Here is a 56,448-nt window from a genome sequence, read left to right as displayed (position 1 = left end):
GAACGGCATGCGTGGTGGTGTGAGAGGTCGGAAAGCGAAAGTAGGAAGAAAACTACTTCGTTTTCCTCCTACTCGATTGCCTGTTTGTTACCATCTAATAATCAAAAATATGAATCAACAAGTGAAAGAACAGCTTTCGGCTATTAAGAAAACGTACCGAAAGGAAATAAAAGAAGCGGATGCTAACCCTCAAAAGTGGTACGAGCTATTTATTATCAATGATAAGGGGAATATGACGTTGGGACGTGAGCCGGTGTTCAAAGACATTTCCAGACATATTCCTCCGATGAGGGGAACCATGAAAGTGAATAATCTTCATATTGACATTTGGGAAGATGATGGTATTGCCCCACTTCCGATACTTGAACTGGATATTAAAGAGGAAGATTATCAACTTGAAGGGCTTGATACTTACGGCAACAAAGTCTTTACATGGTTGGAAAACAACAGGGATGATAATGCGGCGTGTGAGAATATCATCCGCCAATGTGTCAGGGCGTTCAAACGCTCTTGCAGCGAAGGGACATGGATAGATGAAGTCATGCCGGAAGAGGTTTGGAAGCGTTGCCAGGCGGAAGCCAAGTTCTACGGTACTAACTTCCAATGGTTGACCGAGTATCTGAGCGAAACACTTAAGAAGCCGACGTTTGATGTTGTAGATCTGATTTTTGCTTCTTTGAAAAAGAGTATGAGTAGTGAACTGCACGACTCTTGCCTGGAAGAAGTTTCCAACTCTAAAAGGAAATCGGAATTCTTGTCGGACATACTGGGTTGGGATAAGAACTGGACTCCTACGGAAGAGGAAGCGGTTGAGTATTTCCGTGAATTCTACGCTAAACTCGTTTAACTCATTAATAAATATAGGATAATATGAATGATTCAATGCCCATGAATAAAACATTGCTTAATCTGTGTGTCTTCCTACAAGACACGAAGCGGCAAGCTATCAGCGAAGGGATATTGATTGGTAATAATAACATCGATTGGTATAATGCTGTAAAGAAAGCATACTTTGGACTCGAAAAGAAGATTTTTGAGAAAGCCGGGATTAAGCAAAATCTCATGAATCTGGAGGCTCTTCTGTACTACCAACTTCCGGAAGGAATCCGGAGCACTGAATATGATCAGTTGCATAAGTTTTCTTTTAATACTAAAGGTTTCAGTAGATACCAGGTTTTAAAATCCTTTGTTCAGGGGGAAGTGATTAAGCTCTCTGTAGATGGAGTGAAGTGTGAGTACACTTTCGTCAGAGTATCCAATACCCATCTGTTTGTTTCTTCAGCCGAGGGCAAAGAGGAAGAAATAGATTTGGGTAGAATCTCAAGTATCACGTTATAAATATAATAAGTTTATGATGAAAACATTTAAAGACTTGAATATGGGTGACAGCCTGTATTTTATTGACGGTGATTTTGACATTAGAAGTGCCAAAATAGATGGCATCCGCAATTTTGACCTTTCAAATCAGAAATTAGAACTATTCAGGGTAGGGAAGAAGGAGCCTTTTATTGTCAGGGCTCACGATACCAAAGCAAACTTTACAATAAAGGACGCGAAGGATAACCCGGTTGAATTAACATGTTACTCTTGTTTTGAAGCTGTAAACGAGGCGAGATGCCAGCTCCGTGATTCTTATTTAGACAAACAGTTCTGTATTGCCAGACAGGCATTTAACCGTATCAAGAAAGTAGCTGTTAATGATGACCGCCTTAAAAAACGAATCTTTGACTTCTTCACTATGGACGACGGACATCAGGATTGATATGATGTGAAAGTTCATGCAAATGTAAGCTAACCAAAATCTAAGTTACCTCATCACATAACCAAACAATACCTAACAAACTTATGATAAAAGAAAAGCAAATCAAGATACTTGAAACTCATTACAAAAACTGCCTTGCATATTGGAAACTGCATGGTGAAAATGAAATTGTGGCAATGGGATATGCCCTGAATGATGTCCGGCGTGTCCGGAATAATCTGTTTTCTCTCAGAAGGGAGCCGATGGATGCTGATATAGTGCAGGAAGTAGTTGATAAATATCGCACGCAATTGGATAGAGTGATAGAGAAATCTCATCTCGGCAAGCTGGAGAACGAGGACGACGATCATATTCGCCGATGTGACCATTGTGGTAAACCCATGAAGAAAGGCTACTATTGGGGTGGCGAGTATTATTGCTCAAAGAAGTGTCTTGATGTTCACTATACCCAGGATGAACAGGACATGAATATGTTTTTGCTTAATGAGGGCGAAAAACTGTCTGACCTTTCGGAAAAAGAGAAAGAGGCACGGTTTGATAAGAATGATGAGTGTTACTATACGGAGTGGGATTCTGTCTACAACGATTAGGTATCAATAAAGAGCATTTGTGATAAAACGTAGCCTGAGATTATAAATCAGAGTGACATTATAAAAAGATTGAAGTATGATAAAAGCAACAGTAATATGTGGCGGTTCAGCCGTCTACAGATATGATGAGACTGGCAAAGTCCCTTCAAGAAAGTTTCTCAATGACCATGGCGGTGTAGTCGATGTAAAAACATTCAATACACCGGGAGAGTACGATGCTTATTCAATGGGACTTGCCGATGCTGACGGGTGGGAAGAAACGGCACTGACAGACAAAGAGTTTACTACGAAAAAAGACAAATCAACGGACTGTAAGTTGTGTAATACATGGCGGGATATTTTTCGTGATCGTAGCCGTGACGTATACTGCCCTGATTGTGGGAAGTTGATTATTCATCCGGATGATGCTAACCAAGTTGCCAGTGACACAGCTTTATAAAGAAGTTGCTAACATAGAAAGAGAAATCAAAGTAAGAAACCAAAGACTAAAATAATGCCTATGGAAACATATCAAGTCGTTATTCGTGAATATCTCGAAAAGAAAGTAGAGATTGAAGCTGAGACACCTTCACTTGCAGTTTGTGCAGTAGAAGAAAAGTACAATAATGCTGAGGTCGTTCTGTCTGCCGATAATCATTCCGGAACGGATATAGCACTTTCGGTAGGGGATAAGCTATGTGGGAAGTATCTTAAAAAAACGTTGTTTCGTTCGTTTGTCGATGACAAATTAAAGCAAATGATTCCTGAAATTGAATATGAAGAGAAAATGCGTCTGGCTTTTGGTAGTCCGGACAATGCTATGTTCGAATTTGAAAATCATTGCAAACAGCCCCAAGCAACTATTCCTTTGAAAACTAAAACGAAATAACAATGAGAAATTCAGAACCGATTGAATATAAAGGTATTAAATATCCCGGTGCATACATTGACCTGGGAAGCTCTATTGGTTACAGGCAAATCTCCGTCCAGTCTTTAGCCGATGAGCTGGCGAAAGACGGTCTTCACGAAGAAGAGCCGCCAGAGGCAGTAACTGCAACTGATGACCAGATAGCTTACTACGTCACCGATGAAGAATTCCTTTTCCCCGTCGATGAAGTCAGGAAGATAGTCCGGAAAGCATACGGTGAAGAGGAACCGCCGTCTGTCTACACGCAGAAGACAATCCGCGAGATGAAAAAAGGGGAACTCTTCCGTTTCAAAGAATCGGATACCGCCCCGGTTTGGGTACGTGGCGATTATGTTCCCGAAGCTAAAAAGTTCAGTACCTATAAATATGATGACGTGAACCATGAGCATCTTTTCAAAGGGGATACCAAGGGCTTTATTGGTTTTACTTTTTGATACTTATAGGTGGGGGGAAGACACACGGATGTCCCCCAGTGTGACATACGGATGTCCCCCGGTACGACACACGGATGTGTCCGGGCATGACATCCCTGTGTCTCCAGTTACCTCACAGGTGTGAACCAGTCTACCTCGCATATGCGAGCCAACTTACCTCACATATGTGAGTTGGGTTACTTCGCATATGCGAGTCGGCCTGCCTTACACATGTGTCATGCCGGTCTTCTCAAGTGCTTGCAAAAAACTGGCACAAAGGTACATGTGCGGATCATCTACAAATGCAATCCGGAGACTGAAACAGTACTCCGAAAAAAATATTGTTGAATCTATTAATAACGATACGATGCGAAAGAAAAAGCATAATAAAAAATACATTGCTGAAGCGGAAAAGAGAATCACTGCCATTCTAAACGACCGGGAGGAATTTGACGACTGGACACAATTCTGCTTCTCCATGCAAGATGCCGTTCAGGCAGCAGCAACCGTTTGGGGGCGTAGCACCGACGTAGATATTGATAAGTTAAATGCTTTCATTCAGGAGATGACTCTGAAAGAAATCCAGAATGTAAGCCAGTTTGATATAACATTTAAAAGAAAGGAAAATTAATCATTTTAGCTAATAACTAAGAATATGAATGAAATTGATGATATTAAAAAAGGAGTAAAAAAAGTGTCCGAGTCTTTATCTCATTTCATGGAAACGGGACATCTTGCTGATAATATCAGCCATTTAACCACAAGTGCAAGTACCCTTAGAATACTTGCCAAAAAACTTGATGAAATAAGGAACAAGAATCATCCATAGCAAGAAAGAAAGGAGGCAATATATTGGGCATAGCATGTGTACAAGATATTTACAGATGCGATATTTGCAAATCTGCATCTGATGAATATGGTAGAGGGTGCAAGCATGGAATGTTTTTTCCGTTATTGCTCGCTATGACAAATAGCCGTAAATGCGAGCATTATGAGTTTGACCCAGAAAAAGCAGAACTCCACTTGCAGAGAAAAGATAACGATTGGGCAGTAAAACATTTGGAGAAATAGATACGAATATGACACAGGAAGAAGCAATCAAAGAAATCAGTGAATGGGCAAATTCTTCTCACGCTCATTTATGTAATCGGGAAGGGTTTCCAATGGGCTATAAAGCTGGCATAGCGCAAGCAAAAACGATTGTCCTCGGAATCCTTTCAAAAATTGATGTTAAACAAATAGAACAATGGGAAAAAACTTCAAGAGAACTCCAGAAACCATAGAGTTGAATGAGAAATTGGAAATCGTAAAGATTGACCATGATTACAAGTTCAGGAAGAGTGAGCGTGTAGGGATATCTACTTCCGGACACTGCTTCTACATCGAAGGCAAAGGATATGTGGCATTTGAAGAAGACAGTGTACCCTATACTCCAAGCGGTGGAATCAATTCACTGCAAAGTATCTTGGATGAAGGTGGGTTTCTGTATTACGATTGTCTGAAATTTATAACTCCGATTCATAATCTTGGAGTTCAAAGAGTTCCTAAACAGATATGGACTTAACCATAAAACAACCATGAGTTATAAAAAGCAATTAGAGAAACTTGAAGGCTATTTTGAAAAAAAGATAAGCGTTCGACCATGTTACGCAGAAAAAGCATGAAGAAAGCACGAAACAAATGGATACGCCGTTCGAAATTGCCCAACGCTGACAAGATATACAAAGGGTGGGAATATTAATTCTCTCTTATAGGTATCGTTAAGGGCGTCCATATCCTGTATTCCGGGCGTTGTTCTAAGTTAGAATACTTTAATTATAAAACGTGATAATATGAAAGTCTTAAAAATTAAAGGAAGCATGGTCGTTGGTGATGGTATGTTTTCCAATGGCAGAAAGGTGAACCTTTCCGGCATAATAGCCGTGAAAAGTTCCCAATACCAAAAGGACTCCAACCAGATAACCAAATACCATCCGGTTTATCTGAGCTGCGTTTATTTCGACATAAACAACCAATTATATGTTCATCTGCCGAAATGTACCATTGTTGAAGCAGAAGAAGCAGATAAAGAGGCCAAATGTTCATTCATCAAAAAAATGGCAAAAGCCAATCTTTACTACAGTGAAAATGACGAGCTTCTTATAAAAGCCCCCGATAAGGTAAAGTTTATAGTTGACAGGCACTTGCTCACCCGTGCAGAGATTCTGAACCTATCTCTCCGGGGTGGACAGGCATTCAATTTTTGTTGGGACAATGGGTTTTCCTATTGTGGTTCAGAGCCTGCAACCAAAGAGCAATATTTGATGGCCGTAGACAAAGCTCTCGCTAAGCGTTTCTCCTTTGGTGAGACCTGCGGTATCCTGATTTCAGATGCTTCCCAGTATGGCGAAACCTTTGCAATCAAAGTTTGCATAGGTGCAGATAAACGTTATAGTGAAGTATCCTTTTCCTAATCTCTTAATACATTATCCTATGAATACAAGTGTCAGTACAATATCCGGAAAGAAAAAGAAGGAAGAATTACTTCCCTTTATCTACGTGAAAGTCTTTTTGAGGGATAAGCAGGGCAAAGAGGATTATTTTACCACTCCTATACGCCTTACCGAAGAAGAAGCACACAAATATTATGTGGGGCGTTGGTGGAATATGGGTATTGAAGACGATTACCTGATGCTTTGCTACAAAATTGAAATCCTCCATCCGGAGGAATCTGAAAACAATGAAGAATCAAAACAATAAATCAGTATGGTAAAGCTTAATAATTCAGATCAATATGAATCGGTAATGATTCATTTAACTCCAATTGAGACACCCTTAGCTTATACACGCAGAGTCGAAGACCTGATGATAGGCGGCATGACTCGCGATGCAGCAGAGAGTAAAGCTTTGGAACCTTGTGAATTGGAGTTGTATTACGAACCGGGCATCGCCTTGTTTGGTGTAGACCCCGGGGCGGCAGAGAGTGGAACAATTTATTCGCCTTATACAGGCGAATTATGTGAAAATGCAGATGAATCCTAAACAAAATCAAATGAAAACTGGAATACAAACCATAGTAAGTAGTTACTTCTACTACATGAGCAGTATGTGGGATGATAAAGAGTGTGAGAAAGTGTTTGGCAATAACTATCTTCATTTTTGGCAAAAATGGGATTCCTTCACTACCCAGACTGCCCATGGAGCTGCCGAACGTTTTTACTTCTCACTTACAGAACACAACCGTAAGCTACTTGTCGAACGAGCCAATAAGGTCTATTGTGGAAACAGTAACAGAATTCAGACCGAGAATTTAGTGTGTAATTGGTGTGCTTCTCCAAATATCCTGGTCAAAGCTTGGGTAAACCCCGATTTTAACGGCGCCTTTGTCGAATACTGTAATGCAGAATTAGATAAAGAAGGAGATTGCTATTGCAATGCATGCAAACGGTACGTTGAACCAATCACTCAGGGAAACCTGCAACACGAATTGCAGGAATGGTGGAACATGCGGGATGTTTCGGCGTTAGAGGAGATTACCGGGCTTCCGCCTGCTACTGATGGCAGTACTGACCATTACAATGCTTTTTGGAACAAATTGTCATTCAGTGAGCGAGTAAAAATCAGACAAGATTACGGCGGTCCGATAGGCATAAAAAGCAGTGACCGTGACGAAGTGCTGGCTGATATAGCATATAGCGTCGGTGCCCAACATTTGCTCGACCAATTCGAGATTGATTCACGCGAGCTTGTTGGCAAAATGGTCTCGTGGGCAGACAGCTTCATGAGCTTACATAGATACACTGATTGGGATAAGAATGATTACATCTTTACCGTAGACGCCTTCATTGAGCAAAAAGTAAAACAATTCATAAAAGATTTACCCTCTTTGGACTAAGCTAAGCTTAAGTCTTCTATTCTTGTCCGGTGCAGGTTATCATTATCAGCACCAGCTTTTATATATTCAAGTATTCACCAAACTATAAAGACTAACAGCAATGAATTTACAGGATTTCTATCAAATCACATCCTATCTCAATCTTTTCCTGAATGGGGCACAGCCATTTATCAAAGATTGCCTGCGGGAGCATGGCGGAAAAGTCTCCATGCAGCTCAACGGTGACGAAGAGCTGAACGACGAGAATTTTCCGGTTTGTGCCATCTTTGAAGGCCGACATGATAGACCCTACATCCGGATAACATCCGTCTACTTAAATGACGACATGATTCTTGTAAGTGGTTATGATGACGAAACAGGACAACTGCGCACCGGATTCAGAGTGTATGACAGTTCCAACGAAGTTATCATTAAATTCCTCTGGCATGTACTTGGACTGGAGACAACCGTAAAAGCAAGTAAAACATTTGAAATCAGGCGAGATGCCCTTAAAGCCGAAATGATTGATTGCATAAAAAGTGCGCTTCCCCAAAACGGAGAAAAACTATATATTAACAAAGACCAGTTCGACTTAACTGTTGCTTACAACGTTGATTGCGAATGTTCTGATGAACTGAATTTCCTCTATATATCCGGCGAATCAGTGACAGCATCCTTGTATAATGAGCCGGAAAACGAAATGGAACTTGAATCCTTCCATGAGAAGTCATTGATTGATATCATTGACTATTTGGAACGCCATGGATATATCCGACCCTCCGAACGTCAGGCACAATAGTACCCCCGAATGTTAAACCCTAAAAAACAAAATATAATGGAACCAGTATTTTATAACCATGAAGATTCTTACAAAGCAGCCCGTCTTAACGGCATTCTCGTCATGTTCACAATTAGCAGAATTGAACGCGACTCACTTCCCGAAGGCATCTATGCCTATGATGTCCGGGAAAGTGATGATGGGAATCAGCTCTCGACTATTGAGCCCTCGGTTTGTGTCAATCACGGCGGCACTATCCTGACGTTTCAGGAAATCCCTATGCCCTCAAAGGGGTATGTCGATATCGAAGACTGCAACTTCGGCCCGGACGAAAGTTTATCTTTTGAAGAGCTCCGGGAAGAATTTCAGAAGCCGAGCCTGGGCATCCTGCCGCAAGGAGCCAGCCTGCTCAAAGAGTTAGAGAATGCAGTGTGCAAAAGCTATGACAATGAATTGTGTCCCGATTGCGATGGGCCATTGATATACGAGATTGACGATGCCCCTGTAGGCAAAGGGCTTATCGAACGGTATCGATGTCCGTTTTGCGATTACGACTGTTCTTCGGACACGCACGACCAGCTTGCCCACGATTTCGCTTCACAAGCCTACAAACAGGTCTGCAAAGATGTATGTGATAAGTTTAAGGTCAACTACTACACCGTCAAGAATTCTCCTTTCGGCGAATATGAGGACGAGATAACTGATACTATCATTGAACAAATAGCAAAGAACCATGAATAATAGCATTGTAATACTCGAAAGTATATCCGGCAACAAGCCGTCAGAACAGTTTGATCTCCTAAACATTCAGGTAGAGCACCAGGCACTCGTTCTGGTAACCCACCTGAGAGGAAATGGTTACGTGAAGTTATTCACTCTGCAAAGTTATTACGAATACTTTGTTCTCAATCAAGAGGACGCCATCTGTCAGCATATCGACCAGACTACGTATGATTCTAATCTTCTGTTGGAACGCTTCATCAAGCATCACTATTTCGGGATGCCTTTATTCCAGGAAGAACTGATGTTCGGCTTTATGGGCAATGGTGTGTCCGTTTGCGATAAGCTACGAACACAGAATCACGACTATATGCAAGTAGCCCACATCGCCCCGAACCGGCAAGTTACCTACTATAATCCGGTCAGCGACGAAGGACGGGCAAGAATCGAGAAGTTTGCAGAATCCGAGAACATTACTATCGGCTCACAAGGCATATCGGCCCTTTCTCCTGTAGATAAAGTGACGATGAAGAATGAAGAGAACCGGAAGTTGCTGGAGCATATCTCTTCCCGCTTTAAGAGAAAGCGTTCTTATCTCGACTTGCACAATGATATTTGCGTTGCTTTTAATGGACTGAGCAAAGATTGCAAATTCGATGTGAATAATCTTATCAGTGCATGGTATCGCAATGAGTGCGATTTCATTCGCTGGTTCAACAGTATGCTTCCCGATGAGCAAGAACAGCTTTTGAAATATTATCGGAAGCATTCTCCAGTTGGTAGTTAACAATAAACTAAAAACAAAATCGAATGGTACTTAATATCGTAAAGAACAATCAAGAGGTGTCCGATATCGCGGGATGTGTAAAGGAAGTTTTTGGCAATTCGGACGTGAGTGTGAAAAAAGATTATGGAATATCTGTTGATATTGCAGTAATTGGTGAAAATGGGCTGCATAGCTTAGAAGGCTTAAAAGAGTTGGAGAGCTATTTTAATGACTATGATATAAGAATCTGGTAAAAGGTAAAAAGAATACAAGTATGAATAAGAATAAACATGTAGGACTTCATGGTAAAGATGACTTTCCTGAACATTTAGAAGGAAGTGAACGTAACTGCTCGGTGGATGTACAGGCATTATTTGATGATGGACACAAATGTAAAGTGTTCTATGACTTCAATGCAAATTGCTGGTATGAAACGCCGAATGATGTGATGACTCCCGTAAAAGGTGTTTTCCGCTGGACATATCTACTTGAAGATACTAAATCCCCCTTCATGGATGTCCAGCAGCAAACGGATAAAATGCGCGAATATCTAATCGGGCAAATTAAAACAGCCTTATACTGCGTAGAAAAGTCTACAATCACTGTTTTGACAAAACAAAGCATTCCACTTAAAGTAGCGCTGTGTAGTCCGAGCCGGCTATTTGCCACTAATGAGTTTTATAAGTTATTTTCCCTACAGTATGATCATCACAGTGGCAGCGTGTTATGTTATTTGGAGGGCAGTCCCAGAAGGGCAGGTCTTGTTCCCATCAAACATTTAAGTTTGGACGGGCTGACTACCATCATCCAGTGGCTTAAAGATAACCATTTTATTAATACCTGTTATCCAGCACCAATCCCAATCACGGACAAATTTTGGAACTTCATCGAACAGACGCTTCCCGATTACTATGATCGCTATGATGTGCTTCGCCAATCCGAGCTGCAACTTTTCATTGACGGGAAAGAATCATCCAATATCGGGCTGACTCGCGAAGAAGCCATTAGAGAACGCGACGGCATTCTTTATCGGATTTATGCCGAATCAATAGATGCCTTCACTCGTTCATCTTTCCCCAAGGATACCCCATGCACTCCGAGAACACCCAAACAACTTCACAAGCAAATTTGGGAAGAACAAAGTAAAGGCTACAAATACCTGTTAGTTTACCCCAATCAAAAGGAGTTGTTAGCGCGGCTGGATAATGATTTGTATACCATCAGCAGTCCGGATGGCACTTACTTATGTGACTTGTTGAAACAAGAATTTACCGTACTGACGGATAAACTAATCATTCTCGACTGCAATTCGTGTAACGATGACATTGATTATATGTCCGACTGGGTACTGGCAGATGAGGCCTATAAACAGGAAGTAATTTCTCAAAGAGCAGCAATTGTATTAACCGAAGGTGAATGGATATAACAGATAAGATTCACAAAACAATACTCTTTCCTGGAAAGTTGTCCCAAGGAATATATATAATTATGAGATAAAGAATTACTTTTTAAACAGATCTTGCAACATGTAATAAATGGATTCGCCCCAATAAGGATTGTCTTTTTCTTTGTCCAAATTATCCCGCAGTCGTTTCAGATTATAATCTCCTATTTTGGAGTCTGTGTTTCGACTCCTGATATGGGATACAGAGGCAGAATCTATGGCAATCCAATGGCTTAAGTCTTGATTAATATTAGTAATAGGATACCTGTTGGCCATCTTTGGTGAACTGCATCCCCAGAGTATGGCTAACATTCCTATTATCCAAAATCTTACTAATCTTCTCATAAACATTATCCTTATTTACAAAAATAAAGATAATCAAGGAATTTCTTTAAGAAAACAGTGTTAATTATGGATAATAGGGTAGTGAATATCAGTTGAAAATTGTATATTTGAGAGAATTAACTGACCCCTTAAAACTAACTATTATGAAAATGAAATTATTTGTAGCCTTATGCTCATTGGGAATGGGCATGTTGGTAGCTTGTTCTTCGGAAGAGAATCAATTAGTTCAGAATCCATCAGAACTTTTGGAAGATGATTTTGTATCTCAAGTGGAGTTTAGCAACTTGCTATCTGTTACTACCAGAACTAACCCTACAATGCCACCAAACAAAAAAACGAAAGGACTAATTAGTGCAAGAATTGCTCGCAAAAGCAAAGGGTGCAACCGCGGATTCGGATTGTGTGATTTCAAGTTGTTCCCTAAAAGTAGTTCTGTTGCTGCGTTGGAACAGGCCGTTGCCCCTGACGAATATTTATTTGAAGTAGTGCTGGACGAAAGTACAAACACTTACGAGGCAAATATGTTACTTGCCAAACCTTTGCCTGAAGGCACAACAGTAGAAATGTCTTCACTAAAGATAGATGATGACATCTATTGGGTTAAAGATGATGTAACAATGGCTGAAGTAAATGAAGTGGTTGTTGCTTCTCCTAATAGTGAAGCTCTTGCAACAGAGTGCCAGGTCGAACTTTTCGCAACTGAGACTTATAAAGTTGAAGCTGGGCCTATTTTATATGATTCGGCCCTTGGTGATAATGGTGGATATCGGATCAAATTGCTCGACAAAATTGAATAGAAAATGAGACTTGTATACACCTTCTTAATTTTGTTGTTTACAACAACTAATCTTCAAGCGCAGATTAAAAATGTTGGAGATGAAATGCTTGCGGAGCAAATTAAGCAATCTGACAAGAGCTACAAACTCATTTATGTATTTTGTAATTATTGTCAGGCTTCTCAAATACGATACCCGGAAGTGGTGAAGGCTACCCGGAATAATGAGAATATCGATGTGTTTTTTATATGTGCACAGGATAGTCTTGAAGTAGTGCAATATGCTGACACCTGCAAAGTTACATCAGCGATGTATTTAATTAATCAGAACAGAAAAAGGAAATTGGTCAGCTTTTATAACCCGATAAAGGCTACCTGCAAATATCTGAAAAAGCAATTGGGTGTAAATTCAGATAAAATGGGAGCCTCTGACTTTTGCATACTTGACAAAAACAATAAGCCCATTGCACAAACCAATTGGGAGATGAAAGATGATGAATATTTTGAACTTTTAAAGCCATATTTGAGTAAATAATGAATCTCTAAGACTATATATTTCTCCCAAACACACTCCTTCTAACCTTTATTCGACGGTAGACCTAAATAGTCTACCGTCTTTTTTATGCCCATTTGTCAACTTGTAAATAATTTGAAATATGATAAATCAAAGCAAGACAACCTTCCCCGGTCTTTCAATAATGACCGTAGAGGAGGTACGTGTCATGGCAAAAGTTTGCCAGGCCGAGGGAGACAATCCCGAAGAAATATCCGAAATTATCAACTGTGTGGACGACTGCCTCTCTATACTTAAAAGTGCATCCATCATCAACCGTGTGCGTGGAAAGCGGGCATGGAACCGATTAGGGGCCAGAGACATTGTCACACAGCGAGTCTTACAGCTAAACTTAAAATAACATGCTATGGGAATGAAAGGCCAGAAAACAACATCAGACTACCTGCCGATAGAGGAATTCATTCGCTTTTTGGAAGGTCTGCATATAGATAAATTGTATTCATGGGAGTTCTATTGTAGAATTTCATTTTATACGGCTCTTAGAGTTTCGGATGTCCTCACTTTGAAATGGAGTGACCTTCTCAATCACAAAGAATTGATGAAGGTTGAACAGAAGACTACTAAAGGACGACGAATCAAACTGGAAACCGGTCTGACCCAAGAAATCGCTTTTTTCTACCAGTTGCTCGGTAGTCCGGACATTAACCAGCCTTTTTTCCTTAACCCCAGAACGGGCAAGGCTTATGGAAAGGACTACATCAATAGGAAATTGAAATATTTCCGGGTGAAATACCGATTGAATGTTGGCGCGTTCTCCACTCACTCCCTGCGTAAAACATTTGCACGTTACTATTTCGAGTCTCAGGACTGTAGCACCGAGGCAATGCTGACCCTAAAGGGACTCTTGAATCATGCAGATTTATCAACGACAAGCCGGTATATCGGGCTGAAGCAGGATAAAGAAGATGAGGCTTACTATTCAGCATTTCATGCTGTATCATTGAATGGAATTAATAACTGACTAAATATATGAACTAATGGAAATGTATATTGGAAAACTCCTCCCGAATGGGCAGGTACAACACATCAATGTTGATTACAATGTCTATTCTTACACAACAGGAATATGTCTGAAGAATTTTTATAAAACCGAAAAACGGGTAGATGACTTATTGGCTCTGGGAAACCTATACAAGTTGGGGGCAACCCCTTATGGTAAATACACCAATGACAATGATAAAGTTCATTGTGACGCCTATATCCGCGATAATAACAATAAGCCCAAAGGTAATCGTGCCGAAACTTGCCCTTCCAAAGACGCTTTCTTCGCACTTGGTTACTATGTGTTTCTTTATCAGGATGGTTGCTGGTTTTCTAAAGGGACTGATGGGATTGTTAATATATCTTCACCAGCCTATTTGCGTTACATCGCTCAGAAAAGAAAAAATGGTATGGAGGGGCTGACCCTTAAAACATTAGATAAGGATGGGCTTCATAGTGTGATCATTCAAGATGATGTCAAAAGTTGGGCAGATCTTGAAGCTAAAGCCAAAGTCGAAAAAAAATGCTTCTATGTTTTCCGTGGCAATTGCCTTGTTGCAACTTTAAATCAGACTAATTATCATATTAACTAAAACAAGAAACAATGATAACAATAAAAGATATTTATGTAGGTGCCCGTATTATATTAAATGATCCGGAACGTCCCGATGATGTGTCATTAAAAGGTACAGTTTGTAAGATACAAGAACTTGGTTCAGGCGGTGATTATGGCTATACAGCTTCTGTACTTCCCGATGCTGAATTCATGGAACTGCCTGGTATAAAAGACAACACGTTGTATGGGTTGACGAATTGTTTCGGGTTTGATATGGATTTACTGCCCCAAGTGGAAACCCCAGAATCAAACTTGCATTTATTGCAGAAATTCAACATATGCATTCATGTAAAAGATAATAATGATATCTTTTATGCTGCATTTTATAAAGAAATAGTAAGCATGCTGGATGCCTACGGTTATGAAATAAAACAGCCGATGTTTCCTGGTGAAGCCCCGGAAGGTATAAAAGGTAAAAACTCTATTTATTGCCATCCAAAGGAACTTGCCGGAAAATGCATGCCTGGACAACTGAACGATATTGAAAGGATGCTTCGTTTTGCTACAACTTTTGAAATACGTAGCGTTAAGAGCAAACCTATCTGGGACTATGATGATAATGAGCTACTGGAGCAATATCATCTTAAGTGTGATAATGTAATCCGGGAAACATTGCTAACGAACTTTCGCACGAGCAACCCGGATGTTTACCTAAACACCTCGACTGTAATAAAGAAACTGTGTGAAGAGATAAAAATAGAAACTCTTACCAACAGAGTATTAATTGGATGTGAACAGGCTGAGAACTACTTATATTCTGCTTTTGATGAGCTTGTGAAGGAAGGTTTGATTATTATTGATCCGTTAACACCGGGGCGGGCCAATATTACTAATAGTCGTACAGCAGACTAAGCTCTTATACTTGTAATCTCGATACTAATATTACTATACTCTCTATACTTTAATACATACACTTATGCAACAAAATTTCACAACGGCTCCCATAGTCGGTGCAGCCACCAATATGCTTTCTATATTCGATAAGATTGAAGTCAGAAATGAAGAGAAAATAGCACAGATAGACCGTGATTTCTGTGAAGGACAACAACGATTGTTGTATGCTACTCTCGACCAATTAGACGTCTGGTATGCCAATTTTATGAAAGATGCCGAGCAATATAAAGAAGAATATAAATATAGTGTGACGCCGGAAGGAAGAATAGAGTATCGTGATCCGTATAGATACTCTTATGACGTAGAAACCTATAAGGATCTCTTGTTTTTGCCATTTAAACCAATAAACACCATCATTGAAATGCGTGCAAGAGCCATCCAAAGGTTCATTAGTTCTATCATCAGTCATTTCAATAAGAGTTACGCTCTTTCTATTTCAGCTCCTGAAATGGATAAAAAGTCACTCCCTGCTAATTATCGTCCTGTTTACATGAGCTATATTGACATTGTAATCAATCATCTGGGTGGTAAGAGTTTCCGCCAGAAAGCGGAAGATGAAATCACAGGGCGATTGCTTGCTCTATACCCTGATGGAGGGTGGAAGAAGCCTCCAATCCAGAAATCAAAGGCTATCACTTTTTATAATATCATTTCATTCAGCAGCTCTCACTGGGAATATTACAAAGAGTATCAACTCGATTATAGTTATGCACAAAACTTAGAAATCCTTTGTGCAGCCCTTACTTTATTTGGAGACGGCAGGCTGAATGGAGGCACCCGGGTCATTCGTGACTGGAAACAGGACAATATCAGCATATCAGACTGGTACAAGCTTTTCACCATCAAACCAATCGAGATGAAGTTTTTCAAGAATGGACGTATCGATGTGAGGTTTGATAGTCAGAATGAAGCACTAGAATGCTTCAATAGATTGAAATTAAACACTTTATAATTTTCCGAATATGTATTATCCTATAGTTCCTCAGCAAATACCTCAGACGCGCCGGTCTGAGGTAAACGAAAAGATATTATTCTGTATCGATACCAATAACAACTCTCTGACTAACGAGATTATCTTTAATTGTTATACCGGTTTGGGTGGCTTACATGGTCTGAAACAAGATGATTACGATAACTATCGCGATTATTCAGAGGCTAAAAAGGAAGTTGAAATCGGTCAGTTCTTCACGCCGCATAATATATGTCGCCAGATGGTTGAGCTTATTTCACCTGACCCGACAGAAGTCGTGCTGGATATGTGTTGTGGGATGGGAAACTTTTTCAATTATCTTCCGAATTTATACAACGCTTTTGGCTTTGACATTGACGGACAGGCTGTAAAGGTTGCAAAGACCCTATATCCACAGGCTAATTTAGAAATTAGGGATATCCGTCAGTATGACTCTACTATGAGCTTTGACTATCTGCTTGGCAACCCACCATTCAACCTGGATTTCAATGGAGATTCCAGTCAGTTTTTCTATCTTAACAAGGCATTCTGGGTGCTAAAGCCCGGTGGTATCATGCTAGTAATTGTACCGGCGTCTTTTTTGCAAAGTGAATTTTGGGAGAAAACGAAGGTGAGTTCTATTAATCGCGACTTTTCCTTTATCGGACAAACGCTGTTGCCATCTGATAGCTTTTCATCTATTGGAGTTCAGAGTTTCAATACTAAAGTCATGGCATTCATGCGTTATTCTGATAGCATTACCATGCGACCTTATAAAGCAGAAGAGTTTATTTCGATGGATGAAATGAAATCACGTATTAGTGCAGCTAAAGAGATTAGGCAAAAACTCCGAATTCAGTTGATGCGTGAATTGAAAAACAGAGGCTTGGTAGATGAACGATTTGAATATAAAGTAAAAAAATACCTGTATGAGCTGAAAACTCATCCGCATCTTAAGGTACATTACCCTAAAGCGTTGGCATTGGTTACCAAATATCACAATCAGAAACCTCCTTCAGATTGTAACTCGGAGGAATACAAAAACTGGCAATACAGTAAACTGACTCCGGCGAAAATATTACCAATCCTTAAACGTTATATTGTGAATCAGTATGTGGTTCCACGTAAAGAGATAGCTTTAGTCAAAACAGGTTACAGTTTTAAGCTTAAAGGTTATGCTCCGGGAATGCTTCGGGACATTGATAAGAAGAGGACATCTATCAATGACCTTATCATGAATTATGATACTTTACCGTTGGTACCTGAAATGACACCAAAATTACGTGGGCAGTACAGGCAGGCGGAGAAGTATATAGCACGGAGGCGGAGAGAATATGCACAGCAAAACCAGCCTTTCTCTGAAATGGAGTGCGACCGAAAATTAGTGTCGTATATCAGTAAGCTCACCTTCAACAATAAGCAAGGGCGACCGGTAAAGTTTACCAAGCTACAACGCCATGACATGAACTGGATCTTTCAGAAACGGTATGCGCTACTGAACTGGCAACAGGGTTCCGGAAAGACGGCGGTAGCCTATAACTTCGGTAAGCTTCAGTTGCTACGTAAGGTTGTGAAGAATACTATTATCCTCGCACCTCCTAATGCCATTAACATGACTTGGGTACCCTTTATGGAAGTTAATCATGAGAAATATCAGTTGATTACAAGCCCCGGCCAACTGGCCGATGTCCAGCCGGGAGAATTCTTATTGGTGCCTCTTTCTATTTTAGCGAAGCTCAAACGGGAGTTGAAACGGTTCATAAAGATGCGTAGCCGCAAGCTTTGCCTTTTGTTCGATGAGTCCGACGAGATCACCAATCCATCCTCTATCCGGACGAAGCTTACGTTGGATATATTTCGGCGTTTGCATACAAAATTGCTGGACACCGGAACTACTACCCGAAACAATATCGGCGAGTTGTACTCACAAATAGAACTGCTGTATAATAATTCTGTGAACATGATGTGTGATTGCAGTTATGTTTATTTGGAAAACAAGGATAAGGAGATTGTTTGTCGCAATATAGCGACTACGGAATATCACCGGCCTTTTCCACCCAAAGGAGGCAACTACTTGTTCAAGTCCTGTTTCTGTCCCGCAAAAGCGTCTGTTTTTGGTATTGAGAAGCACAACCAGGATGTCTATAATCAGGATGATTTATTCAGATTGATAGATAAGACCATTCTTACACGAAAATTCCGTGACTTTGCCGGAGACAAGTACACGATCCATAATCATACTGTCACTCCCAGTGAGAGTGAAAAGGCCGTATATCTTAAGATAATGGAGGAGTTTTTCTCCATCTGTTACTTGTATTTTTCCAGCACCGGTGACACCCGTAAAGAGTCGTCTCTTCAGATTGTCCGCCAAATTATGTTGCTGATAAGATCCTGTTCCATACCTCACCTGATGCCGGGTTATGTGGGGGATGAATATCCCCGCAAGGCAGAGTATATAGCCGGAATGATAAAAAATATTCCGGGGAAAGTCGCTGTTGGCTGTACAAGCATCGATTCTAAAAATGTGTATGAAGAGCATATAAGGGAGCAATTTCCTGACCGTCCTTTGTTTATTATCCAGGGTGATATCAATTTTAAGAAGCGTATCAATATCATTGAAGAATTTCAAGCCACAAAGAACGGAATTCTGATATCGACGCAGCAGAGTTTGAAGAGTTCCACCAATATTCCTCTATGTAATGATGTTATCATCGAATCTCTACAATGGAACATCCCGAACATGGAGCAATATTACTTTCGCTTTATCCGTCTGGATTGCGAAGAGCATACGCATGTACACTTCGTCACTTACGAGGATTCTATCGAACAGAACCTTATGGCACTGGTGCTTACCAAAGAACGCCTGAATGAGTTCATCAAAACCGGAGAGGTAAAGGAAGAATCGAAAATCTATGAGGAATTTGATATCTCTCCCGACATTATTGAAACCTTGCTTCATCGTGAAAAAGATGATAAAGGCAGATTTCACATATCATGGGGTTATCAGCATGTAAGCTGATTCCTATATAACATACTATTCTTAAACGACTAAAAAACAACAATATGACAAACTTTTCTATTTGCACAGCAATTGCTAATCTTCCGGTCAGTTTATTAACTTCAGAAATCATTAAAGCCGGAGTAGAAGAAGGTAACATTCGTTTATTGGATTGTTTGCCTGTGGAATTCATGACTATGGAGAATATCCAACGTATTCTTCAAAAAAGTGGTGACGGTTGGAGCAGCTTCAGCCTGAGTCGGCTACCTGTTGACAAACGTTCGCAAGAGGTATGCAATGTCGCCGTAGAAAAAGATATTGATAATCTTCCCGAAGTACCCTATACATTAAGAAACCAGAACATGCTAAAGGTATTGATGGGGAGTTTGAAGAATCATATGCATTATCTGGCGTTGATTCCTTCTTGCTGCTGGAATGTAGAGGCTGTTTATAAAGGCATTCGGAACCTCTTTTCCGGTAATTCAAGTTACGATTACAGACGTGACGCTATAACCATTACGGTAGTAGTGAGTATGAAAAAAGGTCGGCCTTGGAAAAGACACAAGTACTTCTTTCTTTTGTCCCTCGTACCATTAAAAACAGAGCGTTCTACAGAGGGCTGTTGTCACTATCCGGATTGTCAGTGGAAGCTGCGATAGAACTCATACCTAAATGTCATAAGCAAGGTGAATATCATAAGCTATTGGCTATGCAGAGACCAGAGTTGGTAAGTGTTGACAAATACACACTCGATATGTTTATGGCGGTTCTTGGACCGAAAAGCAAAATTAATGTTTATCACTTTCCGGCAAAAAGTGATATCCTTGCGAAGATGAAAACTGTGATGAATGATGCGTTGGCAGACTTAATAATCGCGGAGACACCTCTTTATTTCAATGACCTTCCTAAAGATTATCAGACAGTCCCAAGGCTCCTGCAAGTGCTGGACAACTGCAAGGATAAACCTAATTTTTATCACTTTGTACAGGGGGTGGACAAGTCCTTGTTGACAAGGACAGTATGTAAGAAATTCGTTAAACAGACTACCACATATCCCAAGTTTCCGCAAGAGATATGGAATGAAGCATTTGTTAAGCATTGCTTTGAGCATGATAAAACCTATAGTTGGTTTGAACAGATACCCCGCCAGTTACAGACACCAGAAATAGTTTCGGCAGCACTCGAACATTCTCTCAGGAATATAGAGTATGCCGAACCTAAATTTGTTACCTATGAAGTAGCCTGTAAGCTGAATCTGGTAATCAACAAAGATTCATACATGAAAGGGCTTAAAGAATATATTCCTGCCGTTTACTATGAAAATTTTCAGGAAATGACGGGGCTTCCTGTTGAGTTTATGGGTGGCGAATGCTCTTTTTCACAGTTAAGAGAGAACAGGCAGAATTTCTCTTATTGCCTGTTGGGACACACATGTATCGGATTCTATGAAAAAGAATCATATCCCAGCAAATATGGTCTTTTGATTGTAACCCGCCGCACCCCGATGAGTATTCGTCCACAAGTCATCTTCAATCGGGCCATTGGCACGTATCATAAAACATGGCTGGAGAAGATGTTGGCTGATTACGACAGTTCTTTTGTTAAGCCCACTGTGGGAAAAGAGCTGAAAGAATACCAGACTAACAGCTATTATAATGTAAAATACTTAGAAACAATAGCAGGACAAAAGGTATATGCCAACCTGCTTATGGGTGAACCTGTCTGTTATGTAGCACGAACATCAGACGGATTGATCTATAGAAGTACCCATGAAAAAATGGTGAATGCATTGCAATAACCACTAAAATATTTATTGTTGTCATTAGTATAGTATGTATGGGCTGCTGTGGTAGTGATACCGTGGCAGTCCTCTTTTTATTTGAAATTATCGATAAGTCTTAAAACCACCCGGGCATTTGAAGGTTTATTACATCGAAATATAAGAGTACACTACCTGCTGAACCGTAAAGTTGGTATATAAATTAAATAATTCAATCCATTTAAAGGGCAATCATATCGGTTGCCCTTTTTAAATACCCATAAAATTATGAATAAAAACAAAAGAAGCCGAATTGTCGAGATAATCGACCAGATAAATGATGTGAAAAATGATATAGAAGATATCATCAGTGAAGAACGTGATGCGTATGATAGCCTGCCTGAAAGCTTTCAAAGCGGTGTAAAGGGGGATAAAATAGAGAGTGCGATTGCAGCAATGGAGTCATCAAACGAGAGCTTGGATAAAGCGATTGCCAAACTTAATGAAGCGATGAAATAACGGTGCTAAATATACCGGAACAGTATCACTAAAAGTTTATATGTATGGAACAATTCAATTTACACAGTTATGACAAATATCTGGTACAATTTAGCGGTGGAAAGGATTCCACTGCCTCTTTTCTGCACTTGTTGGACGAGGGCGTGCCCAAAGAGAAAATCGAGCTTTGGCACCAGGAAATCGACGCTCGCGATAAGACTTTTTTCGACTGGGAAGTCACCCCCGACTACTGCCGGAAGTTTGCTGAAGCATTCGGCGTTAAGATATTCTTCCAATGGAAGGAGGGCGGCTTTAAACGCGAAATGCTCCGCAAGGAGGAATACACGGCACCCACTCACTTTGAATGCATCGACCACAGCATAGGGAAAGTAGGTGGTACGAGCGGAAAGCTTTCTACGCGATGGAAATTCCCGCAGGCTTCGCCCGATCTGAAAGTGCGCTGGTGCAGCAGCTACCTGAAGATAGATGTATGTACGTCTGCTATCGTCAACCAGGAGCGTTTCCGCGGAATACGCACGCTGGTGATTTCAGGAGAAAGGGGAGAGGAGTCCGCACGACGGGCGAAGTATCCTGTGTTTGAACCGGATCGCGCGGACCGCAGGAATGGAAAGCAGTTCCAACGCCATGTAGACAGATACAGGCCGATGCGCGATATGAAGGAACGCGAAGTGTGGGATATTATTGAACGATATCGTGTCCGGGTGCATCCGTGTTATTATATGGGGTGGGGAAGATGCAGTTGTAAGTTCTGCATTTTCTCCCGTAAGAACCAGTTTGCCAGTGCGGCAGTAGTCAGCCCTGCTCAGACCCGGCTGATTATTCGGTATGAGAAGCGCTTTGGTTGCACCATTAAACGTGGAACGGATTTGCCTTCGCTGATTCATTCGGGAACTCCTTATAAGGATATCACTCCGGAACTGAAGGCATTGGCTACGGGCCGTATCTATACGCCGTCTGTCATCCTGGAGGAACATGAAGAGTGGGTGCTTCCTGCCGGAGCTTACGGGGAAAACTGTGGTGCCGTATAAGCAAGCACAGGTTATTGATTTATAATAATTAATTGTATTCCATTTCCCTATTTATAGATTAAAAATCATATATTTGCCACTCCCATATCTTAAAGTGTTGCTAAAAAGTACCCTTATGAACGATTCAATTATCCGTAATATCGTTAATAACGAACACATTATGGACAAATACACACAAATGAAACGAAAGCATGGCAACGACATGATAATTCTGTTTCGCGTCGGAGAATATTTTGAAACCTATTTTGAAGATTCCCGAATAGTTTCTGTAATATTCGGTTTAGACCGGATTCTGTTGGAAAAACATTTTTATTATGTAATCTATGCTACACGTATTCCAGAAAAGGAATTGGAATACTTTCGTAACACACTGTATTTTCGTGGATATGGGACAATAATTTCTGATAGAATTAGAGGGAATGGAGTGCATAAAATGCATCTTAAATGAAAGAATCAGAGATTAAACTAATCGTATTAACTAAATTGGCTCCTTATTTGTACATTGGCTTTATTGCATTTATTGGTATCATAGTGACATGTACCGACAACACAAATCCACTGGATAATAGTATCAATAAACAGATTGAGTATGTGAAGCAATTAGAAGTACTTGATAAAAACGGCAACGGATATCGGGTGACATACGTAACTATTGATGCTGTGACTAAATCCCGGCTCAAAGAAATACAATCGAGGCCGCACATCCGTACTGCATTTTTGAGGCTTCAAAGGGAAACTCCTGTTCACTTCGGTGGAAGCCTGCTTGATACCGATATTCATGAATTTGCCCGGTTTGCCCGTCAGTACGACTGTGACAACCAAATAAAAATACATTGTATTTTTGTACACGGGCTGGAGAAGATGAATCACTATATTGGTTCGAACCCCAAAATAGCAAATAGTGCAAAATGGTTTAATGTAAACACGGAACAAGGTAACCAGTGGATCAACCGAAATGATGTATATGGCTCTACAGAGGGCAAAGCGAACTACTACCGTTACTGGAAATGTCAAGTGCCTTATTGTATTTCAGAAACTGACGAGCACTATAGTCATTTCTCCGAGGATAGTAGACTAAGGTAACCCCTTTTGATACCCTATTTTCCTACACTAATCTTGACAAAAAAATAATCCAAAAAATATTTGGACTGTACCTTTCTACGCCTTACTTTTGCATCAAAGTAGACAAAAAAAATGAAAGAAATCAGATTATTAATTGAATGTAATTAGATATGAAAAAACATTTGAAATAGCATGATTGAAAAGTCGCGAATCAAATTCACCGTGTCGGAAGAGACTGGTGAAATTATTGGATTCGTATCGAGACCACCGAAAGGAAAAGGTAGTAGTAAATTGAAAGGAGTCTGTGAAGATTCAAGATATAGGAAGAAAATATGTGTCCTTTCTGCCAAACTAAAAGGACACATCCTCCCAGACAAATTGTATGACGTTGAACTGAGGCCGATGTTTAAGCAGAACGGGTATATTGTTGAATCGGCAGTTCAGGCATTATTCGAGGCCGATATTGAAACAATTGTTGTTCCTAAGTCTATTTATCAGATTAAAATCGAATTTGGGTATAAGAAGATTTACTTTGACCCGATAGATGGAAAGACGGCGTCCAGCCGCACTATAGATGGTGTTGTGAAGGTGCTTGACAAAAGGGATGACCTTGAAAACAAAGCTGAGGTGATTAGCCGATTTATAAAGTACGCTCAAGAGCTCTTGCGTTTAATGAAAGCTGATGGTTACTATGTTACTGGATGAAACAAGTCCACACCGTCCTACAGCAGGAATCTGTACGGACGGTGCTCATTCCATAAAGAGAGGTGTATCCCAATACAGAGGGATTGATCTGAAAACAGGGAATGAACTGTTTAACAAGGAACTGGGTAATCAAACAGTGAATATCAGTGAGTTCTTGGGAGTAGTAGCTGCCATAAAGTACATTATTGAAACCGGTTACAGCCCGAAGGTTATATATACTGATAGCATAACGGCCATAACGTGGGTCAATAATAAGAAAACAGCTTCACAGAAACGTCACTCGGATTTGAAGCGTGCCGAAGTGTTTTTAAAGGCGATGTCTTCTGAAGTAGATACTATTGAAGTCAGACATTGGAATACGACGGAATGGGGAGAGATTCCTGCCGATTTCGGGAATAAATGAAACATTTTTAGTTGATATGCGGATATTGTCTGTCAGGCAGTACGGGGAGCTTTTATACCTTTTCCTAAGCAGATTCTACACGAAGCATTAGGAACAAATAGCTGAAATACAGGCATTCGTATCGATACTAAATGAGAAAAACAAATGAAACGATGGAATTCGACTTTAATAGTCAACTGATAGCCAACAGGCAATATCTGGACAATTTCGCCCGGAAGTTTGCTTTGGGTGAAGATGACAGAAAAGACCTGGTTTCCGAAACCATACTAAAGGTGTTGGATAAGCGGGATTACTTCTACGAAGGAAACGAAAAGAACTTTCGCTCATGGCTGATTACTATAATGACCAATATATTTATAAATAACTATAGAAGGAATGAAAGAGTTGGTATTGATAATTATGACAATGAACAGATGGCCTTATTGGCGGGGCAGGGTAGGTTCTCGCAGAGTACCGATGCGGATTTTATCTTTAAAGAATTGTCCGATTTGGTTAAGCGTTCGTTGTCGCAGATTGATTACCGTGTCTTCATGGGGCATGTCAATGGTTTTGGCTATGAGCAAATTGCAGAAGTTATGAATCTTCCTTTGGGTACAGTGAAATCAAAAATAAATGGAGCAAGAAAGAAAATTATTAAGAACTTAAAATGTAATTATTATGAATCAAGCTAAGGTAGGAAAAGTCGTAAAGTTCTACGACGACAGAGGATTAATGAATGGCGGGGTGATTAAAGACTTCACGAGAATTGAGAATGTAGACTATGCCGTTGTCAACACATTCGAAGGAGAAACGTTGCCAGTGAAACGGATAGACCTGACAGTGGTGGATCGTCGGAAACCCGGCCCGACGTCCAAAAGATTCCTGAATGAGCTGAAAGAAGATATAGCAAGGGAAAACCAGAAGAAAACCGGCATTGAAGCACCCGACGTCCGTCCTGACGTCTATATTCCGCCAAGTCCGATGGAGTATCAGGAAGCTGCCAAGAAAGTATCGCAGAAGAAGATTATCAAAGACCTTGAGCGTAAGCTTGAAGTGCGCGACAAAGCACTCCGTGATCTGGAAACGAAGTACAACGGGATGAAAGAGGAGCTTGAACGGTGGAAGGCAGGAACTATGACTATCGATAGTTCTCAGGAACTTTTAGAGCAGGAGAAGCTGATATTTACTATCAAAGGGCTCAACAATGCACTGTTTGCCGCCACTCTCAACAAAGAGGGTGAGATGGTGCTCGAACTTACTAAAATTATTAATCATCTTAATGGTATCAAAGACAAATAAACGGCTATGAGTTACAGAATTGTGAGAACTTCTGAGGAAATAGACGAACTGTTGAACCAGTGCTCCGAATCGGAAGAGACGGGGCATGCCAACTTTCCCGGAATGAGCTACGAACAAGGAGTGAAAGCCGCCATCGAATGGCTTTGCGACTATGTGAACGATCACCCCATTCAAGAGTAAATAAATTTAAAACCGAAGTTATGCCAAAAATTGGAAAAGACAATTTCCGCATCAAAGGCCAGTATGTAGAGGTCGAAATCTGGTACACCCAAAAGACCGGCTTCTACTACAAGAACCTCCCCGAAGAGGTGTCCGTTCTCACGGAATTCGGACGGCGGAGATACAACAATGAAGGAGATATGAAAACTCATCTCCTCTGTAGCCTGACGGAGTATCATGATAAGGTAGCCTCCAGGCGTAAAATAATAGCCTACCATCTCTATGGTTCCGCAGAGATGATAATGAACAGAATGGACGGAGAGTACAATGGCTATTGCGGGATAAAGCCCGGTGTTAGTGCCCATTTCGACCATCCTTCGGGTGGTGCCGACTATATGTTCGGTTTCGATTTCCACATTCTTTTTGAAGTGACCGCCCAGCATACAGAGTATTTCTGCATCATGGCAGATGGCACGCCGGGGCATTCTTTTAGAAAAAGCCCGGACAGATATTGCATCGTTATCGACTGGACGGCAGAACGGGAACAGTTCTTCAACGACTTGAAAGACAAACTGCAACAACTGATATACGGCATCTCTGCCTTCTTCGACCAACCCAATCTACTCGAACTGATGGACACACACGGAATCAAGATGCTGGAAAGCCCCCCGCAGCCCATTAAACCGGCACAGACCCCCATCGAAGCATCTGTTGCAACACCAGCGCAGGAGATGCAGGCAGAAATTCAAATCATAGAGAAACTACCTCCGGACAAGCCCCGTTTTCCGCGCAAAAGCGCCCTGGTAGAAGGTGCCGAGAAGATTACACTTTCAGTCTGTGCCAACGAACGTTCCAGTTCCGAAACGCTGAAAGAGAAGAACGAGTGGCTGAAGAATATCAGCATCTTCGGCATTGAACTCTACCTGAAAGAAGCTGAACGCATGGGGTACGTCGATTACGAGCAGGAGGGGGGCGGACTGGTGTACATGACTACGAAGAAAGGGAAGCAGTTTGCCCGGGAGGTGCAAAAAAAGGACCGCCTTTCCCCTGAGGAATAAAACGGTACATACTTAACAGATTAGGTGCATTTTAGTCACCTTTGTTCCGGGTGGACTGCCCCATTTTCACAAACAAGGCAGCCCGGGAAATACAGTTCGCCGACATTGAAATGTCCGCACGTACTATATTCAAAACATATCTTTATTGTCATGCAGAATTAATATCAGACTGCTGAAAAGGGGGACGCGGGTCAATAGACTTCCTTACCTAGATACCAGGTTCTCGCTAACCCTTCCACGTAGATAAATCAGTCTATGCCCGCGTTTTCCGTTATATTGTGCCTGTAGGCAGGGATATAACAAAAAAGCGAACATTCTTGATTTAGGTCTATATGGATTCACAAATTTGCGAGATTTGGTATCATAACCCTGTTTCAATAATGCTCTAATTAAGCCATTCTCTGGCATTACTCACCCGTAAGCCATTAATGAACGGGACAAAAACAAGCATTAAAATAGACATTTCATATACGTTTTCTCTATTCTTTTTCGGTGGGGAGTCACACCCGGCCTCACACCTGCCTCACACCGGGAGGCACAGGCGTGTCAGGTCAAGTGTCGCAGGTGCGAGACACCCCGCCTTGCATATGCGAGACACCGGGTGACACATATGCGAGGCACTGGATGACACAGGTGTGAGACACCGGGCGAGACGGGCGGGTGCCCCTAAATCCCGTAAGAATATTATCAACAATCTAAAAAACGTATTTATGCAAGATTACAATTTAGTACTGAAAAGAAATCCGATGAAGCCGGATGAAGCGAAGAAATGGTATGCAGTCCCCCAAAGCCGGGAGTCACAGGATATCAAAGCAATGACCCGCGCTGCTACAGAGAACACCACCACAGCCCCTATCGAAATGGAGGCTGCTATCGATTTGCTTGGTAAGTATGCCGTCCAGCAGCTTTTGCAAGGTCATACGGTGAAAGTGGGCAACCTGGGTACGCTGCGCGTCACCTTCAAAAGCGAGGGAGTGGAAAATATCAATGATTTTAATGCCGCGACCATGATTAAGGAGCCGCGCGTTATATTTACCCCAAGCAAGGAGTTGAGAGACGGCGTTGTCCGGCAGTTGAAATTCCAGAACGGCGGCGTGCTGGAAGATGGTGTAAACTACGCTTCACTGACCGACTACCGCAAGGCCAAAGGTATCCCGGCAGGCGGCGGCAGCGGCAATGAGGGCGAAGGCGAAGACCCTTCAGTCTAACCCCTGCTCAACATTCCCTTGCCCTGCGCATCCGGAGTGTATTCGTGAACATGCAGAAAGCGTCCCCATCCGGTGAGGGGCGCTTTTTCTACATCACGAGGGCGGCTATTTCGGGGGCCAATACGATGCTTTTATCTTCGCCTATGACGATGAAATTGGCATTGTACAGTGTCTTCACCAAATTATCGTAAGTAATCCGCCCCATACCTTTGATACGTTTCAGGCTTGACCACCCGTTCTGGGAGGTAAATTTCAGAAGGTCACCTATGGTTTTGATTTCCTCTTCTGTCAACAGTACATTTTGAGCATGGAATTCTATAATTAGTTTCAGCGGGATATCCAAAGGATTCTCAACGCCATATTTGCCAAACAAGGCATTCATCACCTGAAGGCGGTACGTAGCAATTCTGCCTGAATTCTCGCCCAACTTCCCAAGGATGTTGCTATAGGTTGCCACTGTTTGCGCATACGTCATCTGGTGGCGGACCGCTACCCGCGAAATGGGCTCGCCCCGTGAGATGGCAAGGAATATTTCCCGCAAGTGGTCATCTGTAATCAATTCGCCGAGTTCCTGAATAAGGATGCTGAACAGTTGTTGGTGCATCACCTGGGTTTTCAGCAAAAACAACTCATCTTCAAAGCGGCTGAGAAGCACTTCACGCTCCAGCACCTTCTCCTTGATAATCTTATCCAGATATCCTTCACTCAGCCCTTTGTTCTTGTGGGCGTCCAGGTAGCGTTGCAGGCTATCGTCATCAATCATTATGTCGTTATTGATTCTTGAAGATACAACGTATCCTAAGTTTGCCCATCCCCGAAGTGTGGATTCGTTAATGCCGTACTTCTCTGCCATTTTTTGTATTGTCATCCAATTTGCCATAGTTTATGTGTGTAAAGTTAGGTTGATAATGTGGGTAATAAAAGAAAATAAAGATAATCAGTTTGCTTGTTGGGTTGAGGGTGCTACCGAAAAGGTTTGGAGTAATAGGTGTCGCTGACTGGAGGAATCTCTGGGGTGGGGGAGTCATTCTTTTTGAATGCACAGGCCCGTGCGGCAATAGATTCTGTAGAACTTATGTGGTTATACAGATTATATGCCTTTGCGATCATGCGGCTTGGCGTTGCTTTGTCTGGCGTCTTCATACTTCTTTATTTTTTTATGATACGCCCGTATCTTGATTTTATACCTGATAAAAAAAATCGGGCGCTGAGTTCATATTTATTCAGACAAGAGGTACGACCAAATACCCACAAAGTTCAATAAATACGTTCACACGCCCGACGTTATATCGTTCGCATGAAACTGATTTATTGGAACTTTGTTCTTTTTGCATTAAATAAAAATTGGTCGTTTTCTTGTCTGCAAAAGCGTTTCAATAAAGCCGTATTTCTCCTCGGCTTTTCAGCCAACAAAGTTATGGATTCCTGTGGGAACAGCAAAGAAATTGACAAAGTTTTTTTCCCTTATTCTTGGATTGCAGTTTAATGATGCCCTGGAGTTTGCCAAATCAGAAATAAATTGGTTATCTTTGAACCTGTTTTTTGAGAACTAAATCATGGAAAAGAAACAGATTGAACAAATCCGCATCAAAGCCATCCGGGACTTTCAGGTAAACAGGCCCTATGGCATCCGCATCGACTTCAAAAAGAGGGCTATCGCTCTTTTTAACCGGAAGTATAACCTTTTAGGAAAGAGTGAGGACGGCAGCATCGACGCCCTGCCGGTTGAGCCGTATGATATAGAGGATATACCTCTTAGTTTGGCGCAGGAAGTAAAGAAGTCCGGCGATATCGTCGATTTATTCTTTTATAATGATGAAACCACGCCATACACAAAGACCGCTATCGATACCGGACAGCTGCTTAACTACAATAGACGTATGTTTACTTTATCTGCACTTTTAGGGCGTAAACTCTGATAGCTTTCCATTTTAGCACCTTTGGTTGGATTTTTTTATAATTTGTCATATTATAAGTTGTTTATTATCTTATTATGTATATCTTTGGGCAATCAAACATTGTGGCATCTTAATTGAAGTATCCCTCCTTTTATTTTACCATGAAATGGACTGTGAACATATTTTTGACTTGTTTTCAAATTAGTATCTTTGACAGATTTCAACACATTCGACAATTGTGGGTATAGTTGTGATTTTGCTTTCAAATTAGTCATTAACAGTTTTATAAGCCGGAGTTTATACTCCGGCTTTCTTATTGATTGTTTTCTGAATAAAATATACCGCTATTCGAATTCTCCCTCATTTCTGAAGGGTGGGAGAGCTAATTGCATAGGTTGAAACTTTACATTATCAGTCATATGCTGACATCCGTCGATGGCCGTATCGACTGCCCGATGATCGGGCAATTGAGTACGAACGAATATTACATCTTTCTATCTCCTTACCGCCCGAAGTGAAGTCCTTTTCATTTTCCTATTAAATTGAACATGGGAGCAGTTACATCGTAATTCCCTTCAATTATAGTATATCTGCAATCATAAAAGTTCAAGTTCAGGACATTATTGCTAATAATTGGTGTAAAATCGTCATATTTCCTGAGTTTGGAATACCTATCTTTGCAAAATCAAGTATTTAAAATGAATCAAAATATAAAACAAAACACACAATCAAACGAGCCCAAAGAAAATTGGGAGTTCGGAGTTTACACAAATATGGACAATTTCCCCATATCGGAGCAGCCTGATTACCTGAAGGAAGGAATCGGAGGCGTATGCACGGCGGGAAGTGCTATCGTCCAAGTGGCCGATACCCCGTCCGAACTCGTACCCGGAGGTATTCTCATCCTGTTTCCATGGCAACTCGTATCCATCCGGGCTGTAAGTCCCGATTTTCGTATGACATTCTTCCGTGTTTCGCAAGAAATGTTCTCTGATACGCTGAGTTCCCTGTGGGTGCTTCGTTCGGGTTTCTTCTTTTTTATGCGCAAGAAAGTCGTTACCAAGCCGAATGAAAGCTATATTGCACGTTTTCAATACTTTTGCAACCTTTTAGATTACCGTCAAAAGCATGTGCCCCTCAATTACAGAAAAGAGTCGATTATGCAACTTTTGCGAGTGTTTTACTGGGACGTTTACATTGGCTATGCCAATGACCCTGCCGGGAAAAATACCCAGTATACACGCAAAGAGGAGCTTGCATTTAAATTTCTGCGCATGATTATCGACGAACATTCTCCCAACAAAGAAATCGGCTATTATGCGGAAAGATTGAATATTACTCCAAAATACCTGACAAATCTGGTTCGAAGTATCAGCGGTCATTCAGCCCATGACTGGATTGTTCGCTACACAATCATTGAGATCAAAGCCTTGCTGCGCGAACCATCGATGGATTTGAAAACAATCGCAGACCGCCTCAATTTTCCCGACCTGCCAACGTTCAGTCGGTTTTTCCGTCATTACACAGGCATGACTCCCTCGAAATACAGAAAAATCATTCAGGCTATCCAGCCTGAGACATAGTAATTCAATATGAAACTTAACTTTTTATACAATATGCCTTCTTTATTACGTAAAATCGGTCTTCTTTTGATCACGCTTATATTTGTGTCGGAGATTCAGGGCCAAACCGCCCCGGATAATCAGCCTTCTAATTTCATGGGCGATTATCTGCTGGTCCTCAATACATATACCTCGGATGCACCGTGGAGCAACGCTATTATCGAACCTATTCACAAACAGTTTTCAGCCGGTCATAATACTACCATTTTCATCGAACACATGAACATGCTGATGGTGAACGACACGGTTCAGTTCGACCGTATGGCAAACGCCCTTTTCGATAAATACTCGAACAGGATTCCGAAAGCCTTGCTCCTGTTGGGCAATCCATCTTTGCTCTTTAAAAAAGCAATCCGTGCCCACTGGGGTGACATCCCGATGATCCTGTGTGCGGAAGAAAATTATATCGGACCCGACATGGCCTATATTGAGAAACGGCCTCTTTCGCCGCAGGAACGTGTGAAACTTGTGACGCTTACAGATCAATACAACCTGACGGTGCTTCAAATCCCAATGTTTCCCAAAGAAAATGTCGCTATGCTAAAGAAAATGATCCCCGGGTTGAAAAAAGTCTGGTTGGTCGGCGACGGTCGTTACGTTAACCAGCAGCTTAGCTACGATTTGGAACACCTGATGGCACAGGAATATCCTCAGCTTGAGTACCGCTTCCTTTCAGCTGCTGACATGTCGTTAAATGAGCTGTTGGGGCAATTGGATTCTGCCGATATCGCCTCTACCGGTGTGCTTTTCTCCTCTTGGTTCCGGAAGTCGGAGTTAGTGGGGAGCCCGGTCATCAATGCCAATTCGTTCCGGGTAATATCCAATACTCCGGTTCCTGTTTTTGCGCTCAAAAGTCCCGTAATGAACAACAGCGGAATGGTAGGTGGCTATTTCTGTGATCCGAACGCATTCGAGGCACATTTGTTACAGACTATTTCATCGGTTCTTGCCGGGAAATCCCCTCGGGAAATTCCCTTTTATCATTCGGCGGCAATGCCTTTTTTCAATTATCCAGCCCTTGTTGCGAAAGGTTTTACGGCAGATGATTGTCCGCCCGAAAGCATATTCATCGACCGCCCGCAAACTTTCTTCCAACAGCATCGTCTGCTCTTTATTGCCGGAAGTATTTTAATTCTGGGGTTGTTGCTTTTTTATTTTCTCAATCATCGCATTCGCACGCTGAAAGCCCTCAATACAGCCCAGAGGCGGGAGTTTGAAACCAGCAGGGAATTTACCAACCTGTTCGATAATATGCCGGTCGCCTATATGCAGGCGAAACTCATCCGAGGGGGAAATGGGGAGGTCATAGACCTGGAGATCGGTCGGACAAATGGCCGTTTTACGACGTACTTTACTCACGGGGTTGAAACGGACAGTTATAAAGGTAGCGAATTCTTCGGTGCTGATCTGGAGGTTACTCTGCGTCTTGCAGTATTAGCGGATACCGAAAAAAGGGCCATCACTTATACGCAGTATTTCTCAGAGCAGGGGTTTTACCAGAATGTCGTAGTAACGCCGGCCGCAAAGTTGGGGTATGTCGATGCCTACTATGTTGACGTTACTGAGCTGCACAACGCCCAGCAGAAACTAAATACCACGAATCAAAAACTGGCGCTGGCACTGGAAGTGGCCAGTATCGTTCCATGGAACTGGGATTTGTGTGAACATAAAATCCTGTGCGACATTAACCGTCCGGTAGAATTGAGCAATATCGGACATGAAATTGACGAGGAAAAATTATCTGTTCCCGATTCGCAGTATTTTTCCAAAATACATAAGGAGGACCGTCACCGGGTCGAACAGGCATTTCGAGATTTGATCGAAGACCGCTGTCCTAAAGTGCATGAAGAGTACCGGGTTTTAACGCGCGACAAAAACGGCCACAGGATGGACTGGGTCGAGGCTCAGGCCGCCGTAGACAAACGCGATGAAAATGGTAAACCAATCACGCTGGTCGGTTCATCTCTCGTCATCACGCAACGCAAAAAAATGGAATACGAGCTGATCGATGCCCGCGATAAGGCCGAAGAATCGAATCGGCTTAAGTCGGCATTCCTTGCCAACATGAGCCATGAGATACGTACTCCATTGAATGCCATTGTAGGCTTCTCAGGATTGTTGAATACGGCGGAGGAAGCCGCAGAACGCGAAGAGTATGTCCGGATTATCGAAAATAATAATGAATTGCTGCTGCAATTGATCGGCGACATCCTCGATCTGAGTAAAATTGAGGCCGGAACACTGGAGTTCGCCGAAACTCCCGTCGATGTGAATGCCCTGATAAAGGAGACGATCAAAACGATGCAGTTGCGGGCCGAAGACAAAGGTCTGACGGTTCGGTTGAAGGACAGCTTGCCCGACTGCATCATCAAGACAGACCGCAATCGTCTGAGCCAGTTGCTGATCAACCTGACCACCAATGCCATTAAATTTACCGAAGAAGGAGGTATATCAATGGGATATACGGCGCAGAGGAAGGAGGGAATGCTTCGTTTTTATGTAACGGATACCGGCTGCGGTATTCCCCAAGAGAAACAGGCCGATATTTTCATGCGCTTTGTCAAACTCAATGGATTTGCGCAGGGGACAGGTCTGGGCCTGCCTATTTGCAAAACCATCGTTAACAAAATGGGCGGCGAAATCGGCGTGGAATCCGAACCGGGCAAAGGTTCGACTTTCTGGTTCACGATCCCGAATATTCTGGCGAAAAAAGAGAATAAACCCCAACAGGAATATACGCTTCAGACCGTACTGAAAGATAAAATCACTATTCTCGTCGCTGAGGACAACATGAGCAATTACACTCTGTTCGAGACAATCCTTAAAAAAGATTATTGTGTCCTGCACGCATGGAACGGTGAGGAAGCTGTGGAGTTGTTCAAAAATCACAGTCCGCATATCGTACTGATGGATATCAATATGCCTGTAATGGATGGCTATGAAGCCACCGCCGAAATACGCAAAATTTCAAAGGATGTACCCATACTCGCTGTTACGGCTTATGCCTACGCTTCCGACGAGCAACGCATTCTCAGCCAGGGATTCGACGGATACACCCCCAAACCGATCAACGCCAAGGTGCTTCAGTCAATGATTGTCGACCTTCTGAGTACCCGGTTGATGGTCTTATAAAAACTACTCAATCATGAAAACTGCATCAGCAACCCGGCCCTCGAAGGTTGTGTTGCTGACCGGCAACGGATGAGTTGATTATGTATGCGGCAGGCCAACCTCCTTCAATAAATAATTGGTAACTTCACTTATAGATGACGGCTCTTTCAATAATACTTGCTTGTCCGCGCCCAATAAATATAGCGAAGGGAGAGAACGCAAAAAATAGAGTTCTTTTTCAGTCAATACGCTCCTTGAATCATAACCGTTTACCCATGTGGAAGGAAGAGAATTCTGATATTCCCACCACGTATCCATATCACTTTCCGTACAAATCGCAACCAAAGCAAGTTGCGGCAAAGCCGGTTCACTACGTTGCAGCAAAGAGTTTATTACCGGAGATTCAGATAGCTGCTGTATATAGCTCAAGCAATGCATACAATCCGGATCGTAAAACAACAACAATGTATATTGGGCAGGAATGCCCCATAGGTTCTGAAGTTCTCCGGCAGGAAGAGTGAAGCTGAAATCGGCAGCTATATCTCCCGTCCGATTCTTTTTAAGCATCTTCAATTGATACAGCGGACGTACGCGCATCATTCCATTCAGATGTCCGGAAACCAATGCTTCCTCCAATACTGAAATATAATAATTATCATTCCGTATCGGCGAGTCCGGCTCGTACAAATGATGTTCCAGCCGTTGCAGGAGCCAGCGACTTACGGAATCATCAGCTCCGTATTTTGCTACTAACTTCCGGACACTTCCGCACGCTTCCTCTTCAGTGAGTTGGGGCAAACCGGCAAGATAATCCACCAGCATTGCTTCAGCAACCTCCGGCTTATCCATCAGCATTGAATCTGTGAAATCATATTTATCTCCCAAATGCTCAATGCTTCCGGTATCCTGCTTCCGATCCGTTATGCAGGAGCAAGCACCCCAAAAGATACCCAAAGCAATAAATAAGGACTTCAAGGCTTTCTGACGAAATCTTATTATGACATATAGCTTACTCCTCATTTTGATTGGCAAAGCAGTGTTGCCGGAACTTTCACCTGTATATAATCATCTCCTGCAAATACCAGGTTCTCTTCAGAAAGCCGTAATAAATACTCGTCGGGAATAGATATATGAGTCCCTGCTGCCGACTGCTTGTCATCTTCCACAATATGCAACTCCGGATAAAACTGGTGTACATAATAGGCTGAGCGCCCAAAAGCTTTCCATACATCTCCTATATAATATATGTAGATGCGACCCTTGTTGTCCTTTTCTCTTAGTTGAATAGTCTTCATTTTATCATTCATATGTTTTCCCCTTCTGATTGTTTTAGTTTGCTTCTTGTCGAATAATGATTTGACTGTATCCATTATTTCCAAATAGCTGTACGGTAGCTGTACGAGATGATCCCGTATTATTAGCCAATACATGGATGAAAATATAGTTGTTATCCGAATCCAATTGCTTGTAAAGAGTTGTCCCCTCGTGACGCTGGGCCGCAAGACCAACCCAAGAAGAACCGAGCACCACTTCACCATAACTCGTATTGGGCATTGCAAGTACCGAATATGTACTATTCACAGAAGGATAACGATCTATGGTAATACTTTTTTGTAGAACACCATATTGAATAACACTGGTAAATCTATATTCCTTCCCTTCCATACCGGCCGAATCGACGAAAAATAACTCCATTTCTATAGGACTGTTCGGAGTATCGGTACATTGCTTCATTCCGGTAATTAGAGGACTAGTCCACTTTTCTCTGGCAATCACCACTCCTCGATCTTTATCTGGATAATCAGGATCAAGTGTCGTATTATTCTTTAAAGAAGCATCACGGATAGTACGGTAAAAGTTTCCTATCGGATAATAATTTAAACGCTCACTATCATATATTTTCCAAGACGAATTGGTGAATCCCAGTTGATAACCATTCTGTAGATATGTTTCCCGGTAAGTCGTACTACCCGTAAAGTCCAAAATAGTAAATGCTTCCATATCATTCGAAAAGCCATTCATTTCCGCCTTTCCCGGCGAATCGGCACCTGTTCCCGAAACACTACGGATATCAAGTTTATAATAATTGTTACCGTCAATGGAAGTCAGCGGAGTTTTTACACCACTCCCGTCTACTGTATATAAGCGGAGTTTATAATATCCTGTCGTAGTGTTTCCGTCTTTTGCCGTATATTCTCCACCTACCAACACATGAAAACCTTTATGAACATCCGTTCCTATATTCTGTATTCGATAAAGATAATCCGGAGACGATTCGGTAGACGAACCGATCACCGACTTTGTTTCAGGACTTACATAACTTTTTTCAAGCAATAGAGGTGCTGATGTCGGGCAGTTCTTCCACTCTACGTAATTCAGTTTAAAATTAACTGCCGTCACTCCGACACTAAACTTTGCCACATTCCGTTTCAGATTAATTATTCCGTCAACTCCATTACTACTCAAGGCATTGCTGATAATAGTGGCATTAAGAGCGGAAAGTGTTATTTTTTGTGTAGCCATAACAAATAGGGGAGATACGGACGCTTCCCCACTTGTACTCACTTGATTTTCCAAGTCCTGCAATGTTTTTATGGTTCTCTTATCCATCGGATAGTTAGCAACCATATAGAGTGTATGCTCACCGGAAGCTGAGGGAATACCCACCGTCATCTTGTATTCTGTTCCCGTCCATTCCACAGCAGGCTGCTCGTGCACAACCACTTGTCCGGCAGCATTAAAAATGAAAAAGTCTATACTTCCTATTTTTTCCGTGTCATCAGGTTCAGTTACTGCACGGGTTCGGACTAATGATTCCTCTTGTACATTCAGTTTTAACACAACCTGTTCCAGTTCACCGGACTTTCCTCCGGTAACCTCGGACGTCTCGTCCACACAAGCTAACAGACAAACGGAAAAGAATATCCAAATTAGCCCTATATATCTCATATTATACTTCATATCCTTAATAACGTGATTTTACACAACGCACCGTATGTGTCTGATTTCTTAAGTCATCTGTTGTCTCGCTCCCATCCGGATCGGGGATAGTAGCTACAATAAGTGTATCGTTTTCTTTACCCCAATAGCTGTCAGAAAAGAAATTGTTCGGCAGTCCGTTGGTTCCCGCATACTTAAACACATAGTCCGTTTCCTTTCCTGTAGGAAGCCTCCAACCACTTCCCATCGCAGTACAGACTTGTGGGGCTTCGTCTTTCGAAATATCCTTTATGTCTACATCCGAGACTATAAAATCTGAAAGTTCAGGCGGACGGACATCAAGTACACAATAGTATGGATAAGAGCTTTCTTTCGAGATATTCCCGAAATAACTTTGTCCTGCTAAATAAGCATTTTTTGCACTAACTTCTTCAATACACCATAGAATTAGTCCACCACTCGCCTGATTCTCCGCAATCGTTGCAAGTCTCCAACAACCCTGTCCTCTAACCGGATCGTCTTTTGCGCCTACATAATAGGCATTGCATCCTGTGGGGTTAGCCTGCTTTCTATATAAGGCTGCATTATAAATACCAACGTTAGTCGTATTGGCAGAGCCTGGATATCCCATGGCATACGCCCAATTAGTCTTACCTTGTTGCGAAGAAGAGATTTCTCTCTTAAAAAGTTTCAGATCCAACTTAACCGAAGCCATTCCCGACATTAGTGTAGCAGTATATGTAATATCCGCACCGGTGTTCCAGTTCCCCTTTTTAAAACCTATCCGGCCACTTCTTTTAGTTTCATCATCATACTCTATGTCCATGCTTAGCTGATTGTCAAGCGTCACTCCATTCGGAAGCTTGACTACCACTTCATCACTACAGACAAAACGTGTATAAGTAAAGAAGCGGATAGACTTAACATCAATCTCACGCGAACTCAATGCAATAAAACCTGCCCCCGGTATTTCTATCGGCACGTTTATCTCCGACCAACCGGCAACTCTTGCACTGGCTTCAAGCAATTCTTCGCCATATCCGGTGATAGCTCGGATAGTCAACTTATAATGACGGTTACGAGTAACGTTCCACTCTGTAGAATGAGAGTCAACAGAGTTCATCGCGTCACCGACAGGCAAAGTGTAGATATGAGTTACGCTATTTGCCTTCCCCTTAATGCGAAGTATCGTTCTATAGTCATTATTCCCTATCAAATGCTCCGGTAAATAGATTTCACCGGAAAACCACGTGAAACGATTCGCTATAGTACTTGTATTCTTTAAAGAAAAACTAAGATTATCCAGATAGCCTTGATCCGAGTCATATTTCTGCGGGATTAAACCGATGGATTTAGGAATATAAGCTATCTCCATCGATTCAAAATCAAGATGCACTCCTGTAGACGTTGTCCCACCTTCCATGACCTCCGTGCTCAAATCGAAATCAACACTCAATTTTGCCATGACATGCTGTAGTTTTATCTCCAACTTCGATACGGACGAAGTTTCTCCATCCAGATATATTTCATCTTTACTTTTCACCCTCACATTGAGTAACTGCTTGTAGAGCACAGTAGTCGGACTACTTTCAGCGTTCATACGGATGGTTTTCAAATCGTCCGGTGACTTCACGCCCGAAAGATCCACAGGCTCGTTACCGATTACATAGATATCATTGTAACCCGCATAAGTAATGGTCGTATAGTCTTTATTCACATCTACCAATTCGTTACTTATCAATACTTTGGGATCATAAGGTTTGGAGTTGCGTGTGGAAAAGATGATAACACGCAACTTCGATAACCGCGTGTCCAGCCCTACGGAAAGTTTAGGCAATATATTGATGGGAATCTCCGTTCCACTGTCCTGTCCCTTCTCATCCAAGGGGTGTTCCAAATCAGTGGTACAGGCGGTCATCAACCATAACAGCAGCGGTATCAAGCCCAATTCCGATAAATACTTTATTTTCATGTTCTTCTATGTTAAATGTGATACTACATTCCGGTGTCCTGCAATATGATTTTCCATCCGGCTACCGTAATGGCTGCCTGCATAAATGTATCCGTATTGCCGTCCAAATCATCTACCAGTGAAAGTTCTATCTCGTAATAATCGCGCCGGTCGAGGTCTTCTTGAATACGGGTATATGGATGCTCCCGAATCAGACTGACCAAGTTGGAACGATAGAGTTCCTTTACGCTTCCGTCTTCCATCGGACGTTCTACCAGCAAAGTCAGTTCTTCTCCCTCTATCAGACGCATCAATGAGAAATCCTCTGCCCGTTCATTGTGGTTGTCATTGATGATGGTTTGATGGGGATAATATATCAGTTCGTTGCCCGAAGCAACTACGGAATTGTCAAATTTATAAGTCGCCCCTTTAGGGTCGACCACGCGGATACGTACACCGTCCGCACAGGCATGAATACATGGTATTCCGCTTTGTTCAAACCACTTGACTGTCAGATTCAGCCGGTTTTCATTTTTCATAAGTGAAAGGATATCGGTCTTGTCAATAGACTCATCCACTGTTATTTCTTTGATTGCGTGAAAGACAGGGGTCAACTTTTTATCCACGCTTTGATTTTCAATAGCTTTTAGTGAAAGTAACCCTTCTTCAATGGTCGTTTTTCCACTCACAAAAGCAGGTTTTACTATTACTTCATCAGACAGGTTTCCCCAAGCTACCAGCGTATAGTTACCTTCAGGAAGTTCCGGTTCAATACGAAAGTCCTCTGTAAAAGGAGCTTCGCTATTGGTAATGCATTTCACAAAGTATCCGGTTGAATCGAACACATATAAATCAACTCTATGTACATCAGTACAGAAACGATTGGAATGTTCTGTGTCGGTATGATTCACATACTCAAATGCAATAGAGTAAGAACCTGTAGGGCAACCGGAAAAATCCTCTTTTACACATCCCGCAGCAAGCCATGACAACATCCATAGGAGTACGGCTATTCCGGCATACCGGTACAATATTGTAAATTTGAAATGCATCTTATTTCTTAATTTATGATTTTGAGAAAGTTCTTCTCCGGGCGTAACTCCGGAGAAGAGACTTCTTTAACATTCTATTATTAGTTCAAATCAGCTTCCTGATTCACCTCTTTCCATTCTTCAACAGTGATATGAGCCTGCATATGCGTTTGTTGGCTGATCGGAGTTTCCGGGTCCACTGTGACATCAGGTTCGTTCGGGTATCCAATACCTGAAATTGACTTCACATTCACTTTATACAGGTTGTTGCGGGTAACCGAATAACGTAAGTTATTATTTTCCAGGTATGAATTATCCTGTATGTTGATACGATAATGAGTTACCCCATTAACATATTGCAGATATTTCACTGTCTCTACGACGGTTTTATCATAACCGCTCTTGTCATCATTCTGAACATTTTTAGAGATAACACAGGTTTTATAAATACCGTCATCAGTACCGATAGCTATGCTATAATAAGTATTTTTACCTGTGTTAGGATCAAATAAAGGCGTTACAGCATCCTTACCAATATACTCTTTCAAGCCACTTTTAACTAAATAGGTCTTCAATGTCGTATTCATACCATGTTTCAGGCGGTCACTCTCTTCGGTAACAGACAACGGTACAGCATAAATTTCAGAACCCCAGGCAGGAGCATACATGAATATAGCAATCTCATCGGAAGTACCCTTAAATCCATACACATACTCGCCTTTATCGTTCACATCCGTAATCACCAAGTCTCTGTTCGGCTCAAATTTCCCCTTTACAAGTACATAAGAAGTATTCCCGATAACAGGTGTTGCATTGGCATTTTCCGGTATATATATACTGTTAGGTGTTGCAGCTTGTGCCACGACCTCAAGATCCGGTGTATTTACTTCGTCAAACACTTCAAAATCCGCCCACTTTGAAGTTATATTTGTCGAGCTATACAGTGGAGTCAGCAGTGGACTGTCCGTATTTCCATGCTGGAAGAGATATACCTGTTTCGGTAAATTGCGAACAGTGAATTTAGGTTCTTTCAGAGTACCGACTGTTACTTTCTTCGATAAATCATTACCCTGCACTGCCATATAAACCAATGCATCCGCATCTGCATAAGTCGTTTGCAACTTGGCTGTTGTACGATAAAGGGAAATATCGAAATGATTGAATTTGGCAGGATCTAAGCCATCATAATTGTTTCTTTCAGCATCAGCCTGGGAGATACCCGGTTGCAAGGTAAAGCTGGACTTGGACAACAGATTACTCATTAAAAAACCATTATCTGCCGGAACGTCCGTACCTTGCAGGTTCTTATATCCTTCACCTGCACGGGCAATAGCTGCCTCTCCATGAGCAAGACGTCCCGGAGTGGTATATAATTCCATTAACTGATTTTGAAATGCAGCAAGTGTTGTGCCTGCAGTCGGTGTCGGATACCAATCGTTACCTTTATTGGCAACTATCAGGATTGTTTTCTGACCGGAAGTCAGTTTCATCACTTCGCTGTGAAATACTCCATCACTATTAGCGGTGACACCACCATTAGGAGGAGTGGAAGTTTCAAAAACTCCATTAGCAAATACATACACATGGATATTCTTCACACCTTTCTCTTCGTCGGCAGTAGCACGTGTGTGCTTCACACCATCCATTTTGAAAGAGAAACGCGCATAAGTAGACACACCTTCCACTACTTCGGTGTTTCCATTATTACTACCCGGATTTTCTGTGGGTAATTCTTCGTTACTACAGGCGGTTAACACCAATGTTACCATTGTAAAGGCACCAACTAATAAATTGTTTTTTCTCATTTTTGTTACATTCAAAATTAAAGTAATTCTAATTATTTATCTATCTGATTCAGTTTATGTTATTGGGATTCTTTCTTGCGATAATATACCTTTATATACCCGGCACGACGTAGCTCTGGAAAAAAATGTTCTTTCATATACCGGTATGGTATTCCCTTATTCAGTTTCATCAAGTGTGTTTCACGTCCATGCAGAATCGGTATATCATCTATGATGCGTATAATTTCTTTTTTATCAGACATTTCTGATTTTTCGACCTGATAGCGCAGCTCATCCCATCCTTCGCCACCGTTTACCAGTTCAAAGCAACTGTCGGGAAGCGATATATGACTGAGAATGTATTGTTTCATTGCTTCGCAGCGAAGTCCTGCCAGTTTTACGTTATACACATAGCGTCCTTCAGGAGACGAAAGTCCCAGTAACACAATATGTACTATTTCCGCTTCCGGGTCATTATGTATTTGGCGGGTTACATCTATCACATGACGCAATACTTTTTCATTGTCCAAGTACTCACGATCTATCTCTGCTTTATCCCATTTAAAAAATATTATTTGAGCTTTTTCCTGTTCCCCTACTACTATTTTCTGTTGGGGGATATAGTTCTCTATAGATTCTACAAAGTTTTCGGTTTGTGCCAGACGTTCAGTGATACCCAAAGTGACCGGCGGTTGTTTCGGCGCTATGACAACCTGTGGTTTTTCCACGGGTAGCTCTCCTGCAAAAGAGCAGGTGTACAGTTCGCGAACCGACAATTCACGTTCCTTGCAACAGTTCCGGAGCCGACTGCGCATAACAAGAGTGGCAGCCTGCATCCAGGACTGATAAGCAAATGTAGAAGAATAAACTAACGTGTCTTTATTGTAAATTGAGACGTGAGTATCACCTGTTGCTTTATCAAGTATCTGTTTGCGACGGGCACTCAAAGCACTGACACGGCCATAGGCATATATGGGAGAAAGGGGATATTGTTCGTCTCCATCTCTCGTTATCAAAACCGGGGTCATTATCAATATATCATTTGCGCCAAGCGTCTTTGCAGGAACCGACAAGCTAAATTCCAGCAGGACTTGCCCGTTTTCGTCTTTAGTTGCGATGACTTTTTCAACAGCAACTTGTTCGTGTTGCCACTGTGCTGAAATAGTACTTATGTTCAGACAGAGAATTAATATAATCAGATATTTCCTCATCTTTATATTATTTAATTATGTAAATGATAGAAACTGCGGCACGTGTAGGACCTAAATAGTTATGATTCTCTTTTCGGATGCGTTTACCACATTCTTTGCAGGGGTACACATCATAGTTAAGATGTGCATATCCTACACCCAACATTGCTTCTAAACTCCAGCGAGGCGAAAGAAGCCATTGATAACCATAACTCAATCCAGCTCCCACTACATTCCCCTGGCGTCGGTAATCGCTAAGTCCAAGATAACGAATACCCCCCATATTATATTCTCCGTAGAATGTATGCACACCGAAAAAATGTCCGTTAAAGGATTCGCATAGCCAATACCGGAGTTCAGGTTGAACCAGCCAGTGCTTCATTTTGCGGTTACTTACCCCATGCCCATTTTGACTCAATGGAAAAGGATTGTATGCTCCCCATAAATCAAGAGTCAGTTTGGGAGAAATACCCCATTCTACACCTACGTTTGGAGTCTGCATGACCCCACCATACAACAAGTTTGTTTTTATAGCTATGTCTTGCGCATTGACAAGGAAGCTTTTTGTAAGAAAGAGCACAAAGAAGAGTGTGCAGACTTTAATCTTTTTATATCTATCCATATATAGTGTTTTGTTTGAGGCTTTATTTTAATCTCTCTCTTTTAGAGAGTTACAGTTCTGAAATCAGATATGTTCCTAAAAAAACGCACCATAACCCTTGTTAAGTAAGGATTATGGTGCAAAATAAGATATTTTGTTTCTGTAAACTGCTATCTATATTGCTGTTTAAATTACCAATTTGACTACTATGAGCGAATTTTGGATATATAAGACTCTTCCTGCTTAGATATTATTTCATTCCGTAACGCAAGCGGAGTTTTTTCAAAATGCTTTTTGCATAAGCGGGTCAGATGCGAAAGAGAGGATAAATTAAATTCATCTACAATCTCATTTAGTTTGATATCCTTATCCGCAAGACGAGATTTAATATGTATCATTACTTGCTTTTGCATCCATGTATATGGAGGTACGCCAAATTCATTTAGAAATAACTTGTTAAACTGTTGGCGAGAATAGCCACACAATTTTGCAAGTTCTTGTGCGGTCCCTGCCAACTTATAAAAATCAAAAACCTTATTTCTGAAATTCAATGAGTTTCCTATAATTGAATGGAAAAGATTGGCTAATGTTTCTTTCTCATAATTGACACGCAGTATCCAAAACAACTCCTCCTGCTTTATTGTATGCAAGTGAATGCAATTTCCACCGGATTTTAAATACACTAACATTAAGTCTAAAAACATATTTAAGGTGAGACAAATAGATAAAGGTGCAAAAAAGTACTCTTTTTGAGCGTATTTATTTAAATCCATCAAAGTGGACTTGCCACATAAATGAACTATATGCGCATATTTATGAATGATGATTCTTGAATCCTCTAAAGCGCAAGAACTACAACACATATTTTTACTAATAAAGAAAAACTCTCCGGCGTTAATCGTTCTTTTATCGAAATGTTCGCAGGAGAATTCCAGTTTTCCTTTAAGGACAAACACTAAGTAATGGAATTGTGCTATTTCATTACTCAAGAATGCTTTTTGGGAGATTTCAAGATATTTAAATCCGGCTTGTCCATCATTTGCATAATGATAACAAGAAATAGGCTCTGCGATATAAAGTAATTCCATGTTTTTTTAATAAATATATTTGTTTCTGCATTTTCTTTACCATGTTATTCATTTATAGATATTTTCGATATAGAAAGGTGCAAAAAATATAATATGATTTTATACATCGACCTATAATGCTAATAACTATCTATTAGTTAGCTTTTTATATCACACGTAACTCTCTAAGAAGATATATATTGTTTTTCGATATAAAGATAATGAAAAAAAACAAAACATTTAAATTAATAACGCCAATCTACATGCTACAAATCAAATCATTTGCCTCATTAATAACTGACTGGTCTGATTCTTTTAAATAGATTAATGTTGTTGTTCCCGAAGTATGCCCTAATTCTTCGCTGATGGTTGCAATGGACACTCCTTTCTGTTTAGCTATAGTAGACCATGAAAGTTTTGCGACATAAGTCGTTAATCTTATATTCAGCGACAATCTTTCGGCAACCTTCTTTAGGTTACGGTTAATACGCGTATAAGCATTCTTATAAGATTTATTGTATTAAGAATAGTTATCAGATAATATAGTAAAATTATATTCTTAAGTAGACATTTTATAATCATTACATACATATTGTGAATATGCACGTGCTGTTAAGACATGTAGAGTGAGCTAAATTATATTACATAAATACAGAAGTAACGGTATGTTTTGTTTTGAAAAAAATAGAATATAACTCATAGCTTTGCCGAATGAACTATAAGGAAAAAGAATGGGTGGCATACAGCAAAGCATCGTTTAAGGGTGTGGGAAAAGTCATAGAGTGCTTGGGGGAGGTACTCACACAGGACAGCCATCAGTAATGGACCTATTTGTTTCTTTTCTTTTGTTGCTGTGAGGATTCAGACAATACTCCTCTTCATATATGTCTGTGTTCTGGGACAATGCACAAGGCATTTCAAACAGGTGCTACATCCCTGTATGTTAACAATTTCATCCCTTGAAACAGAGCAACTCCAAACCTTACCTTTAAGAACTTTTCTCTCGCAGATATTAACACAAGTAATGCAATTTCCGCATTTGGGATATAAAGGCTCATGCAATACCGTTTCCAGTGGGGCGTCAGTTAAAACCGTACCGAGACATTGTGCTGCGCCATATTCAGGAGTAATTAACAGGTTGTTTTTCCCAATCCACCCTAGTCCGCCAAGTAGTGCAACGGTTTTGTGAGGCAATACTGATTCTTTTGTTTCATAATTGAATACCCCATCAGCCACTAATCCTGTATCGGATTGCGATATGGCTTTATAGCCTTTCCCGCTAATGAACTTGGCTAATTCGTCTGCTATTTCTCCCGCCTTATGTTCGGTTTGCGAATATTCATCATCGTCGAAATTGTAATTATTCGCTATCCGTGCTTGTACGTAGTCGGGAATATTAAATACCGTTTTAACATATTCTGCGGTTAGCGGAAGTGCAAAAACAATGGCATTCGGGAGTTGTCTGTTTTGCTTTTCGTCTAAATGCGATATACCGACAAAGCGAATCAGTTCTGCTCCTTGATTTTTTAATTCGTTTTCTATCTCTTGGTTTAAGTATTTCATGTTTCTTTTTTTGTTATAGGGATATAAATATCTGTTATAAGCTCCGAAGCCGGAGTTTTTTGGGGAGTGTTGATGTAAGTCTCAAAGGTGAGCTGTTCCCGCAGGGTATAATCGCTTGTCGGCAACCAGTCAAGGTAAATATGGCGATACACCTTATTCAGTTCATGGTAAAACCCTTTGAAACGAAAGATTGCATATTCTCCCGCATGAATTTCATAAACGCCAAAGCCTTTCGGCGCTTCAAATGATTGCGGCAATGTTACCCCAATCATAAAACGGCATTGTTCTTCAGGCGTGATATACGGATAATCGAGAGTCAAGCTCACGTATTTAAATCCTTTTGAAGATAATTCATGTTTTTCGGAAAATTGTAGCAACTGTTTCCACAAAACAGAGTAGCTATAACTGACATTATTTGTTCTTTCCAATTTCAAGTATGCGATTCGGATACCAGATATTTTTTCAATACTTGGTTCAATTCGTATCGGATTTTTCCTTTCGGGATTGACGTTTGAATGCTTTTTGCGAAATTCCGGAATGGAACAATTGAAATAACTCTTGAATGCCCTCGAAAGTGTGTGTTTGTTCTGATAATTGATTTGATTGAGAAGTTCCGGGACACTTACATCAGTTGTTATTAGCTTAAATGCAATGTACTCTAATCTCAGTCGTTGAATGTACATTCCCATATTTTCGCCACAAACAGCCTTGAAAAGCCTGCGAAAATAATATTTGGATATACCTGCAACATGGGATAGCTTGTCGGAATCAAGGTCGTCAAACAAATGGCGGTTGATATACTCCTGAACTCTTATAATCAAATCATATTGTACATGAGCCGTATTAATCTTTTGTTTCCACCTCTTGATATTCGGAAGCCGTTTGGACATTTCCGCTCTCAATTCTTCCGAAGTGAGATTGACTCCTGTCTCTTTATAATATTCTTCGGGGAAAAGCCCCCAAAGATAAATGAGATAATCCATTGAGAAATCATAGAGTTTAACCCCGTTATGCAAGCAATAGTCGCAATATTCCGTATTTTGGTTTGCCTCAAGATTTGTATAATCTATATCTAAGGGTATTCCACACGTCTGACAATATTTTGTTTCAGCATTGATTTTCATAAATTTCCTGTTATTTAAGTGCAAAGTTAAACATTAGATTACGCAAAAGGTTACCATATATAGCCTTCTTTTAATTTTAATAATTTAAAGGGTGCTCTTAACTATAAATCAGTATTATTTTTCCCTTGCATGACTTAACTAAAGTTCTTCCTAATTTTGTGTCAGGAGATCATTAATGAAAAAAGGGAATTACTATATATGACTTGCAAGAGATGCATGTTAGTAAAGTTACTTATATCGGAGATGGTATCAAGGCCGGATTTCCAAGTCTTGCGGCTTTATCATAAACTTATGATAATTGTGTCGGTGAAGGAAATCCCGCTTGAACCCCTTCATCGACATAAGGTAATAATTGCTCATTGGAAATGTCTATTTTGAATATTTTGAGCCAATTTTTCATATAAAAGCTATTTCAAAAGTAACAAATTAGATTGATATTTGATTGTTCTTTAGGTATTATTGTGTTTTAAAGCGAAGTATTGATGAATTCTTGTCTTTCGGTTTTCATGGGTTTACTTCATCTAATATGAAAAAGAAAATCGGAGTATTTTACTGCGGCTTTTGTATAGTAAATAGGATGCTTTTATAACGATTTAGTGCTTTTGGGATAGGATTACTACAGTCTCTATGAGCCAGTTTTCTAAATAACACTTAAATCTTCATGACAAGCAATATGCGCATACTTTGAATTTTACTATATTGCAACAAATTATGATGCTATAAAGTGATAATCTAAATTATTGAAATTGGAATACAACATAAGAAGTCTATATACTCCAGTTCAGCCAGCAGTAATGGGTACTGATGGCGAGGTCTCATATGTCGAGTTACCACCTGATGCACAACTACAAGATTTTATTTATTGTTATTGGAATCTGAAGACTATTAAGCCATTAGATGATATATACAATTATCGCGTAGTTTCCGATGGGTGTATTGATATCGTTTTTAACTGTACTAATCATGATGAAGCATATATTATGGGGTACTGCAATTCTTTTGTGAAGATTGGCATTGATAAAGAATCCAATTATTTCGGAATACGGTTTCTTCCGGGTATATTTCCGTCACTATTTAATATAGATGCGTCAGAATTAAGCAACCATTACGAACGTTTAAATACCGTGCAACCTCGTATATACAATGTAATTCAACAATCGAAAGATAGATGCTTATGCCTTCAGGATTTGTGCGATGAACTCAATATCTATTTTATTAAGCACATTAATAAAATAGATAAACCTTTTGATAATAGATTTTTCTGTGCATTAGAAACTATTTTAAAAAGCAAAGGATCGATTATTATTGAGAAAGATTTGAATGATGGAATAAGTAGTCGTCATTTACAACGACTTTTTAATTTTTACATAGGAGATACAGCCAAGTCTTTTTGCCGAATTGTTCGTTTTCAAAATCTTTTAAAGATTGACCCTTCAGTTAAATTAATAAAATCCGAAAAATCATATTATGATTTTGGTTACTATGACCAAACTCATTTCATAAAAGAGTTTAAATTATTTTACGGTAAAACGCCCTCAAAGATCGCTACTGAATAAAATGTCCGATTTTTCCTATTTTTGAAAAACTCTATGTTTTAACTTCGCGGCATGGAATTACATAGCATAAAGCAACTGTCAATACTTTATGTAATAGCCAGTAAAGATGAAGTTAAATATAAACAGTAATTTAATAAATCGCTAAGAATATAAAAGCAACTATTGAAAACAACTTAATAACAAGAGAATGAAATATTTAGATAAATATATTGTTGTGTGCAAATGGGTTGAAAGCTATGAAAATCCTATTATATTAAAGAAAGATGAAAAAGTTGTAGTCAATTTAGCTATAAAAGAAACTGATCCAGAATGGGTAAATTGGGTTTGGTGCATAGCGGGCAATGGAATGACAGGTTGGGTACCTATACAAATTTTGAACGTATGTGAGACCTTACCGAATGAACGGCAAATAGCTATTGCATTAGAAGACTATTCTGCTTATGAGTTACCAGTAAATCAAGACGAGATAGTAATCGGCTCAAGATGCCTAAATGGTTGGTTATGGTGTCGAAAAGAAAATTCAACCAAGGAAGGTTGGGTACCGATTAGATGTTTAAAGCGATCTATTGAATCATTGTAGAATAAGTATTGCCGAAATGATAAAATATTACCGAATTTGTAGAAAGAAGATATATATTACGTAATCCATAGTAAAAATGGAATCAAAAATAGACAACAATTTAAGAAATGCGAAGAACATAGGTGCAACTATCGAGAAATACCTTAATGAAATTGGTATATTCACTTTAGCCGATCTTGCAGAAACAACATCTGTCAAAGCTTTTATAAAGATACGTGAACAACATCCTGAAAAGACTATACCTGTGTGCTATTATCTCTATTCTTTAGAAGGAGCTCTATTAAACTTACATTGGAATGATATTCCATCAGAATTTAAAAAAGAACTAAAAGATAAAATTCAGGATTAACTATTAGAACAAATTTGATTAGTGATTAGGCTATTAAAAAAGAATTAGCAGATTGATTCATTTTTACACTTATTGATATGATATATGAGATTACCTTTGCAAAAAACAATAAGTACATTAAAATGATACGATTACAAAATATAAACCTAACTCCACCTGAGGATATACAGCAATTAGCAAATAATCACGCTATCGCTGTAAACTTAGGGGATACCTTTCCATATCCTTATAAGATTGAAGATGCTACTACATTTCTTGATTTAGCTACAAATGGATCATTAGGAAATGTTTTCGGGATATATGAGAATAATACATTCGTTGGTTGTTGCAGCCTAATACCACAGTATGACGTATATCGTATTAATGCAGAAATTGGATATTGGATTGGAGAACCTTATTGGGGCAAAGGATATGCCACCGAAGTGGTAAGGTTATTGATAAAATTTGCTTTTGAAGAACTTGACTTATTGAGGATTTATGCGAAAATTTACGAGTATAATATAGGCTCAATGAAAGTTTTGGAAAAAACAGGTTTTGAAAAGGAGGCCATTATTAAGTCCTCAGTTATAAAAGAGGGACAAATAGTTGATGAACATTTATATAGTATTAGGAAAAAATGAAAAAAGATATAGGCGATCACATTATTAGTAAATTAGATTTGCAGGATATAGTTAAAGTGTTGTCCGATGAATTAAGCGGGTCAGAACTGAACACTGTTTTACTGGACGTTTTTAACAAGCGTGTTCAGCAGGAAACTCCCTCGTCTTTACTAAGTAAATATGAGGGCAACAAGCTTGTTAAGCCCGCCTTATTAGAAGATGTTTTAGAATATAAAGAAAATGAATTACGGTGTTATAAATTAATAGCAGATAGAGGATTTGAACCCATAGAACTTTCCCCGGTCGCTCAGTTTGGGACAAATAGTGTTATAGCAACAGTAGATCAGAAAAAAGTCCTTACTTCTTTAAGAAACACAGAAGTACAGGCAGACCCGACGAATGCAATAGCATTACATTACGCATCGTTAAAGAAAAAAGGAGAATTAGATAACAAAACCTATAATTACAGCAACATTTCACGGGTAATAAGGACACAGGTATTTAATAATCCTAATTTCACTCCTCATTTTACTGTTCTCGCCCTTATTTCATGTGGTAGAGATACTGGTAGCTTTAATTTTGAGAAAGAAGAACTATTAAAACATTTAACTACATCGTATGAAATATGTAAAAGTTACGGTGTGGAGAAAATATATTATGAGATTATTCCATGCAAAGGTTATGACAGTCAAAGCCCGCTTATAATGGAATCAATATCGTATGTCCGGGAAAAGAATAGTAATCTTGAGGTCTTGGTTATAGCACCGGAACATAATAATAACTATTACCATGGTTTCAGAATAAAACAGCAAATAGTGATCGGCGGCAATACTATTGAAATTGCTGACGGTGGATTGCTTGATTGGACACAACAGCTATTAACCAACAAAAAAGAGCGAATGATGACATTCGGGCTTGGTATTCAGGTATTATATCACCTTACTAAATAAACATGGTAAAGAGTAAAGTCATATTTGAAGATGAAGAACAGGTAGAGATTAAATATCCTTGTTTTGAATTAAAGGATATTGTTGATTATTATTTTGAAATATGTACTCCTAACAATTCTATAACTCCATTTTCACTTGTGGCTTTGCCCAATGCTAATATCTTAGTTTCAATTTATATCTCCGATAGTAGTCAGACATTCAAAGTACATCGTAAACATGGTATAATTGATACATCGGGTGATAAGATATCTGGTAGCTTAACAAAAGCGATCACTGTAATACACGCTCCCGGAACCCATGAATTTTCAATAAAATTCAAGCCGGGAGTTTTGTACTCCTGTTTGTCTAAAGATATTTCAACTTTGGTGGATAATCATTTGTCTCTGCAAAAGTATCTAAATCAAAAAATAATAGACGAACTAAAATTGAAAAGCTCTTTTGCCGAGCGAGTTCAGTTTGTAGAGAATTGGCTTTTAAGTAATATGAAAATCTTTAGTTCTGATTTCAAACTCAATACTGTAATAAAAGCAATTTACTATATCAATAATAACCGTAATTACAAATTGAACACAGTAAGTAAGGAAGTTGGTGTGTCAAATCCTACACTCAATAGATATTTCAAAGAAGTATTAGGTATATCACCCAAACAATGCTTTAAAGCTTTACGCTTTAAAACTGCATTGAAGAACTATCGTGCAAATGGTAGTTATGATTTATACGACGAATTGGGATATACCGACTTTTCCCATTTTGTAAAAGAAGCTAAAAATTTGGCAAACACAACTCCATCAGAACTATAAGAAAAAGAGAAAGTAATAAAGACTATAAAAGCACATTAATAAAATATTATCTATGACAATGAATAAAAATATGAAACTTTGGAAATACAGTGGGACATTTCTTGTTATAACAGGAGCAATCCACACAGTATATGCACTATTACTTGGGAAAGAGGACTTTACGGACATGATAAAAGATGGATTAATAAACTCCACAGATGACAGTTACAGCCATGCTTTCGCCCTTTGGTTTTTAGTATGTGGGATTATACTTATTCTTTGGGGGCTAACACTCCAATGCTATATCAAAAAAGAGCAGAAACCTGCACCTCTGATTTTGGGATATTGTATTTTGGCGTTCGCTGTGGTTGGATGTATCATAGAGCCGATTTCCGGTTTTTGGCTGTTTTTGCCGCAAGCATTAGTTATAATTGCTGCAAATAGAAAAAGGAACTTATAATAGACAACATTATGAATATAATATCAGTAAGAGAACAACCTCAATACACCCAACAAATTATAGCGTATTTACAGCAATGTTGGAACAAAATGGTGCCAATTCTATATAGCGATTGTATAAGCCATTGTGTAGATGCTCTACATCCACTGCCTCAGTGGTACGTCCTGGAAAAAGAGGGCGAATTTATCGGATGTGCGGGACTTATTACCAATGACTTTATCAGCCGAATGGATTTATATCCGTGGCTCTGCGCCTTATTTATTGACGAAAATCATAGGGGTAATAACTATGCGCAAATGCTTATAGAAAAAGCCAAAGAGGATGCTCGGAAATTTGGATTCAGGGGTTTATATCTGAGCACCACTCATGTTGGATATTACGAGAAGTATGGTTTTCGATATATTGGAGATGGTTATCATCCATGGGAAGAGCAATCACGTATTTATGAAATAGAGTTGTAGAGTATGGGACAAATAACGAAGTAGCTACAGAGGTTGACTATATGAGAACCAGCTTTGATAAAAATTATATTTGCATGAGATATATTCCTAATATACTAAGTCTAATTAGAATTCCACTGTCATTGAGTCTATTACTATTTGTAAGTAACTACTATGGATTTATGATACTCTATTCCTTATGTGGACTTAGTGATATACTTGATGGTTATGTAGCACGTAGAATGAACCTGCAAAGTACTAGGGGAGCAAAACTAGACTCTCTTGCAGATCTTATTATGTATACGGTAGTAATCATTATGCTTTGTTTATGGGATTTTAACGCATTAGCCGACTTTATACCATTTTTGATGCCTGTAGCCTTACTTCGTGGAGCTAATATCGGGATTATGTACCGCAAGTTCTATCAACTTGGTGCAATTCATACTATCGGGAATAAAATTGTAGGCTTATTAATATACTGTATTCCTTTTATTTATATTTTTATGGGTAGCTTCTCTTTCCTATGGTTTATATTACCATTCTTGATTATCGTTCCTTTCGAAGAGACTTGTATTATTCTCCAAATGAAGAAATTGGATTTGAATCGGAAAGGATTATTCTTTGCCGAACATTCTGTCGATTGAAAATAAGAAATTTTGTAAATAATAAGCAATAGAATACAAATGAAACCATTGAGATTAATGCCATCGACACTGATATTCGTATCGGCAGCCATGCTTTTGGGGGTGATGACCCACTTGTGCCTTCCGTTTCTTTCGGAAGTTGCCGGATTGGAGTCCATTATCTTCTGGTTTATTTGCGGAGGGCTTGGAGTTTTCACTCCACTTATTATTGCCGGCGTGATGATGCTTCGCAAAGAAGGGGGCAAATTCACAAAAGAGACCTTTGTGGAGCGACTACGATTCAGACCTATGACTCGTAGAGATTGGCGTTATTCACTTCTGGCGTTGGTGGTAATCGGACTCTTGACAAGTGGAATTATGATTGCGATGCAAGTCCTTTTTTCGGATTTCAACCATACTCCGTCGTTTATGACTTTGGATCCGCTTTCACCGGGAAGATATTGGCTATTGCTTGCATGGTTGCCATATTGGTTGCTCAATATCGGAGGCGAAGAGTTCTTTTGGAGAGGTGTGTTGTTACCTCGGCAAGAAAAGACTTTCGAAGACAAAACGTGGATATTACATGGCACTGGTTGGGCAATTTTTCATATAGCGTTTGGTTGGCAACTACTTGTTATGTTATTACCGCTATTGTATATAGAGCCTTATGTGGTACAAAAGACACAGAACACATGGACAGGAGTATTTCTACATGGGGTAATCAATGGTCCTAGTTTTATCGCAATAGCACTGGGGATTATTTGATATAATACAACTGCTAAAAGAATAGATAATAAAGAATTATTGGGGGAACTAGAGCATTGTTTCGGAAGTGACTGGAGAGCGAAGGTATAAGAAGTAACAGAATATTAACTAATAACACTTGAAAAAATGACAAATAAAGAGATTAAAAAGTTATGTCGCTCGTTTGGAGCTGATCTGGTGGGAGTTGCCTCGGTCGAACGGTTTGTAAATGCTCCGAAAGGATATCACCCAACCGATGTTATGCCAACGGCTAAGTCGGTCATCTCTCTTGGAATGGTTTTACCCAAAGATATTCTCGAACAGGATATACGAACATATACGGATATACGCAATGAGGCAGTTAAAAAGATGGATAAGGTTGCTGCGGATGTAGCAGCCGAACTCAAAGGACTCAAATACAAAGCCGTGTCAATAGTCTCTCTTAGCGGTAAATTCGTAGATGGACATTTCCGCTCGCGTGTGTCACTTAAACATGCTGCCGAACTTGCCGGGCTTGGAGTTATAGCTCGCAACTACCTGCTTACCAATGATAAGTACGGGAATCTGCTTTGGTTTACGGCAGTAGTAACCTCGTTGGAATTAGAGCCCGATCCATTGGCGACATACCAGGTTTGCAACAACTGCAACCTATGCGTCGATCTTTGTCCTTCGGGAGCACTCACTGACGAAAACAATTTTAGTCAAAAAGGATGCCGGAAAGTTTGCTATATTACCGTAAAAGGTGTATTGGAACTTCGTTGCTGGCAATGCCGAAATGTCTGCCCGTATAAACATGGTATAAATGATTAAAATAAATTATCTAAAATACAACGAATAATGAAACAAGAGATTCTATTTGTACTACTCAAAGACTTTGCTGATTGGGAAGAATCAGATAATAAACTGATTAACTTCGCATTTAGGATTCCATTTATAAGCATA

General features: G+C 40.3%; 69 protein-coding genes and 1 pseudogene. 56 read left to right on the top strand and 14 right to left on the bottom strand.

The features are described 5' to 3' along the window. Positions 1–109 precede the first annotated feature (109 nt). The 20 genes from HMPREF9447_RS02995 (at position 110) to HMPREF9447_RS27335 (ending at position 11,215) form a co-directional block, all read left to right on the top strand. On the top strand, positions 110–847 hold the full coding sequence (locus HMPREF9447_RS02995) for a hypothetical protein (protein WP_009127940.1): 738 nt from the start codon (positions 110–112) through the stop codon (positions 845–847). A 23-nt stretch (positions 848–870) separates the two neighbouring features. Beyond that, on the top strand, positions 871–1,338 hold the full coding sequence (locus HMPREF9447_RS02990) for a hypothetical protein (RefSeq protein ID WP_009127938.1): 468 nt from the start codon (positions 871–873) through the stop codon (positions 1,336–1,338). 13 nt (positions 1,339–1,351) lie between these two features. After that, on the top strand, positions 1,352–1,762 hold the full coding sequence (locus HMPREF9447_RS02985) for a hypothetical protein (RefSeq protein WP_009127936.1): 411 nt from the start codon (positions 1,352–1,354) through the stop codon (positions 1,760–1,762). Between the two features lie 83 nt (positions 1,763–1,845). Next, a complete protein-coding gene (locus tag HMPREF9447_RS02980) occupies positions 1,846–2,352 on the top strand; it encodes a hypothetical protein (protein WP_009127934.1) in 507 nt (168 codons plus the stop codon). Positions 2,353–2,428: 76 nt separating this feature from the next. Beyond that, positions 2,429–2,791, top strand: a complete 363-nt coding sequence (locus HMPREF9447_RS02975; protein WP_009127932.1) for a hypothetical protein — start codon at positions 2,429–2,431, stop codon at positions 2,789–2,791. 60 nt (positions 2,792–2,851) lie between these two features. Then, the gene (locus HMPREF9447_RS02970) at positions 2,852–3,220 is read left to right on the top strand and encodes a DpnD/PcfM family protein (protein WP_009127930.1); all 369 of its coding nucleotides are present in this window, start codon (positions 2,852–2,854) and stop codon (positions 3,218–3,220) included. Positions 3,221–3,222: 2 nt separating this feature from the next. After that, positions 3,223–3,693: a hypothetical protein gene (locus HMPREF9447_RS02965; RefSeq protein WP_009127929.1), complete on the top strand. Its 471-nt coding sequence runs from the start codon at positions 3,223–3,225 to the stop codon at positions 3,691–3,693. Between the two features lie 346 nt (positions 3,694–4,039). Continuing rightward, positions 4,040–4,303, top strand: coding sequence for a hypothetical protein (locus HMPREF9447_RS02960; protein ID WP_009127928.1), 264 nt, complete (start codon positions 4,040–4,042; stop codon positions 4,301–4,303). Positions 4,304–4,327: 24 nt separating this feature from the next. Further along, positions 4,328–4,501 carry a hypothetical protein gene (locus HMPREF9447_RS28325; protein WP_009127927.1) on the top strand — a complete coding sequence of 58 codons (174 nt, stop codon included), beginning with the start codon at positions 4,328–4,330 and terminating at the stop codon, positions 4,499–4,501. A gap of 250 nt (positions 4,502–4,751) precedes the next feature. Continuing rightward, positions 4,752–4,955 carry a hypothetical protein gene (locus HMPREF9447_RS02955; RefSeq protein WP_081589743.1) on the top strand — a complete coding sequence of 68 codons (204 nt, stop codon included), beginning with the start codon at positions 4,752–4,754 and terminating at the stop codon, positions 4,953–4,955. After that, positions 4,919–5,236, top strand: coding sequence for a hypothetical protein (locus HMPREF9447_RS02950; RefSeq protein WP_009127926.1), 318 nt, complete (start codon positions 4,919–4,921; stop codon positions 5,234–5,236). The genes HMPREF9447_RS02955 and HMPREF9447_RS02950 overlap by 37 nt, the downstream gene beginning before the upstream one ends. Before the next feature lie 268 nt (positions 5,237–5,504). Beyond that, on the top strand, positions 5,505–6,125 hold the full coding sequence (locus HMPREF9447_RS02945; RefSeq protein ID WP_009127925.1) for a hypothetical protein: 621 nt from the start codon (positions 5,505–5,507) through the stop codon (positions 6,123–6,125). 19 nt (positions 6,126–6,144) lie between these two features. Beyond that, entirely contained in the window at positions 6,145–6,411 is a 267-nt protein-coding gene (locus HMPREF9447_RS02940; RefSeq protein ID WP_009127924.1) for a hypothetical protein, read from the top strand. 45 nt (positions 6,412–6,456) lie between these two features. After that, entirely contained in the window at positions 6,457–6,693 is a 237-nt protein-coding gene (locus HMPREF9447_RS02935; RefSeq protein ID WP_148374778.1) for a hypothetical protein, read from the top strand. Between the two features lie 10 nt (positions 6,694–6,703). Further along, positions 6,704–7,546, top strand: coding sequence for a hypothetical protein (locus HMPREF9447_RS27350; RefSeq protein WP_148374777.1), 843 nt, complete (start codon positions 6,704–6,706; stop codon positions 7,544–7,546). Between the two features lie 100 nt (positions 7,547–7,646). After that, positions 7,647–8,324: a hypothetical protein gene (locus tag HMPREF9447_RS27345; RefSeq protein WP_009127921.1), complete on the top strand. Its 678-nt coding sequence runs from the start codon at positions 7,647–7,649 to the stop codon at positions 8,322–8,324. A gap of 36 nt (positions 8,325–8,360) precedes the next feature. Beyond that, positions 8,361–9,044, top strand: coding sequence for an LPD28 domain-containing protein (locus HMPREF9447_RS28690; protein ID WP_009127920.1), 684 nt, complete (start codon positions 8,361–8,363; stop codon positions 9,042–9,044). Continuing rightward, positions 9,037–9,810, top strand: a complete 774-nt coding sequence (locus HMPREF9447_RS28890; RefSeq protein WP_009127919.1) for a hypothetical protein — start codon at positions 9,037–9,039, stop codon at positions 9,808–9,810. The genes HMPREF9447_RS28690 and HMPREF9447_RS28890 overlap by 8 nt, the downstream gene beginning before the upstream one ends. A gap of 23 nt (positions 9,811–9,833) precedes the next feature. Continuing rightward, positions 9,834–10,043 carry a hypothetical protein gene (locus tag HMPREF9447_RS02910; RefSeq protein WP_009127917.1) on the top strand — a complete coding sequence of 70 codons (210 nt, stop codon included), beginning with the start codon at positions 9,834–9,836 and terminating at the stop codon, positions 10,041–10,043. A 20-nt stretch (positions 10,044–10,063) separates the two neighbouring features. Beyond that, a complete protein-coding gene (locus HMPREF9447_RS27335; protein WP_009127915.1) occupies positions 10,064–11,215 on the top strand; it encodes a hypothetical protein in 1,152 nt (383 codons plus the stop codon). A 75-nt stretch (positions 11,216–11,290) separates the two neighbouring features. On the opposite strand, the gene HMPREF9447_RS02895 is transcribed toward HMPREF9447_RS27335, so the two are convergent. Beyond that, positions 11,291–11,578 (bottom strand): hypothetical protein, encoded by a 288-nt coding sequence (locus HMPREF9447_RS02895; RefSeq protein ID WP_009127913.1) that lies wholly within the window; start codon positions 11,576–11,578, stop codon positions 11,291–11,293. 143 nt (positions 11,579–11,721) lie between these two features. Between HMPREF9447_RS02895 and HMPREF9447_RS02890 the strand changes: the two genes are divergently transcribed. From HMPREF9447_RS02890 to HMPREF9447_RS02795, 21 genes are all read left to right on the top strand, one after another. Next, positions 11,722–12,375 carry a hypothetical protein gene (locus HMPREF9447_RS02890; protein WP_009127911.1) on the top strand — a complete coding sequence of 218 codons (654 nt, stop codon included), beginning with the start codon at positions 11,722–11,724 and terminating at the stop codon, positions 12,373–12,375. 3 nt (positions 12,376–12,378) lie between these two features. Beyond that, entirely contained in the window at positions 12,379–12,888 is a 510-nt protein-coding gene (locus HMPREF9447_RS02885) for a hypothetical protein (RefSeq protein ID WP_009127909.1), read from the top strand. Between the two features lie 121 nt (positions 12,889–13,009). Further along, the gene (locus HMPREF9447_RS02880; RefSeq protein WP_009127907.1) at positions 13,010–13,267 is read left to right on the top strand and encodes a hypothetical protein; all 258 of its coding nucleotides are present in this window, start codon (positions 13,010–13,012) and stop codon (positions 13,265–13,267) included. A 6-nt stretch (positions 13,268–13,273) separates the two neighbouring features. Then, positions 13,274–13,888, top strand: a complete 615-nt coding sequence (locus tag HMPREF9447_RS02875) for a tyrosine-type recombinase/integrase (protein WP_009127905.1) — start codon at positions 13,274–13,276, stop codon at positions 13,886–13,888. A 16-nt stretch (positions 13,889–13,904) separates the two neighbouring features. Then, positions 13,905–14,501: a hypothetical protein gene (locus HMPREF9447_RS02870; RefSeq protein WP_009127902.1), complete on the top strand. Its 597-nt coding sequence runs from the start codon at positions 13,905–13,907 to the stop codon at positions 14,499–14,501. Positions 14,502–14,512: 11 nt separating this feature from the next. Beyond that, a complete protein-coding gene (locus tag HMPREF9447_RS02865) occupies positions 14,513–15,376 on the top strand; it encodes a hypothetical protein (protein WP_009127900.1) in 864 nt (287 codons plus the stop codon). Between the two features lie 64 nt (positions 15,377–15,440). Continuing rightward, positions 15,441–16,370, top strand: a complete 930-nt coding sequence (locus tag HMPREF9447_RS02860; protein ID WP_009127898.1) for a hypothetical protein — start codon at positions 15,441–15,443, stop codon at positions 16,368–16,370. Positions 16,371–16,380: 10 nt separating this feature from the next. Further along, the gene (locus HMPREF9447_RS02855) at positions 16,381–19,386 is read left to right on the top strand and encodes an N-6 DNA methylase (protein ID WP_009127896.1); all 3,006 of its coding nucleotides are present in this window, start codon (positions 16,381–16,383) and stop codon (positions 19,384–19,386) included. Positions 19,387–19,430: 44 nt separating this feature from the next. Continuing rightward, positions 19,431–20,024, top strand: a complete 594-nt coding sequence (locus tag HMPREF9447_RS02850) for a hypothetical protein (RefSeq protein ID WP_009127894.1) — start codon at positions 19,431–19,433, stop codon at positions 20,022–20,024. After that, complete coding sequence (locus tag HMPREF9447_RS02845; RefSeq protein ID WP_167549107.1) at positions 19,916–21,163, top strand: hypothetical protein; 1,248 nt, start codon at positions 19,916–19,918, stop codon at positions 21,161–21,163. Before HMPREF9447_RS02850 ends, HMPREF9447_RS02845 begins: the two co-directional genes overlap by 109 nt. Before the next feature lie 249 nt (positions 21,164–21,412). Beyond that, complete coding sequence (locus HMPREF9447_RS02840; protein WP_009127890.1) at positions 21,413–21,643, top strand: hypothetical protein; 231 nt, start codon at positions 21,413–21,415, stop codon at positions 21,641–21,643. 44 nt (positions 21,644–21,687) lie between these two features. Continuing rightward, positions 21,688–22,671, top strand: coding sequence for a phosphoadenosine phosphosulfate reductase domain-containing protein (locus tag HMPREF9447_RS02835; protein ID WP_009127888.1), 984 nt, complete (start codon positions 21,688–21,690; stop codon positions 22,669–22,671). Positions 22,672–22,786: 115 nt separating this feature from the next. Further along, positions 22,787–23,119: a MutS N-terminal domain-containing protein gene (locus HMPREF9447_RS02830; RefSeq protein WP_009127886.1), complete on the top strand. Its 333-nt coding sequence runs from the start codon at positions 22,787–22,789 to the stop codon at positions 23,117–23,119. Continuing rightward, positions 23,116–23,754: a hypothetical protein gene (locus tag HMPREF9447_RS02825; RefSeq protein WP_009127884.1), complete on the top strand. Its 639-nt coding sequence runs from the start codon at positions 23,116–23,118 to the stop codon at positions 23,752–23,754. The genes HMPREF9447_RS02830 and HMPREF9447_RS02825 overlap by 4 nt, the downstream gene beginning before the upstream one ends. A gap of 171 nt (positions 23,755–23,925) precedes the next feature. Then, positions 23,926–24,438 carry a hypothetical protein gene (locus HMPREF9447_RS02820; RefSeq protein WP_009127882.1) on the top strand — a complete coding sequence of 171 codons (513 nt, stop codon included), beginning with the start codon at positions 23,926–23,928 and terminating at the stop codon, positions 24,436–24,438. Then, a complete protein-coding gene (locus HMPREF9447_RS02815) occupies positions 24,416–24,841 on the top strand; it encodes an RNase H family protein (protein WP_009127880.1) in 426 nt (141 codons plus the stop codon). Before HMPREF9447_RS02820 ends, HMPREF9447_RS02815 begins: the two co-directional genes overlap by 23 nt. 131 nt (positions 24,842–24,972) lie before the next feature. Continuing rightward, a complete protein-coding gene (locus HMPREF9447_RS02810) occupies positions 24,973–25,512 on the top strand; it encodes an RNA polymerase sigma factor (RefSeq protein ID WP_081589742.1) in 540 nt (179 codons plus the stop codon). Further along, positions 25,499–26,119 (top strand): hypothetical protein, encoded by a 621-nt coding sequence (locus tag HMPREF9447_RS02805; protein WP_009127877.1) that lies wholly within the window; start codon positions 25,499–25,501, stop codon positions 26,117–26,119. Before HMPREF9447_RS02810 ends, HMPREF9447_RS02805 begins: the two co-directional genes overlap by 14 nt. 6 nt (positions 26,120–26,125) lie before the next feature. Next, positions 26,126–26,299, top strand: a complete 174-nt coding sequence (locus tag HMPREF9447_RS28320; RefSeq protein WP_009127875.1) for a hypothetical protein — start codon at positions 26,126–26,128, stop codon at positions 26,297–26,299. 20 nt (positions 26,300–26,319) lie between these two features. Next, positions 26,320–27,336, top strand: a complete 1,017-nt coding sequence (locus tag HMPREF9447_RS02800; protein WP_009127873.1) for a hypothetical protein — start codon at positions 26,320–26,322, stop codon at positions 27,334–27,336. A gap of 710 nt (positions 27,337–28,046) precedes the next feature. Then, positions 28,047–28,544, top strand: coding sequence for an HU family DNA-binding protein (locus HMPREF9447_RS02795; RefSeq protein ID WP_009127871.1), 498 nt, complete (start codon positions 28,047–28,049; stop codon positions 28,542–28,544). Between the two features lie 88 nt (positions 28,545–28,632). Here the strand turns inward: HMPREF9447_RS02795 and HMPREF9447_RS02790 are convergent, their stop codons facing one another. Both HMPREF9447_RS02790 and HMPREF9447_RS28315 read right to left on the bottom strand, forming a co-directional pair. After that, the gene (locus HMPREF9447_RS02790) at positions 28,633–29,412 is read right to left on the bottom strand and encodes a helix-turn-helix domain-containing protein (protein WP_009127870.1); all 780 of its coding nucleotides are present in this window, start codon (positions 29,410–29,412) and stop codon (positions 28,633–28,635) included. A gap of 95 nt (positions 29,413–29,507) precedes the next feature. Further along, the gene (locus tag HMPREF9447_RS28315) at positions 29,508–29,687 is read right to left on the bottom strand and encodes a hypothetical protein (protein WP_009127868.1); all 180 of its coding nucleotides are present in this window, start codon (positions 29,685–29,687) and stop codon (positions 29,508–29,510) included. Between the two features lie 413 nt (positions 29,688–30,100). Between HMPREF9447_RS28315 and HMPREF9447_RS02775 the strand changes: the two genes are divergently transcribed. The 4 genes and pseudogenes from HMPREF9447_RS02775 to HMPREF9447_RS02765 all read left to right on the top strand — a co-directional run bounded on the left by HMPREF9447_RS02775 (position 30,101) and on the right by HMPREF9447_RS02765 (position 35,196). Next, on the top strand, positions 30,101–30,463 hold the full coding sequence (locus HMPREF9447_RS02775) for a hypothetical protein (RefSeq protein WP_009127866.1): 363 nt from the start codon (positions 30,101–30,103) through the stop codon (positions 30,461–30,463). A gap of 374 nt (positions 30,464–30,837) precedes the next feature. Further along, positions 30,838–30,954 (top strand): annotated as a pseudogene (locus HMPREF9447_RS28995) (5-amino-6-(5-phosphoribosylamino)uracil reductase); the annotation flags it as partial. 186 nt (positions 30,955–31,140) lie between these two features. After that, positions 31,141–32,025 carry a helix-turn-helix domain-containing protein gene (locus HMPREF9447_RS02770; protein ID WP_009127865.1) on the top strand — a complete coding sequence of 295 codons (885 nt, stop codon included), beginning with the start codon at positions 31,141–31,143 and terminating at the stop codon, positions 32,023–32,025. Positions 32,026–32,034: 9 nt separating this feature from the next. Beyond that, positions 32,035–35,196: an ATP-binding protein gene (locus tag HMPREF9447_RS02765; RefSeq protein WP_044137360.1), complete on the top strand. Its 3,162-nt coding sequence runs from the start codon at positions 32,035–32,037 to the stop codon at positions 35,194–35,196. 78 nt (positions 35,197–35,274) lie between these two features. Here the strand turns inward: HMPREF9447_RS02765 and HMPREF9447_RS02760 are convergent, their stop codons facing one another. The 11 genes from HMPREF9447_RS02760 to HMPREF9447_RS02710 form a co-directional block, all read right to left on the bottom strand. Then, on the bottom strand, positions 35,275–36,195 hold the full coding sequence (locus HMPREF9447_RS02760) for a DUF5106 domain-containing protein (protein WP_009127861.1): 921 nt from the start codon (positions 36,193–36,195) through the stop codon (positions 35,275–35,277). After that, the gene (locus tag HMPREF9447_RS02755; RefSeq protein ID WP_009127859.1) at positions 36,192–36,482 is read right to left on the bottom strand and encodes a hypothetical protein; all 291 of its coding nucleotides are present in this window, start codon (positions 36,480–36,482) and stop codon (positions 36,192–36,194) included. The genes HMPREF9447_RS02760 and HMPREF9447_RS02755 overlap by 4 nt, the downstream gene beginning before the upstream one ends. Before the next feature lie 22 nt (positions 36,483–36,504). Beyond that, positions 36,505–38,124 (bottom strand): fimbrial protein, encoded by a 1,620-nt coding sequence (locus tag HMPREF9447_RS02750; protein WP_208860734.1) that lies wholly within the window; start codon positions 38,122–38,124, stop codon positions 36,505–36,507. A gap of 16 nt (positions 38,125–38,140) precedes the next feature. After that, on the bottom strand, positions 38,141–40,087 hold the full coding sequence (locus tag HMPREF9447_RS02745; protein WP_009127854.1) for a hypothetical protein: 1,947 nt from the start codon (positions 40,085–40,087) through the stop codon (positions 38,141–38,143). Positions 40,088–40,110: 23 nt separating this feature from the next. Beyond that, positions 40,111–41,118 carry a FimB/Mfa2 family fimbrial subunit gene (locus HMPREF9447_RS02740; protein WP_009127852.1) on the bottom strand — a complete coding sequence of 336 codons (1,008 nt, stop codon included), beginning with the start codon at positions 41,116–41,118 and terminating at the stop codon, positions 40,111–40,113. A gap of 80 nt (positions 41,119–41,198) precedes the next feature. Next, on the bottom strand, positions 41,199–42,902 hold the full coding sequence (locus HMPREF9447_RS02735; RefSeq protein ID WP_009127849.1) for an Mfa1 family fimbria major subunit: 1,704 nt from the start codon (positions 42,900–42,902) through the stop codon (positions 41,199–41,201). Positions 42,903–42,961: 59 nt separating this feature from the next. Then, entirely contained in the window at positions 42,962–44,092 is a 1,131-nt protein-coding gene (locus HMPREF9447_RS02730) for a DUF3868 domain-containing protein (protein WP_009127847.1), read from the bottom strand. A 7-nt stretch (positions 44,093–44,099) separates the two neighbouring features. Continuing rightward, the gene (locus HMPREF9447_RS02725; protein ID WP_009127846.1) at positions 44,100–44,693 is read right to left on the bottom strand and encodes a DUF3575 domain-containing protein; all 594 of its coding nucleotides are present in this window, start codon (positions 44,691–44,693) and stop codon (positions 44,100–44,102) included. A gap of 185 nt (positions 44,694–44,878) precedes the next feature. Further along, positions 44,879–45,760, bottom strand: a complete 882-nt coding sequence (locus HMPREF9447_RS02720; RefSeq protein WP_009127844.1) for an AraC family transcriptional regulator — start codon at positions 45,758–45,760, stop codon at positions 44,879–44,881. Positions 45,761–46,600: 840 nt separating this feature from the next. Then, complete coding sequence (locus HMPREF9447_RS02715) at positions 46,601–47,302, bottom strand: epoxyqueuosine reductase (protein ID WP_009127842.1); 702 nt, start codon at positions 47,300–47,302, stop codon at positions 46,601–46,603. Then, positions 47,299–48,426: a GyrI-like domain-containing protein gene (locus HMPREF9447_RS02710; RefSeq protein ID WP_009127840.1), complete on the bottom strand. Its 1,128-nt coding sequence runs from the start codon at positions 48,424–48,426 to the stop codon at positions 47,299–47,301. The genes HMPREF9447_RS02715 and HMPREF9447_RS02710 overlap by 4 nt, the downstream gene beginning before the upstream one ends. A 746-nt stretch (positions 48,427–49,172) precedes the next feature. On the opposite strand from HMPREF9447_RS02710, the gene HMPREF9447_RS02705 reads away from it, so the two are divergent. The 11 genes from HMPREF9447_RS02705 (at position 49,173) to HMPREF9447_RS02655 (ending at position 56,316) form a co-directional block, all read left to right on the top strand. Beyond that, positions 49,173–49,982 carry a helix-turn-helix domain-containing protein gene (locus HMPREF9447_RS02705; protein WP_244267573.1) on the top strand — a complete coding sequence of 270 codons (810 nt, stop codon included), beginning with the start codon at positions 49,173–49,175 and terminating at the stop codon, positions 49,980–49,982. Positions 49,983–50,169: 187 nt separating this feature from the next. Beyond that, positions 50,170–50,562, top strand: coding sequence for an SH3 domain-containing protein (locus HMPREF9447_RS02700; protein WP_009127836.1), 393 nt, complete (start codon positions 50,170–50,172; stop codon positions 50,560–50,562). A 76-nt stretch (positions 50,563–50,638) separates the two neighbouring features. After that, positions 50,639–50,911, top strand: a complete 273-nt coding sequence (locus HMPREF9447_RS02695) for a TfoX/Sxy family protein (protein WP_009127833.1) — start codon at positions 50,639–50,641, stop codon at positions 50,909–50,911. A 77-nt stretch (positions 50,912–50,988) separates the two neighbouring features. Continuing rightward, the gene (locus tag HMPREF9447_RS02690) at positions 50,989–51,531 is read left to right on the top strand and encodes a GNAT family N-acetyltransferase (RefSeq protein WP_081589741.1); all 543 of its coding nucleotides are present in this window, start codon (positions 50,989–50,991) and stop codon (positions 51,529–51,531) included. Beyond that, on the top strand, positions 51,528–52,460 hold the full coding sequence (locus tag HMPREF9447_RS02685; RefSeq protein ID WP_009127827.1) for a hypothetical protein: 933 nt from the start codon (positions 51,528–51,530) through the stop codon (positions 52,458–52,460). The genes HMPREF9447_RS02690 and HMPREF9447_RS02685 overlap by 4 nt, the downstream gene beginning before the upstream one ends. Before the next feature lie 2 nt (positions 52,461–52,462). Beyond that, entirely contained in the window at positions 52,463–53,260 is a 798-nt protein-coding gene (locus HMPREF9447_RS02680; protein WP_009127826.1) for a helix-turn-helix domain-containing protein, read from the top strand. A 70-nt stretch (positions 53,261–53,330) separates the two neighbouring features. After that, positions 53,331–53,699: a DUF6463 family protein gene (locus HMPREF9447_RS02675; protein ID WP_044137658.1), complete on the top strand. Its 369-nt coding sequence runs from the start codon at positions 53,331–53,333 to the stop codon at positions 53,697–53,699. A gap of 11 nt (positions 53,700–53,710) precedes the next feature. Further along, positions 53,711–54,160 (top strand): GNAT family N-acetyltransferase, encoded by a 450-nt coding sequence (locus HMPREF9447_RS02670; RefSeq protein ID WP_009127822.1) that lies wholly within the window; start codon positions 53,711–53,713, stop codon positions 54,158–54,160. 74 nt (positions 54,161–54,234) lie between these two features. Continuing rightward, positions 54,235–54,783, top strand: coding sequence for a CDP-alcohol phosphatidyltransferase family protein (locus HMPREF9447_RS02665; RefSeq protein WP_008777580.1), 549 nt, complete (start codon positions 54,235–54,237; stop codon positions 54,781–54,783). Positions 54,784–54,840: 57 nt separating this feature from the next. Then, on the top strand, positions 54,841–55,527 hold the full coding sequence (locus tag HMPREF9447_RS02660) for a CPBP family intramembrane glutamic endopeptidase (protein WP_244267572.1): 687 nt from the start codon (positions 54,841–54,843) through the stop codon (positions 55,525–55,527). 126 nt (positions 55,528–55,653) lie between these two features. Then, complete coding sequence (locus HMPREF9447_RS02655; RefSeq protein ID WP_009127818.1) at positions 55,654–56,316, top strand: epoxyqueuosine reductase; 663 nt, start codon at positions 55,654–55,656, stop codon at positions 56,314–56,316. Positions 56,317–56,448 lie beyond the last annotated feature (132 nt).

The sequence above is a fragment of the Bacteroides oleiciplenus YIT 12058 genome, assembly GCF_000315485.1.
GTDB classification, from domain to species: Bacteria; Bacteroidota; Bacteroidia; order Bacteroidales; family Bacteroidaceae; genus Bacteroides; species Bacteroides oleiciplenus.
The sequence above is the reverse complement of the archived record's forward strand: the minus strand, read 5'-3'. Positions and strand labels throughout refer to the sequence as shown.

Coding starts and splice junctions, on each gene's coding strand:
- HMPREF9447_RS02830 (WP_009127886.1), top strand. CDS start 22,787: ATGAACGATTCAATTATCCGTAATATCGTTAATAACGAACACATTATG.
- HMPREF9447_RS02660 (WP_244267572.1), top strand. CDS start 54,841: ATGCCATCGACACTGATATTCGTATCGGCAGCCATGCTTTTGGGGGTG.
- HMPREF9447_RS02910 (WP_009127917.1), top strand. CDS start 9,834: ATGGTACTTAATATCGTAAAGAACAATCAAGAGGTGTCCGATATCGCG.
- HMPREF9447_RS02820 (WP_009127882.1), top strand. CDS start 23,926: ATGATTGAAAAGTCGCGAATCAAATTCACCGTGTCGGAAGAGACTGGT.
- HMPREF9447_RS02790 (WP_009127870.1), bottom strand. CDS start 29,412: ATGACAATACAAAAAATGGCAGAGAAGTACGGCATTAACGAATCCACA.
- HMPREF9447_RS02690 (WP_081589741.1), top strand. CDS start 50,989: ATGATATATGAGATTACCTTTGCAAAAAACAATAAGTACATTAAAATG.
- HMPREF9447_RS02850 (WP_009127894.1), top strand. CDS start 19,431: ATGACAAACTTTTCTATTTGCACAGCAATTGCTAATCTTCCGGTCAGT.
- HMPREF9447_RS02885 (WP_009127909.1), top strand. CDS start 12,379: ATGAGACTTGTATACACCTTCTTAATTTTGTTGTTTACAACAACTAAT.
- HMPREF9447_RS02840 (WP_009127890.1), top strand. CDS start 21,413: ATGAATAAAAACAAAAGAAGCCGAATTGTCGAGATAATCGACCAGATA.
- HMPREF9447_RS02935 (WP_148374778.1), top strand. CDS start 6,457: ATGATTCATTTAACTCCAATTGAGACACCCTTAGCTTATACACGCAGA.
- HMPREF9447_RS02950 (WP_009127926.1), top strand. CDS start 4,919: ATGGGAAAAAACTTCAAGAGAACTCCAGAAACCATAGAGTTGAATGAG.
- HMPREF9447_RS28890 (WP_009127919.1), top strand. CDS start 9,037: ATGAATAATAGCATTGTAATACTCGAAAGTATATCCGGCAACAAGCCG.
- HMPREF9447_RS02730 (WP_009127847.1), bottom strand. CDS start 44,092: ATGAGGAAATATCTGATTATATTAATTCTCTGTCTGAACATAAGTACT.
- HMPREF9447_RS02965 (WP_009127929.1), top strand. CDS start 3,223: ATGAGAAATTCAGAACCGATTGAATATAAAGGTATTAAATATCCCGGT.
- HMPREF9447_RS28690 (WP_009127920.1), top strand. CDS start 8,361: ATGGAACCAGTATTTTATAACCATGAAGATTCTTACAAAGCAGCCCGT.
- HMPREF9447_RS02875 (WP_009127905.1), top strand. CDS start 13,274: ATGGGAATGAAAGGCCAGAAAACAACATCAGACTACCTGCCGATAGAG.
- HMPREF9447_RS02825 (WP_009127884.1), top strand. CDS start 23,116: ATGAAAGAATCAGAGATTAAACTAATCGTATTAACTAAATTGGCTCCT.
- HMPREF9447_RS02760 (WP_009127861.1), bottom strand. CDS start 36,195: ATGAGGAGTAAGCTATATGTCATAATAAGATTTCGTCAGAAAGCCTTG.
- HMPREF9447_RS02755 (WP_009127859.1), bottom strand. CDS start 36,482: ATGAATGATAAAATGAAGACTATTCAACTAAGAGAAAAGGACAACAAG.
- HMPREF9447_RS02805 (WP_009127877.1), top strand. CDS start 25,499: ATGAATCAAGCTAAGGTAGGAAAAGTCGTAAAGTTCTACGACGACAGA.
- HMPREF9447_RS27345 (WP_009127921.1), top strand. CDS start 7,647: ATGAATTTACAGGATTTCTATCAAATCACATCCTATCTCAATCTTTTC.
- HMPREF9447_RS02940 (WP_009127924.1), top strand. CDS start 6,145: ATGAATACAAGTGTCAGTACAATATCCGGAAAGAAAAAGAAGGAAGAA.
- HMPREF9447_RS02835 (WP_009127888.1), top strand. CDS start 21,688: ATGGAACAATTCAATTTACACAGTTATGACAAATATCTGGTACAATTT.
- HMPREF9447_RS02980 (WP_009127934.1), top strand. CDS start 1,846: ATGATAAAAGAAAAGCAAATCAAGATACTTGAAACTCATTACAAAAAC.
- HMPREF9447_RS28325 (WP_009127927.1), top strand. CDS start 4,328: ATGAATGAAATTGATGATATTAAAAAAGGAGTAAAAAAAGTGTCCGAG.
- HMPREF9447_RS02795 (WP_009127871.1), top strand. CDS start 28,047: ATGCAAGATTACAATTTAGTACTGAAAAGAAATCCGATGAAGCCGGAT.
- HMPREF9447_RS02665 (WP_008777580.1), top strand. CDS start 54,235: ATGAGATATATTCCTAATATACTAAGTCTAATTAGAATTCCACTGTCA.
- HMPREF9447_RS02815 (WP_009127880.1), top strand. CDS start 24,416: ATGGTTACTATGTTACTGGATGAAACAAGTCCACACCGTCCTACAGCA.
- HMPREF9447_RS02715 (WP_009127842.1), bottom strand. CDS start 47,302: ATGAAATACTTAAACCAAGAGATAGAAAACGAATTAAAAAATCAAGGA.
- HMPREF9447_RS27350 (WP_148374777.1), top strand. CDS start 6,704: ATGAAAACTGGAATACAAACCATAGTAAGTAGTTACTTCTACTACATG.
- HMPREF9447_RS02735 (WP_009127849.1), bottom strand. CDS start 42,902: ATGAGAAAAAACAATTTATTAGTTGGTGCCTTTACAATGGTAACATTG.
- HMPREF9447_RS02895 (WP_009127913.1), bottom strand. CDS start 11,578: ATGAGAAGATTAGTAAGATTTTGGATAATAGGAATGTTAGCCATACTC.
- HMPREF9447_RS02870 (WP_009127902.1), top strand. CDS start 13,905: ATGGAAATGTATATTGGAAAACTCCTCCCGAATGGGCAGGTACAACAC.
- HMPREF9447_RS02720 (WP_009127844.1), bottom strand. CDS start 45,760: ATGGAATTACTTTATATCGCAGAGCCTATTTCTTGTTATCATTATGCA.
- HMPREF9447_RS28315 (WP_009127868.1), bottom strand. CDS start 29,687: ATGAAGACGCCAGACAAAGCAACGCCAAGCCGCATGATCGCAAAGGCA.
- HMPREF9447_RS02695 (WP_009127833.1), top strand. CDS start 50,639: ATGGAATCAAAAATAGACAACAATTTAAGAAATGCGAAGAACATAGGT.
- HMPREF9447_RS02775 (WP_009127866.1), top strand. CDS start 30,101: ATGGAAAAGAAACAGATTGAACAAATCCGCATCAAAGCCATCCGGGAC.
- HMPREF9447_RS02975 (WP_009127932.1), top strand. CDS start 2,429: ATGATAAAAGCAACAGTAATATGTGGCGGTTCAGCCGTCTACAGATAT.
- HMPREF9447_RS02985 (WP_009127936.1), top strand. CDS start 1,352: ATGATGAAAACATTTAAAGACTTGAATATGGGTGACAGCCTGTATTTT.
- HMPREF9447_RS02700 (WP_009127836.1), top strand. CDS start 50,170: ATGAAATATTTAGATAAATATATTGTTGTGTGCAAATGGGTTGAAAGC.
- HMPREF9447_RS02770 (WP_009127865.1), top strand. CDS start 31,141: ATGAATCAAAATATAAAACAAAACACACAATCAAACGAGCCCAAAGAA.
- HMPREF9447_RS02685 (WP_009127827.1), top strand. CDS start 51,528: ATGAAAAAAGATATAGGCGATCACATTATTAGTAAATTAGATTTGCAG.
- HMPREF9447_RS02970 (WP_009127930.1), top strand. CDS start 2,852: ATGGAAACATATCAAGTCGTTATTCGTGAATATCTCGAAAAGAAAGTA.
- HMPREF9447_RS27335 (WP_009127915.1), top strand. CDS start 10,064: ATGAATAAGAATAAACATGTAGGACTTCATGGTAAAGATGACTTTCCT.
- HMPREF9447_RS02890 (WP_009127911.1), top strand. CDS start 11,722: ATGAAAATGAAATTATTTGTAGCCTTATGCTCATTGGGAATGGGCATG.
- HMPREF9447_RS02990 (WP_009127938.1), top strand. CDS start 871: ATGAATGATTCAATGCCCATGAATAAAACATTGCTTAATCTGTGTGTC.
- HMPREF9447_RS02675 (WP_044137658.1), top strand. CDS start 53,331: ATGAAACTTTGGAAATACAGTGGGACATTTCTTGTTATAACAGGAGCA.
- HMPREF9447_RS02880 (WP_009127907.1), top strand. CDS start 13,010: ATGATAAATCAAAGCAAGACAACCTTCCCCGGTCTTTCAATAATGACC.
- HMPREF9447_RS02995 (WP_009127940.1), top strand. CDS start 110: ATGAATCAACAAGTGAAAGAACAGCTTTCGGCTATTAAGAAAACGTAC.
- HMPREF9447_RS02945 (WP_009127925.1), top strand. CDS start 5,505: ATGAAAGTCTTAAAAATTAAAGGAAGCATGGTCGTTGGTGATGGTATG.
- HMPREF9447_RS28320 (WP_009127875.1), top strand. CDS start 26,126: ATGAGTTACAGAATTGTGAGAACTTCTGAGGAAATAGACGAACTGTTG.
- HMPREF9447_RS02855 (WP_009127896.1), top strand. CDS start 16,381: ATGTATTATCCTATAGTTCCTCAGCAAATACCTCAGACGCGCCGGTCT.
- HMPREF9447_RS02680 (WP_009127826.1), top strand. CDS start 52,463: ATGGTAAAGAGTAAAGTCATATTTGAAGATGAAGAACAGGTAGAGATT.
- HMPREF9447_RS02765 (WP_044137360.1), top strand. CDS start 32,035: ATGAAACTTAACTTTTTATACAATATGCCTTCTTTATTACGTAAAATC.
- HMPREF9447_RS02745 (WP_009127854.1), bottom strand. CDS start 40,087: ATGAAAATAAAGTATTTATCGGAATTGGGCTTGATACCGCTGCTGTTA.
- HMPREF9447_RS02710 (WP_009127840.1), bottom strand. CDS start 48,426: ATGAAAATCAATGCTGAAACAAAATATTGTCAGACGTGTGGAATACCC.
- HMPREF9447_RS02860 (WP_009127898.1), top strand. CDS start 15,441: ATGCAACAAAATTTCACAACGGCTCCCATAGTCGGTGCAGCCACCAAT.
- HMPREF9447_RS02955 (WP_081589743.1), top strand. CDS start 4,752: ATGACACAGGAAGAAGCAATCAAAGAAATCAGTGAATGGGCAAATTCT.
- HMPREF9447_RS02750 (WP_208860734.1), bottom strand. CDS start 38,124: ATGAGATATATAGGGCTAATTTGGATATTCTTTTCCGTTTGTCTGTTA.
- HMPREF9447_RS02655 (WP_009127818.1), top strand. CDS start 55,654: ATGACAAATAAAGAGATTAAAAAGTTATGTCGCTCGTTTGGAGCTGAT.
- HMPREF9447_RS02960 (WP_009127928.1), top strand. CDS start 4,040: ATGCGAAAGAAAAAGCATAATAAAAAATACATTGCTGAAGCGGAAAAG.
- HMPREF9447_RS02800 (WP_009127873.1), top strand. CDS start 26,320: ATGCCAAAAATTGGAAAAGACAATTTCCGCATCAAAGGCCAGTATGTA.
- HMPREF9447_RS02740 (WP_009127852.1), bottom strand. CDS start 41,118: ATGCATTTCAAATTTACAATATTGTACCGGTATGCCGGAATAGCCGTA.
- HMPREF9447_RS02810 (WP_081589742.1), top strand. CDS start 24,973: ATGAGAAAAACAAATGAAACGATGGAATTCGACTTTAATAGTCAACTG.
- HMPREF9447_RS02865 (WP_009127900.1), top strand. CDS start 14,513: ATGATAACAATAAAAGATATTTATGTAGGTGCCCGTATTATATTAAAT.
- HMPREF9447_RS02670 (WP_009127822.1), top strand. CDS start 53,711: ATGAATATAATATCAGTAAGAGAACAACCTCAATACACCCAACAAATT.
- HMPREF9447_RS02725 (WP_009127846.1), bottom strand. CDS start 44,693: ATGGATAGATATAAAAAGATTAAAGTCTGCACACTCTTCTTTGTGCTC.